This is a genomic window from Colwellia meonggei, assembly GCF_057537295.1.
The window spans coordinates 1-57,671 of record NZ_BAAJLZ010000010.1; the positions used below are offsets into that span (position 1 = coordinate 1).

At 37.9% G+C, this 57,671-nt stretch carries 58 protein-coding genes and 1 pseudogene (1 of these 59 running past the window's edge); 36 read left to right on the top strand and 23 right to left on the bottom strand.

Annotated elements, in window-relative coordinates; all coding sequences use genetic code 11:
• Positions 1-282: 282 nt before the first annotated feature.
• The 6 genes from AC27E9_RS17385 to AC27E9_RS17410 all read left to right on the top strand — a co-directional run bounded on the left by AC27E9_RS17385 (position 283) and on the right by AC27E9_RS17410 (position 8,071).
• Positions 283-2,124, top strand: a complete 1,842-nt coding sequence (locus AC27E9_RS17385) for an Ig-like domain-containing protein (protein ID WP_487132376.1) — start codon at positions 283-285, stop codon at positions 2,122-2,124.
• 111 nt (positions 2,125-2,235) lie between these two features.
• The gene (gene lexA, locus AC27E9_RS17390) at positions 2,236-2,850 is read left to right on the top strand and encodes a transcriptional repressor LexA (protein WP_487132378.1); all 615 of its coding nucleotides are present in this window, start codon (positions 2,236-2,238) and stop codon (positions 2,848-2,850) included.
• Positions 2,851-3,392: 542 nt separating this feature from the next.
• Positions 3,393-4,943 (top strand): cytochrome c oxidase subunit II, encoded by a 1,551-nt coding sequence (coxB, locus tag AC27E9_RS17395; protein ID WP_487132380.1) that lies wholly within the window; start codon positions 3,393-3,395, stop codon positions 4,941-4,943.
• A gap of 12 nt (positions 4,944-4,955) precedes the next feature.
• Positions 4,956-6,560: a cytochrome c oxidase subunit I gene (gene ctaD, locus AC27E9_RS17400; RefSeq protein ID WP_487132382.1), complete on the top strand. Its 1,605-nt coding sequence runs from the start codon at positions 4,956-4,958 to the stop codon at positions 6,558-6,560.
• Between the two features lie 35 nt (positions 6,561-6,595).
• On the top strand, positions 6,596-7,156 hold the full coding sequence (locus tag AC27E9_RS17405) for a cytochrome c oxidase assembly protein (protein WP_487132526.1): 561 nt from the start codon (positions 6,596-6,598) through the stop codon (positions 7,154-7,156).
• Between the two features lie 30 nt (positions 7,157-7,186).
• Positions 7,187-8,071: a cytochrome c oxidase subunit 3 gene (locus AC27E9_RS17410; protein WP_487132383.1), complete on the top strand. Its 885-nt coding sequence runs from the start codon at positions 7,187-7,189 to the stop codon at positions 8,069-8,071.
• A gap of 76 nt (positions 8,072-8,147) precedes the next feature.
• Here AC27E9_RS17410 and AC27E9_RS17415 read toward each other — a convergent pair whose 3' ends face one another.
• Positions 8,148-8,357 carry a DUF2909 domain-containing protein gene (locus AC27E9_RS17415; protein ID WP_487132385.1) on the bottom strand — a complete coding sequence of 70 codons (210 nt, stop codon included), beginning with the start codon at positions 8,355-8,357 and terminating at the stop codon, positions 8,148-8,150.
• A gap of 51 nt (positions 8,358-8,408) precedes the next feature.
• Here AC27E9_RS17415 and AC27E9_RS17420 point away from each other — a divergent pair, with 51 nt between their 5' ends.
• The 5 genes from AC27E9_RS17420 to AC27E9_RS17440 all read left to right on the top strand — a co-directional run bounded on the left by AC27E9_RS17420 (position 8,409) and on the right by AC27E9_RS17440 (position 12,375).
• Positions 8,409-9,158: an SURF1 family protein gene (locus AC27E9_RS17420; protein WP_487132387.1), complete on the top strand. Its 750-nt coding sequence runs from the start codon at positions 8,409-8,411 to the stop codon at positions 9,156-9,158.
• Positions 9,159-9,226: 68 nt separating this feature from the next.
• On the top strand, positions 9,227-9,787 hold the full coding sequence (locus AC27E9_RS17425) for a hypothetical protein (RefSeq protein WP_487132389.1): 561 nt from the start codon (positions 9,227-9,229) through the stop codon (positions 9,785-9,787).
• Between the two features lie 24 nt (positions 9,788-9,811).
• Entirely contained in the window at positions 9,812-10,795 is a 984-nt protein-coding gene (locus tag AC27E9_RS17430) for a COX15/CtaA family protein (RefSeq protein WP_487132528.1), read from the top strand.
• Positions 10,796-10,804: 9 nt separating this feature from the next.
• The gene (cyoE, locus tag AC27E9_RS17435) at positions 10,805-11,722 is read left to right on the top strand and encodes a heme o synthase (protein ID WP_487132390.1); all 918 of its coding nucleotides are present in this window, start codon (positions 10,805-10,807) and stop codon (positions 11,720-11,722) included.
• The gene (locus AC27E9_RS17440; RefSeq protein ID WP_487132392.1) at positions 11,722-12,375 is read left to right on the top strand and encodes an SCO family protein; all 654 of its coding nucleotides are present in this window, start codon (positions 11,722-11,724) and stop codon (positions 12,373-12,375) included. The genes cyoE and AC27E9_RS17440 overlap by 1 nt, the downstream gene beginning before the upstream one ends.
• 12 nt (positions 12,376-12,387) lie before the next feature.
• Here AC27E9_RS17440 and AC27E9_RS17445 read toward each other — a convergent pair whose 3' ends face one another.
• Entirely contained in the window at positions 12,388-13,437 is a 1,050-nt protein-coding gene (locus AC27E9_RS17445; protein ID WP_487132394.1) for a polysaccharide deacetylase family protein, read from the bottom strand.
• Positions 13,438-13,538: 101 nt separating this feature from the next.
• Here AC27E9_RS17445 and AC27E9_RS17450 point away from each other — a divergent pair, with 101 nt between their 5' ends.
• Positions 13,539-14,870 carry an MATE family efflux transporter gene (locus tag AC27E9_RS17450; RefSeq protein ID WP_487132396.1) on the top strand — a complete coding sequence of 444 codons (1,332 nt, stop codon included), beginning with the start codon at positions 13,539-13,541 and terminating at the stop codon, positions 14,868-14,870.
• Here the strand turns inward: AC27E9_RS17450 and AC27E9_RS17455 are convergent.
• The gene (locus AC27E9_RS17455; RefSeq protein ID WP_487132398.1) at positions 14,867-15,103 is read right to left on the bottom strand and encodes a hypothetical protein; all 237 of its coding nucleotides are present in this window, start codon (positions 15,101-15,103) and stop codon (positions 14,867-14,869) included. The genes AC27E9_RS17450 and AC27E9_RS17455 overlap by 4 nt on opposite strands.
• Before the next feature lie 27 nt (positions 15,104-15,130).
• Positions 15,131-15,709: a Fe-S biogenesis protein NfuA gene (gene nfuA / locus AC27E9_RS17460; RefSeq protein ID WP_487132530.1), complete on the bottom strand. Its 579-nt coding sequence runs from the start codon at positions 15,707-15,709 to the stop codon at positions 15,131-15,133.
• Positions 15,710-15,954: 245 nt separating this feature from the next.
• On the opposite strand from nfuA, the gene AC27E9_RS17465 reads away from it, so the two are divergent.
• Complete coding sequence (locus AC27E9_RS17465; RefSeq protein ID WP_487132400.1) at positions 15,955-18,519, top strand: M14 family zinc carboxypeptidase; 2,565 nt, start codon at positions 15,955-15,957, stop codon at positions 18,517-18,519.
• A 15-nt stretch (positions 18,520-18,534) separates the two neighbouring features.
• On the opposite strand, the gene AC27E9_RS17470 is transcribed toward AC27E9_RS17465, so the two are convergent.
• The gene (locus AC27E9_RS17470) at positions 18,535-19,302 is read right to left on the bottom strand and encodes a ComF family protein (protein WP_487132402.1); all 768 of its coding nucleotides are present in this window, start codon (positions 19,300-19,302) and stop codon (positions 18,535-18,537) included.
• A gap of 54 nt (positions 19,303-19,356) precedes the next feature.
• Here AC27E9_RS17470 and bioH point away from each other — a divergent pair, with 54 nt between their 5' ends.
• From bioH to AC27E9_RS17485, 3 genes are all read left to right on the top strand, one after another.
• Positions 19,357-20,148, top strand: a complete 792-nt coding sequence (gene bioH, locus AC27E9_RS17475; protein WP_487132404.1) for a pimeloyl-ACP methyl ester esterase BioH — start codon at positions 19,357-19,359, stop codon at positions 20,146-20,148.
• A 99-nt stretch (positions 20,149-20,247) separates the two neighbouring features.
• Positions 20,248-20,538, top strand: a complete 291-nt coding sequence (locus AC27E9_RS17480; protein ID WP_487132406.1) for a hypothetical protein — start codon at positions 20,248-20,250, stop codon at positions 20,536-20,538.
• Between the two features lie 6 nt (positions 20,539-20,544).
• Positions 20,545-21,537, top strand: a complete 993-nt coding sequence (locus AC27E9_RS17485; protein ID WP_487132408.1) for a putative metalloprotease CJM1_0395 family protein — start codon at positions 20,545-20,547, stop codon at positions 21,535-21,537.
• 69 nt (positions 21,538-21,606) lie between these two features.
• On the opposite strand, the gene pyrE is transcribed toward AC27E9_RS17485, so the two are convergent.
• The 3 genes from pyrE to AC27E9_RS17500 all read right to left on the bottom strand — a co-directional run bounded on the left by pyrE (position 21,607) and on the right by AC27E9_RS17500 (position 23,627).
• Entirely contained in the window at positions 21,607-22,248 is a 642-nt protein-coding gene (gene pyrE, locus AC27E9_RS17490) for an orotate phosphoribosyltransferase (protein WP_487132410.1), read from the bottom strand.
• 20 nt (positions 22,249-22,268) lie between these two features.
• Complete coding sequence (gene rph / locus AC27E9_RS17495; protein ID WP_487082441.1) at positions 22,269-22,982, bottom strand: ribonuclease PH; 714 nt, start codon at positions 22,980-22,982, stop codon at positions 22,269-22,271.
• Between the two features lie 147 nt (positions 22,983-23,129).
• Entirely contained in the window at positions 23,130-23,627 is a 498-nt protein-coding gene (locus AC27E9_RS17500) for a DUF2726 domain-containing protein (RefSeq protein ID WP_487132411.1), read from the bottom strand.
• A 394-nt stretch (positions 23,628-24,021) separates the two neighbouring features.
• Here AC27E9_RS17500 and AC27E9_RS17505 point away from each other — a divergent pair, with 394 nt between their 5' ends.
• The 3 genes from AC27E9_RS17505 to AC27E9_RS17515 are packed head-to-tail and all read left to right on the top strand — an operon-like array spanning position 24,022 to position 26,994.
• Positions 24,022-24,576 (top strand): thioredoxin family protein, encoded by a 555-nt coding sequence (locus AC27E9_RS17505; protein ID WP_487132413.1) that lies wholly within the window; start codon positions 24,022-24,024, stop codon positions 24,574-24,576.
• A complete protein-coding gene (locus tag AC27E9_RS17510; protein WP_487132415.1) occupies positions 24,563-25,276 on the top strand; it encodes a gluconate 2-dehydrogenase subunit 3 family protein in 714 nt (237 codons plus the stop codon). Before AC27E9_RS17505 ends, AC27E9_RS17510 begins: the two co-directional genes overlap by 14 nt.
• Entirely contained in the window at positions 25,273-26,994 is a 1,722-nt protein-coding gene (locus tag AC27E9_RS17515) for a GMC family oxidoreductase (protein WP_487132417.1), read from the top strand. Before AC27E9_RS17510 ends, AC27E9_RS17515 begins: the two co-directional genes overlap by 4 nt.
• Here the strand turns inward: AC27E9_RS17515 and AC27E9_RS17520 are convergent.
• Positions 26,987-27,211: pseudogene (locus AC27E9_RS17520) on the bottom strand (IS1595 family transposase); the annotation flags it as partial. The gene AC27E9_RS17515 and the pseudogene AC27E9_RS17520 sit on opposite strands and share 8 nt — an antisense overlap.
• A gap of 363 nt (positions 27,212-27,574) precedes the next feature.
• On the opposite strand from AC27E9_RS17520, the gene AC27E9_RS17525 reads away from it, so the two are divergent.
• From AC27E9_RS17525 to AC27E9_RS17580, 12 genes are all read left to right on the top strand, one after another.
• Entirely contained in the window at positions 27,575-28,048 is a 474-nt protein-coding gene (locus tag AC27E9_RS17525; protein ID WP_487132418.1) for a nuclear transport factor 2 family protein, read from the top strand.
• Positions 28,045-28,359 carry a putative quinol monooxygenase gene (locus AC27E9_RS17530; protein ID WP_487132420.1) on the top strand — a complete coding sequence of 105 codons (315 nt, stop codon included), beginning with the start codon at positions 28,045-28,047 and terminating at the stop codon, positions 28,357-28,359. Before AC27E9_RS17525 ends, AC27E9_RS17530 begins: the two co-directional genes overlap by 4 nt.
• Positions 28,360-28,362: 3 nt before the next feature.
• On the top strand, positions 28,363-29,244 hold the full coding sequence (locus AC27E9_RS17535; protein ID WP_487132532.1) for an SDR family oxidoreductase: 882 nt from the start codon (positions 28,363-28,365) through the stop codon (positions 29,242-29,244).
• A 49-nt stretch (positions 29,245-29,293) separates the two neighbouring features.
• Positions 29,294-29,710: a hypothetical protein gene (locus AC27E9_RS17540; RefSeq protein WP_487132422.1), complete on the top strand. Its 417-nt coding sequence runs from the start codon at positions 29,294-29,296 to the stop codon at positions 29,708-29,710.
• Entirely contained in the window at positions 29,707-30,600 is an 894-nt protein-coding gene (locus tag AC27E9_RS17545) for a helix-turn-helix domain-containing protein (protein ID WP_487132424.1), read from the top strand. Before AC27E9_RS17540 ends, AC27E9_RS17545 begins: the two co-directional genes overlap by 4 nt.
• Positions 30,601-30,690: 90 nt before the next feature.
• Entirely contained in the window at positions 30,691-30,981 is a 291-nt protein-coding gene (locus tag AC27E9_RS17550) for a hypothetical protein (RefSeq protein WP_487132426.1), read from the top strand.
• Between the two features lie 187 nt (positions 30,982-31,168).
• On the top strand, positions 31,169-31,585 hold the full coding sequence (locus AC27E9_RS17555) for a hypothetical protein (protein WP_487132428.1): 417 nt from the start codon (positions 31,169-31,171) through the stop codon (positions 31,583-31,585).
• Positions 31,586-31,636: 51 nt separating this feature from the next.
• Complete coding sequence (locus AC27E9_RS17560; RefSeq protein ID WP_487132430.1) at positions 31,637-32,488, top strand: alpha/beta hydrolase; 852 nt, start codon at positions 31,637-31,639, stop codon at positions 32,486-32,488.
• Between the two features lie 108 nt (positions 32,489-32,596).
• Positions 32,597-33,619, top strand: a complete 1,023-nt coding sequence (locus AC27E9_RS17565; protein ID WP_487132431.1) for an FAD:protein FMN transferase — start codon at positions 32,597-32,599, stop codon at positions 33,617-33,619.
• 552 nt (positions 33,620-34,171) lie between these two features.
• Positions 34,172-35,035: a YicC/YloC family endoribonuclease gene (locus AC27E9_RS17570; protein ID WP_487132433.1), complete on the top strand. Its 864-nt coding sequence runs from the start codon at positions 34,172-34,174 to the stop codon at positions 35,033-35,035.
• 144 nt (positions 35,036-35,179) lie between these two features.
• Positions 35,180-35,860 (top strand): YceH family protein, encoded by a 681-nt coding sequence (locus tag AC27E9_RS17575; RefSeq protein ID WP_487132435.1) that lies wholly within the window; start codon positions 35,180-35,182, stop codon positions 35,858-35,860.
• A gap of 68 nt (positions 35,861-35,928) precedes the next feature.
• Positions 35,929-36,906, top strand: coding sequence for an HNH endonuclease (locus tag AC27E9_RS17580; protein ID WP_487132437.1), 978 nt, complete (start codon positions 35,929-35,931; stop codon positions 36,904-36,906).
• 33 nt (positions 36,907-36,939) lie between these two features.
• Here the strand turns inward: AC27E9_RS17580 and AC27E9_RS17585 are convergent, their stop codons facing one another.
• Both AC27E9_RS17585 and AC27E9_RS17590 read right to left on the bottom strand, forming a co-directional pair.
• Positions 36,940-37,344, bottom strand: a complete 405-nt coding sequence (locus AC27E9_RS17585) for a hypothetical protein (RefSeq protein WP_487132439.1) — start codon at positions 37,342-37,344, stop codon at positions 36,940-36,942.
• 23 nt (positions 37,345-37,367) lie between these two features.
• Complete coding sequence (locus AC27E9_RS17590) at positions 37,368-38,447, bottom strand: metalloprotease (protein WP_487132534.1); 1,080 nt, start codon at positions 38,445-38,447, stop codon at positions 37,368-37,370.
• A 157-nt stretch (positions 38,448-38,604) separates the two neighbouring features.
• Here AC27E9_RS17590 and AC27E9_RS17595 point away from each other — a divergent pair, with 157 nt between their 5' ends.
• On the top strand, positions 38,605-39,726 hold the full coding sequence (locus tag AC27E9_RS17595; RefSeq protein WP_487132441.1) for an acetate--CoA ligase: 1,122 nt from the start codon (positions 38,605-38,607) through the stop codon (positions 39,724-39,726).
• Positions 39,727-39,745: 19 nt separating this feature from the next.
• Here the strand turns inward: AC27E9_RS17595 and AC27E9_RS17600 are convergent, their stop codons facing one another.
• The 11 genes from AC27E9_RS17600 to AC27E9_RS17650 form a co-directional block, all read right to left on the bottom strand.
• Complete coding sequence (locus tag AC27E9_RS17600; protein WP_487132443.1) at positions 39,746-41,629, bottom strand: polysaccharide biosynthesis protein; 1,884 nt, start codon at positions 41,627-41,629, stop codon at positions 39,746-39,748.
• Positions 41,630-41,752: 123 nt separating this feature from the next.
• Positions 41,753-42,937, bottom strand: a complete 1,185-nt coding sequence (locus tag AC27E9_RS17605) for a DegT/DnrJ/EryC1/StrS family aminotransferase (RefSeq protein ID WP_487132445.1) — start codon at positions 42,935-42,937, stop codon at positions 41,753-41,755.
• A gap of 18 nt (positions 42,938-42,955) precedes the next feature.
• Positions 42,956-43,594, bottom strand: coding sequence for an acetyltransferase (locus AC27E9_RS17610; RefSeq protein ID WP_487132447.1), 639 nt, complete (start codon positions 43,592-43,594; stop codon positions 42,956-42,958).
• Complete coding sequence (locus AC27E9_RS17615) at positions 43,591-44,181, bottom strand: sugar transferase (protein ID WP_487132449.1); 591 nt, start codon at positions 44,179-44,181, stop codon at positions 43,591-43,593. The genes AC27E9_RS17610 and AC27E9_RS17615 overlap by 4 nt, the downstream gene beginning before the upstream one ends.
• Positions 44,165-45,391, bottom strand: coding sequence for a glycosyltransferase family 4 protein (locus tag AC27E9_RS17620; RefSeq protein WP_487132451.1), 1,227 nt, complete (start codon positions 45,389-45,391; stop codon positions 44,165-44,167). Before AC27E9_RS17620 ends, AC27E9_RS17615 begins: the two co-directional genes overlap by 17 nt.
• Positions 45,388-47,091, bottom strand: coding sequence for a heparinase II/III family protein (locus tag AC27E9_RS17625; RefSeq protein ID WP_487132453.1), 1,704 nt, complete (start codon positions 47,089-47,091; stop codon positions 45,388-45,390). Before AC27E9_RS17625 ends, AC27E9_RS17620 begins: the two co-directional genes overlap by 4 nt.
• Before the next feature lie 168 nt (positions 47,092-47,259).
• A complete protein-coding gene (locus AC27E9_RS17630) occupies positions 47,260-48,312 on the bottom strand; it encodes a glycosyltransferase (RefSeq protein WP_487132454.1) in 1,053 nt (350 codons plus the stop codon).
• An 11-nt stretch (positions 48,313-48,323) separates the two neighbouring features.
• Positions 48,324-49,502: a glycosyltransferase family 4 protein gene (locus AC27E9_RS17635; RefSeq protein WP_487132456.1), complete on the bottom strand. Its 1,179-nt coding sequence runs from the start codon at positions 49,500-49,502 to the stop codon at positions 48,324-48,326.
• A 1-nt stretch (position 49,503) separates the two neighbouring features.
• Positions 49,504-50,712 (bottom strand): O-antigen ligase family protein, encoded by a 1,209-nt coding sequence (locus AC27E9_RS17640; RefSeq protein WP_487132458.1) that lies wholly within the window; start codon positions 50,710-50,712, stop codon positions 49,504-49,506.
• Positions 50,709-51,965: an oligosaccharide flippase family protein gene (locus AC27E9_RS17645; RefSeq protein WP_487132460.1), complete on the bottom strand. Its 1,257-nt coding sequence runs from the start codon at positions 51,963-51,965 to the stop codon at positions 50,709-50,711. The genes AC27E9_RS17640 and AC27E9_RS17645 overlap by 4 nt, the downstream gene beginning before the upstream one ends.
• Positions 51,966-52,082: 117 nt before the next feature.
• Complete coding sequence (locus AC27E9_RS17650; protein WP_487132462.1) at positions 52,083-52,685, bottom strand: hypothetical protein; 603 nt, start codon at positions 52,683-52,685, stop codon at positions 52,083-52,085.
• A 490-nt stretch (positions 52,686-53,175) separates the two neighbouring features.
• Between AC27E9_RS17650 and AC27E9_RS17655 the strand changes: the two genes are divergently transcribed.
• The 3 genes from AC27E9_RS17655 to AC27E9_RS17665 all read left to right on the top strand — a co-directional run bounded on the left by AC27E9_RS17655 (position 53,176) and on the right by AC27E9_RS17665 (position 56,669).
• A complete protein-coding gene (locus AC27E9_RS17655; protein WP_487132464.1) occupies positions 53,176-55,350 on the top strand; it encodes a TonB-dependent receptor family protein in 2,175 nt (724 codons plus the stop codon).
• A 133-nt stretch (positions 55,351-55,483) separates the two neighbouring features.
• Positions 55,484-56,314: a mechanosensitive ion channel family protein gene (locus AC27E9_RS17660; protein WP_487132466.1), complete on the top strand. Its 831-nt coding sequence runs from the start codon at positions 55,484-55,486 to the stop codon at positions 56,312-56,314.
• Between the two features lie 16 nt (positions 56,315-56,330).
• On the top strand, positions 56,331-56,669 hold the full coding sequence (locus tag AC27E9_RS17665; protein ID WP_487132468.1) for an antibiotic biosynthesis monooxygenase family protein: 339 nt from the start codon (positions 56,331-56,333) through the stop codon (positions 56,667-56,669).
• On the opposite strand, the gene AC27E9_RS17670 is transcribed toward AC27E9_RS17665, so the two are convergent.
• Complete coding sequence (locus tag AC27E9_RS17670; protein WP_487132470.1) at positions 56,651-57,151, bottom strand: TlpA disulfide reductase family protein; 501 nt, start codon at positions 57,149-57,151, stop codon at positions 56,651-56,653. The two genes, AC27E9_RS17665 and AC27E9_RS17670, sit on opposite strands and share 19 nt — an antisense overlap.
• 249 nt (positions 57,152-57,400) lie before the next feature.
• Here AC27E9_RS17670 and AC27E9_RS17675 point away from each other — a divergent pair, with 249 nt between their 5' ends.
• A protein-coding gene (locus tag AC27E9_RS17675) for a hypothetical protein (RefSeq protein WP_487132472.1) crosses the window boundary here: on the top strand, positions 57,401-57,671 show its 5' portion. It continues 152 nt past the right edge of the window; 271 of the gene's 423 nt are visible here — the first part of the coding sequence; it begins with the start codon at positions 57,401-57,403; its stop codon lies off the right edge, out of view.

Here is a 57,671-nt window from a genome sequence, read left to right on the forward strand (position 1 = left end):
AGAAGCCCGTTACGAAAGTGACGGGCTTTTTGCTGTTTGTAGAATAAAACATCTATCGAGTTTTCTATACTATATTGAATAGTTATCGGTTTTGTAAGCTCGTAAATAGACCTACAAAGCCGCCATGAAATACTATTCATTTCTGGTCCACCTCTAGATATTTGGTCAAGTTTTTTATCAATTGTAACTGTATGTTTAATTAGCAATTTTTTGCTTTATTTTTTTAAAACTGACTTTATGATTGTGTATGAATTTTAATCAAACAAATTATCAAGGATTGATATGTCTAATTACCTTTTATTTATCTGCCTTTTACTGACTTTATGCTTAGCAGCATGTAGCGGTTCTAGTGAAAAAAGTGCTCCCGTTGAAGTAAACCGAGCTCCGGTGATCGTAGCAAATACATCGCAAATTGTTTCGAGTGGCGAAACCGTGACTTTGGAGGTGAATGTTTCTGACCCAGATGGTGATGCAATAGAGATAAGCTGGCAAAGTGACAATGAAAATGTGAGCTTTTCAACTAAAGAAGGCTCATCAGTAGATGTTTCTTTTCCTACCTCTAGTGTAGAACAAGTTATTGTTATATCCGTTGTCGCAAAAGACAGCCAAGGTAATACAAGTCAACAAACAATCACTGTGACATTACAAGCGGGGGCGCAAGCTAGCCAAGCACCAGTGATTTCTATGGCATCTTCACAACAAGCAAGAGGTGGTGAGAGCATTGTTATAATTGCTAATGTTCAAGATCCACAAGGAGATAACGTGGTTATTGAGTGGAGTGCTGATGATGATGAAATAGCATTTTCGGATAAAAATGTTTTATCTCCAACCGTTACTGTACCTGATGTTGCTAGTACTAGAGTTGTGTTGTTAAGTTTATCGGCAACAGATAGTGCTAATCATCGTAGTGAAAAAACGCTGGAGCTTACAATAACACCTGCCGATGATAACGAGGAACCAACTGTATATATTGAGCTGTTAGAGCAATTTGACACCTTGTCGGGCGATACTACTGTGCTTAATGCACGTTTAACGAGTAATGTCACGCTAGACTCTATCGCATGGGATTTAACATCCCTAATGGTTTCAGATGCTATTACCGAAATTATAACAACCAATAATATCACAACTATGACCGCTACTTTTACCGCGCCAATCGTTACTGAGTTAACAAAGTTTCCAATTAGTGTTATCGCTATTACAGAGAATGATATTCAATTTACCAGTAATAGCCAGGTATATGTTTCAGCTGAAAGTTCGCAAAGTTTAGAAGTGTCGCTACCGAGTAACATTGAAATAACCGAAGATAGCACTACATCGATTACTCCTACGATTGAAAGTTCACATAGTATCGATTCATATCAGTGGCAATGGACGTCTGACCAAGAGTTAGAATTACTTACACCAAAAAATGAAATATTAAGTGTCTCCGCTCCTAGAGTTGATACTGATGTGAGTGGGCAACTTTCACTAACGGTCACTATGGGGCAGCTAAGTAAAACTGTCAGCACTGAATTAACAATTAAAAATGATATAACATTGAGTGAAATGAATTATACCATTTCTCGTCTTGTCGCTGTGAAAGGACAAGCCATTACTTTTAATGTGATAACAGAAGATTATGAGCAGATTAAAGAGTGGTCTTGGGATACCTCAGGTGTTCAAGGCGCTAAAGTTAGTGATTCAAAGCAACACTTTGAAGTTATCGCTCCAGGAGTTAGTGGCCAGCAAACTTTGAGCATTATTTACCGTGCTAAATTAGTCGATAATTCTGAAGTGCTTAAAACAGCCAATGTAACAATACTTTCAGAAGCTATTGCCAGAACATCTTTATCTTTAGATACCTCAACAGAGATTGTTGTGCGTGAAGGAATTGAGACCCAGGTAAACTTAATCTTCTCTGATCGTCATGGTCTGGTAGATGCAATGTCTCTTGATACCACTAACACCAGCAATACTTTCGATGTAGCTGAGGTTATACGAACTGATGATGGTATCCAACTGAGACTACAAGTTGATAATTTTATCTTTGACTTTGAACATACTGATTACTTGTTCTTGAACGTTAACTACGGGGATTACCAACTACCATTTTTTATAAAAGTGAAAATGAAAGTTGATTAAAGGCAACTACGCTAAGGTAAATCATAACTTGCGTTTATTTACAGCCTGTATACAATGACAGTGATACTGTTTAAAAACACAGGCTGCCTAATAGTTGCTTAAGGAAAAAATATGCGCCCTTTAACACCCAGACAACAACAGATATTTGATCTGATCCGAGAAAAAATTTCTGATACCGGCATGCCACCTACACGAGCGGAAATCGCAGATTTTTTTGGTTTTAAATCGGCTAATGCGGCAGAAGAACACTTAAAAGCTCTTGCTAAGAAGGGTTATATCGAAATGTTGCCAGGTACCTCCCGTGGCATTCGTTTAGCGGAAGAATTTGCTGAAGAAGATGGCTTGCCATTGATTGGTCGAGTTGCTGCAGGTGAGCCAATATTAGCTCAGGAGCACGTCGAAGAGCATTATAAAATCGACGGCAGTTTATTTCATCCAGCCGCCGATTACTTACTACGTGTAAATGGCGAAAGTATGAAAGATATTGGTATTTTGGATGGTGATTTACTCGCGGTGCATCAAACAACTGATGTAAAAAATGGTCAAGTTATCGTTGCTCGCGTTGAAGAAGACGTAACAGTTAAACGTTTTAAACGTGAAGGAAATGTTGTTTATTTGCATGCCGAAAACGAAGATTTCTCACCAATAGAAGTTGACCTAACTTCACAGCATTTTAATGTTGAAGGTATTGCAGTTGGCGTTATTCGTTCAGCTGATTGGATGTAAATCTATTTACTTTAAATCGAATAAATGAAATTAAAAATTGATTAGTTATTGTGCAGGTTTTAAAGGCTTTTGTTATTTGAAACCTGCACTTTCCTTTCGTTAAGTTTATTTCTCTTCTCTAAGCTTTGTTTTTTAAGAATAATTATCATTCATGTTACTCAACGCGTATAATAGATTATTTTTTGTACTGTTTTTGAGTTGTGATTTTGTTAAATTTTCTGCATCATGATCACATAATGAACAAAAAACGAACATTCACTACACCCCTTTAAAAATAAGCTTTAAGCCATGTTTAGTGTTTTTACACTATTGTATTTATTAGCTTTTATTTTTTCCTTCGTTGAAATTTTAAATTGACCCAGATCAAGTTTTAAGTAATTCTAGTCTAGAAAACGTACAAATATAACAATAGGGCGCATTTGACGATTGTTCAAAATTGCACCACTTAAATAATAATAAATGTATGAGCAAAATCACTGGTTTATCAAGGTAAATTAAAGATTAGCTGCTGTTTTTGCCTTAAAGGGTGAAGGAGATGTCGAGTGAAAAGACGTAACCTAGGTTTGCTGTTGCTAGGGGGCTTGTTGTCTAGTTCAGTTTGGGCAGATATGCCGCTGAACTTGACCAAAGGTGTTACGGACGTTAGTAGAGACGTATATGATTTACATATGTTGGTGCTCTACATCTGTACGGCTATTGGTGTTGTGGTATTTGGAGCCATGTTTTGGTCTATGGTGTTTCACCGTAAATCAAAGGGCGTTAAACCAGCAACCTTCCATGAAAGCACAAAAATTGAAATTCTATGGACGGCGATTCCTGTCGTTATTCTTATCGCCATGGCAGTACCTGCGACATATACGCTTATCGAAATGGAGAATAATGATGATGCCGATTTAACCGTGCAAATTACCGGTTCGCAATGGAAGTGGCATTATAAATATTTTGATCAAGATATTGAGTTTTATTCAGTACTTTCTACTCCTAGAGAGCAATACGAAAACCTTGACGGCAGCTCTGCTGAAAAAGGTGAAAATTACTTACTTGAAGTTGACCGACCTTTAGTTATCCCAACCAATAAAAAAGTACGCTTTGTTATAACTTCAGATGATGTTATTCATGCTTGGTGGGTACCTGCATTTGCTGTTAAACAAGATGCAAACCCGGGCTTTATTAACGAAGCATGGACTAAAGTTGAGAACCCCGGCACTTATCGTGGCCAATGTGCTGAACTTTGTGGTAAAGACCACGGCTTTATGCCAATTGTAGTGGAAGTTAAATCGGAAGCTGATTATGCGCTTTGGGTTGATGAGCAGAAACAATTGAAAGCTAATGCAGCAGCTGCAGAAGCGGCATCGTTAAATGCATCTGTTTCTATGGATGAATTAATGCAGCTTGGTGAAACAACATACACCGCATATTGTGCAGCATGTCACCAAGTCAGTGGTCAAGGTTTACCACCAGCATTTCCAGCACTTAAAGGTAGTGCGATTGCAACAACAGGACCTGCAAATGAGCATATTAACATTGTTTACAATGGTATAGCTGGCACAGGTATGCAAGGTTATGGCAAGCAATTAAGCTTAAAAGAGATTGCTGCTGTTGTAACTTATGAGCGTAATGCTTGGGGTAATAATACCGGTGACGCCGTTCAAGCCTCTGATGTTAAAGCCGCTGTTGGTGGTGCTATTGAAAGTGCAACTGATACGGTAAAAGACGCAGTAGCAGAAATAAAAGAAGAAGTTGCGAAAGTTATTCCTGAAGAAGATTTGTCTAAAGTTTACACTCAAGATGAATTGATGAGCATGGGCGAAAAAGTTTATATGAGTGCCTGCGTTGCTTGTCACCAAGCGAATGGTGAAGGTATGGCTCCAGTATTCCCAGGACTAAAAGATAGTGCGATTGTCAAAGGTGATGTTGCTACACATATTGATATGGTCGTAAACGGTAGCAAGAAAAATCCATCGATGGCAGCTTTTGGCGGCCAATTAACGAAAACGCAAATTGCCGCGGTAGTTACCTATGAGCGTAATGCTTGGGGAAATAATACCGGTGATTTAGTCCAGCCAGCAGATGTTGCTGCTAGTGCGAAGTAGGGAGGCGTTATAATGACTACAGATGCAATTAATGATCAATCAGAGCATGATTCACATGGCGATGATCATCACGATCATAAAATGACTGGCCTTAAGCGCTGGTTATATACCACAAACCATAAAGATATTGGTTCACTATATTTATGGTTCTCATTTATCATGTTTTTAACTGGTGGGGCAATGGCACTTGTTATACGTGCCGAGCTTTTTCAACCAGGATTACAGATAGTTGAGCCTGACTTCTTTAACCAAATGACTACTGTACATGGTCTGATTATGGTTTTTGGTGCCATTATGCCAGCCTTTACAGGCTTAGCTAACTGGATGTTACCTATGATGGTAGGTGCTCCAGATATGGCTCTACCGCGATTAAACAACTGGAGTTTTTGGATTCTACCATTCGCTTTTAGTATTTTATTAGCGTCTTTCTTTATGGAAAGTGGTGCACCAAACTTTGGTTGGACATTCTACGCACCGTTATCGACAACCTATAGTAACGGTAGCACAGCTTTCTTTGTTTTTGCTGTTCATATCATGGGGATATCCTCAATTATGGGTGCAATTAATATTGTGGTAACTATCATGAATATGCGTGCTCCAGGCATGACATATATGAAAATGCCATTGTTTGTTTGGACATTCTTCATTACGGCCTATTTATTAATAGCGGTTATGCCGGTACTCGCCGGAACTGTTACTATGGTTTTAACAGATACCTATTTCGGCACAAGTTTCTTTGATGCTGCTGGTGGTGGTGATCCGGTAATGTTCCAGCATATTTTCTGGTTCTTCGGGCACCCTGAAGTCTATATCATGATTTTGCCAGCATTTGGTATTGTTTCTACAACCATTCCTGCTTTCTCTCGTAAGAAGCTATTTGGTTATAGCTCTATGGTATACGCAACAGCGTCGATTGCTTTCTTGTCTTTCATCGTTTGGGCACATCATATGTTTACCACAGGTATGCCTTTGTTTGGTGAATTGTTCTTTATGTACTGTACTATGCTAATTGCGGTACCTACGGGAGTGAAAGTATTCAACTGGGCAGCAACTATGTGGCGTGGAGCAATTAGCTTTGAAACCCCAATGTTGTTTTCAATTGCCTTTGTTATTCTATTTACCATTGGTGGTTTCTCTGGCTTGATGCTAGCTATGACACCAGTTGATTTCCAATACCATGACACTTATTTTGTTGTTGCTCATTTCCACTATGTACTCGTAACAGGTGCCTTATTTTCTATTTTTGCTGGTGCATATTACTGGCTACCGAAATGGACTGGGCATATGTATAACGATAGCTTAAGTAAATGGCACTTTTGGTGTTCATTGGTTTCGGTCAACTTATTGTTCTTCCCAATGCACTTTTTAGGATTGGCAGGTATGCCTCGCCGTATTCCTGATTACGCTTTGCAATTTGCTGATTTTAATAAATGGGTCAGTATTGGCGGATTTGCCTTTGGACTGTCGCAATTAATTTTCTTGGTTTTAGTTATCAAGTGTATTAAAGGTGGTGAAAAAGCCTCGGCGAAACCTTGGGATGGTGCAGAAGGACTAGAGTGGACAGTGCCAAGCCCTGCGCCGTATCACACTTTTGAAAAACCACCGAAAATTGATTAATTGGATTGAATATGACTAACGGCGGATCGCAAAAAATGCAGCCTGATCAAGAGCAGTCAAATGCTAAAGATGCATCGGTGCAAAAAACAGTTAAAAAGCTGATGCTAATTGTGTTTGGTATGTTTGGCTTTGGTTTTGCGATGGTGCCGTTATATGACGTGTTTTGTGATATCACAGGGTTAAATGGAAAAACTTCAAATGTGGCAGCTAGTTACAGTGCTACCAGTATTGATACTGAACGTACCGTTACCGTGCAATTTTTGACTCGAACGGCCAAGGGGATTCCTTGGAAGTTTGAACCAATGATTAACAAAGTGAAGGTACATCCAGGTGAACGAAAGGTCGTGAAGTTTTACGCTAAGAATGAATCGGTAAGTGATATTGTTGGTCAAGCTGTACCTTCAGTATCACCAGGTAGAGCCGCTGTTTATTTTCAAAAAATAGAGTGTTTTTGTTTTAATAATCAGCCATTAAAAGCAAGTGAAGATGTAGAGATGGGCTTGCAATTTTATGTTGACTCAGATTTACCTGAAGATGTTTCTACCATAACGTTATCTTATACCTTGTACGATATTACAAGCGCAGTTGATTCTTAAGTGCAATGCACTTAAATGAGGGGAACAACAATGACAACAAAAGAATACGAAAGTTATTACGTACCAGCGCAGAGTAAGTGGCCAATAGTTGGTGCGGTTGCGTTATTTCTGATTGCGGTAGGAGCTGGTAGCTATGTCGCAAATTTAAATAATCCTGAAAGCGTCGGCGGTGGCTGGGTATTAATAGCTGGTATCGCCATGGTTATTTACATGATGTTTGGCTGGTTTAACAACGTTATTACCGAATCGATGTCGGGTAAATACAGCCACCAAATGGACAATTCTTTCCGTCAAGGTATGAGTTGGTTTATCTTTTCAGAAGTAATGTTTTTTGCCGCTTTTTTTGGCGCCTTACTTTATGCTCGAACGTTTTCGGTGCCATGGCTTGACGGCGCTGGCAATAACGCAGCAACAGCCGCTATTTTATGGCCTGAATTTACTGCAACGTGGCCATTAATTAAAACGCCTGATGGCACAGAAACCACTGCTATGGGTTGGTATGGTTTACCGTTGATTAATACCATTCTTCTGCTGACTTCTTCAGTTACAGCTCATTTTGCTCACGTTGCTTTAGAGCAAGAAAAGCGTGGGTTATTGAAGTTTTGGTTAGGTACAACCGTATTGCTAGGGATGGTTTTCCTTTATTGCCAAGGTTTGGAGTATGCTCACGGATACGCAGATGAAATGAAGCTGTATTTAGACAGTGGAATCTACGGTAACACCTTTTATATGCTAACAGGCTTTCATGGTATGCATGTTACTTTAGGTACTATCATGCTGTTGGTGATGTTTATCAGAGTATTGAAAGGTCATTTTACGCCGAAAAATCATTTCGCATTTCAAGCGGCTAGCTGGTATTGGCATTTTGTTGATGTGGTTTGGGTATTTCTATTTGTTTTTGTATATATTATTTAGTGGTTTAGGTCATTACGACTAAATAACGTCAGTAATAGTTTTCAGGTACGTATTTTTTAATACGTACCTGTTTAGTCTAAAAAGGGCGCGGATTAGGTGTAATGACACCAGTGACAATTCCTAATAATAATAGTAATACAATAACAACAGATGTAATCACGCGTCGACCAATAAACTTAGACATAGGTGGCTTGTTAGGGTCGTTCTTATTCATAATAAACAATGCTTTAAATAGGTTGTAAGTCATAAAGGCTAATAAGCCGACAATAATAATTTTAATTAACACAGCATTCTCTCTTTTATAGTCTGTTTTTAGTTAGTGAACATGCGGTAGTCTATGAATTTCGAATCACTTCAGCACAATTTAAAGTACGTTAATTGGCCGGTTGTTATATTTACCATGCTGGTATTTTCGTTATTAATCAAGCTTGGATTTTGGCAAAACGCTCGGGCACATGAGAAAGAGCAGCGTCAACAACGCATCAGTGAATTAAGTCAAACGCAAGCATTGTCATTGCAGCAAGTACTTGCTTTGAACGATCTAAAAGACGGTATTAATGATTTGCCAATTAAAATAACCGGTAAATTTATTGATGAAAAAATTTTCCTGCTGGATAATCAACCAGATAAAGGGCGCTTGGGTTATCGAGTTTATCAACTTTTTGAAAGCCAAACTGAAACAATCATGATTAATTTAGGTTGGGTTCCGGGTTCAATTGATCGCAACGTATTGCCAGAATTGGAAGCTATAAAAGGCCAACATTTATTATCAGGGCACGTAAGAGAAGTTGAAGTAGGCATTCAATTACAGGACCAAAACTTGGCGGGTGCAACATGGCCATTACGTGTACAACAGATCGAATTAAATAAATTTTCACAATTAATTGGTAAGAAACTATTGCCCTTTGTTGTCTACTTAGATAAAAAAGAGAGTATTGGTTATAAAAAGAACTGGCAGCCGATTGTAATGCCACCAGAAAAACATCGAGCATATGCCTTTCAATGGTTTAGCTTGGCGATTGCGTGGTTAAGTTTAATGATTTGGGCTGCGATAAAAATGGCAAATAAAGAACGAGAGAAAAATTAAAATTTAGTTTAACGAGAAAATAAGAAAAATACCGAAACCAAATAATAAGAATATAAAGGCTGAGTTGTATGAGTTCTTCAGAGTTAAAAAAATCGCGCCGCAGTATGTTAATTCTGCTTGCTGTATTTATTATCCCCGTCGTATTAGCAAAATTGGCGTTGAACCAAGAGTGGTTTAATTATGGTGTTACTAATAAAGGTCAATTAATTGAAAATGAACTTACCTTAGAAAAGCTTGGACTCAATGTTGAAGATTTCGACCATCAATGGCTATTGCTTTATATCCTACCTGAAAACTGCAATCAGCAATGTGAAAAAACCTTAGTCAGTGTTAATAATACTTATATCGCCTTAGGTAAAGAAATGCCACGGGTAAAACCGGTAGCACTAACGCAACAAGACTTAACGCCCGCCCAGTCAGATAAAATTCAAATTAAAAAGTGGTATATTCAGTCTATGCCAACATTAACTAAAAACGCTATTACACAATCACAAGTACTGATAGTTGACCCGTTAGGCAATGTTATTCTTAGCCATTTACCACCTGAAAGTGCTGAGCAGTTGCCAAAATTCGGTAAAGCTATTTTAGCGGATTTTAAGAAGCTACTTAAGTATTCGAGGATTGGCTAAATGAGAACACAAAGTTTTTCCGATATTAGAAAACTTGTTTTTGTCAGCATTTTACTCGCCATTTTAGTGGTAAGTTTAGGGGCTTATACTAGATTAACTCATGCCGGCCTTGGTTGCCCTGATTGGCCGGGCTGCTATGGTTTAATTGACGTGCCAGAGACCACAGAGCAAATAGTTGCTGCTGAACAAGCTTTCCCAGAACGACCTGTAGAGCCAGAAAAAGCATGGAATGAAATGATCCATCGCTATTTCGCTGGCTCGCTAGGGTTGTTAATTTTAGCTATTGCTTTGATGTCACTTAAGCGACGATCTCAAGGAGGCCCTGTTGGCTTGCCCTTATTGATTTTGTTCGTTGTTATTTTTCAAGCAGCACTTGGCATGTGGACAGTTACCATGAAGCTAATGCCTGTGGTGGTTATGGGCCACCTGTTAGGTGGTTTCACTACTCTTTGCTTGTTATTTTTGTTGTATTTACGGCTAAGCGATTATCGTGTTCCAGGTGGAGATTTTGCATTAAAAAAATATGCAAAATTCGGTTTTATTGGCATATTTATTCTTGCTGGGCAAATTGGCTTAGGTGGTTGGACGTCATCGAATTATGCCGCGTTAACTTGTACAGAGTTACCTATTTGCCAAGCGGGTTGGACTGAACAATTAACCTTTGAAGAATCATTTGATCTAATACCGCCAGAAAAAGAAAGCTATGAATTTGGTCATTTAGATCATGCATCAAGAGTTACTATTCATGTTATGCATCGTATAGGAGCCATAGTGACAGCTGTTTATTTATTATGGCTGGCTATAAGTATTTACCGTAAAGCACAGTCGCCATTTTTCAGAAATGCAGCAATGAGTTTAGGTTTTATTTTAAGTGTGCAAGTGGGGTTAGGGATTAGTAACGTTTGGTTCTCATTACCACTAAGTGTTGCTGTTAGTCACAATGTAGTGGCTGCAATGTTAATGATGTCATTAATCACTATGACATATAGTTTAAAACGTAAAATTTAGGGGCAAAATATGAGTCAAAGTAATACTTTAGAAGCTAGTCATAGCGCACCTAGTACGCCAATTTGGCGCGATTATTACGAAATTACCAAACCACGTGTTGTTGCATTGTTAGTATTAACGGCACTGGTTGGTATGTGTTTGTCTGTTCCTGGTGTCATTCCGTGGCAAGTGTTAGTCCCTTCAATGATAGGTATAGGCTTTTTGTCATCAGCGGCGGCGGCAATTAATCATATTGTTGATGAACGCATTGATAGTGAAATGGGACGAACGCATAATCGCCCGTTACCAAATGGACGACTTTCAGCACGCAATGCTTCAGTGTTTGCGATGACATTAGCTGTGACGGGGTTTGCAGTGCTCTATAGTTTTGTTAACCCTTTAACAGCATGGTTAACATTTTCAGGTTTAGTTGGTTATAGCTTTATTTATACCATGTATCTAAAACGTGCAACGCCACAAAATATAACAATTGGCGGCTTAGCAGGGGCGATTCCTCCGCTACTGGGATGGACAGCAATGACTAATGAAATACATCCGAATGCTCTGTTACTTGTGCTACTCATTTTTACTTGGACGCCACCACATTTTTGGGCTTTGGCTATCCATCGTAAAGATGATTACGCTAAGGTAAATATTCCAATGTTACCAGTCACGCATGGTGTCAACTTTACTAAAACACAAATTTTACTTTATACCGTATTATTGTTTGTTGTAGGCCTATTGCCTTACTTAGTAGGCATGAGCAATTGGTTATATTTAATTGGCGCAGTTGTGCTTAACCTAGTATTTTTTGCCTATGCTTGGAAGTTGAAATTTAATGCTGATGAGAGCACCGCCATGGATACTTTTAAGTTTTCTATAGTGCACTTAATGGCACTTTTCATTATTTTATTGCTGGATCATTATTTACTACCGGTTGCTGGCTAATGAACAAATTTATTACCATTATTGTTGCTTTGGGTGCACTTGTTGCGGGAGTAGTGCTTTTTGGTCAACTGAATCAAAAAGCACCTGCAGAATTTGCATTGCACTATCAGCAGCCAAGAGTTATCAAACCATTTCAATTAACCGATCACAGTGGTGCAACGTTTGATAATCAATCACTGAAAGGGCAATGGAGTTGGATTTTTTTCGGCTATACCTCATGCCCTGATGTTTGCCCAACCACGCTACAAGAAATGAACTTTATCTATGATGACCTGAAAAAAGTTACTGTTGATACTCAAGTTTTATTGGTTTCTGTTGATCCTCAGCGTGATACACAAGAAAGGCTTGCCAGTTATATTGGATATTTTAACCCGGAGTTTAAAGCCTTATTTGGCGATCATGGGGCGTTGTTCCCGTTTGCTCGTAATCTGGGGTTAATGTACGCGATCACTGAACCGGATGATCAGGAAAAAGAAAATCATGGTCAAAGTGGTCAAAGTTACTTGGTTGACCACAGTGCTTCAATGGTGTTGATTAATCCAGCAGGACATGTAGAAGCTATTTTTAAACCTGAGCAGGCACTTGGGCAAGTGCCTGTAATTGAAGGTGATAAACTCATTAGTGATTTTGCAAAAATTGTCGCGTTATATTGAGTAACTTAAAGTTTAAAGCGGATACCATTGGTTGTTTTCTTTAAGAATGAACCATGGTTTTGAAAACCAATAATAGCGCCCTGGCTCACTAATACTTGGCGCCGTACAATTACAGCGTACACGACCTATAGGTAACGGTGCGCTATAATTAATCGTAAACATTTCATCGCCTTGCCATTCTATTTTCTGGCGACCTAAACCTGAGATATAACAATTTAACTGTGCCGGGTTAAAGTCATCAACTTCAACATTAAAAGTTACAGAAGTTGATTGGCCTTTTTGAAACAGTGTTTGTTGGCTTTCATCAGCTAGAGTAATGCTAAAAGGCAATGAATTTAACTTATCGCGCAGGCTCGATATTTGATCATACGGCTGCGATGCAGGAAAACGTGGGATAGTTGTTGTGTCTGTATCCAGTCCAACCGCTCCTGATTGCTGGCTAAAAGCAACAAAGTTATTTTCTTTTACCCATTGTTGAATGTTTGGTGTGTATTCACCATATGGATAAGCAAAGTAGTGCCAACTTTGCCCGGTTTTCTCTTTAATTAATTGTTCAGCGGCTAATAGCGATTTGGTATTTTCTGCTAACCATTGCTGCTCTGATATTCCTTCGGGAACTCTGGCTAATGAATCATGCTTCATACCATGGTTGGCAATAATGACCCCGTCGTCTGCCATGGCTTTTAGCTGCTGCCAAGATAAATAATGTGTTGATTTACTTTCAACAATACTGGGATTTACAAAAATAGTAAAAGGAAAGTCATACTTATCAAGTATTGGTTTACCATTGGTAAGAATATCCAAATAGGCATCATCAAAGGTGATCACTACCGATTTATCTGGCAATGCTTGTTGCTGCTTAATTGACTGTATTAATGTGGATAATGGAATGACTCTAAAGTTGTTATCTTTAAGGTATTGCATGTGTAATGAGAATTGATCCGGGGAAATACTGGTACTCGCTGGGGTTGTCTCGCTGACATGATGATATTGTAATATGACAGTGGCAAAACTGCTCATGTGAAGACAATAGCATAGTGCTGCCAACAAACGGTATTTCATGGTAATCTTCCTAAGATATTAAGAGGGCTTCAAGCTCTTGCCTAAAATAGCGTTTTTTCTACTATTTATATAGCCCATTTGCCAACAAAGGTCGGCTTTTTTTGAAATTCCATGATATAGAACGTCATAAGCAGTTATTTATTCTTGCTTTGCCGATGATTTTGTCAAATATTACTGCGCCATTGCTTGGTTTGGTCGATACCGCCGTTATTGGCCACTTAGATTATGCCTACTATTTAGGTGGCAGTACTGTCGGTGCAATGATCATAACTTTCGTCACTTGGTTATGTGGGTTTTTACGGATGTCGACCACAGGCTTATCTGCACAGGCTTACGGACAAAATAATAGCCAGTTAAACTGTTTGATTTTACTGCGCGGTATTATCGTGGCATTTAGTATCGGCATATTCGTTATTTTATTTCAGAGCTTCTATTTAGACTTAGCATTGTCATTGGCTGGTGGCTCAGAGCAAGTTCAATTTTATGCTCGAGAATACAGCACTATTAGAGTGTGGGGATTACCGGCAGCATTAGCCAATTTAGTTATTTTGGGCTGGCTACTGGGAAATCATAAGGCAAAAATTGTTATGTGGTTGGTGATTGCCACTAATCTAATTAACTTGCTGCTTGATTTAATATTTGTGCTTGGCTTTTCATGGCAGGTAAAAGGCGTTGCATGGGCAACTTTACTTGCAGAATACAGTGGCTTAATCATTGGCCTTTCACTGGTTTATGTAAACTTTAAGGACAGGTTTTTAGCCGCATTTTCTAGTTTACGACAGGTGGTTAATGCCGTAATTGAGCGTGTTGCATTACTAAGCTACTTTAAACTCAATCGCGATATATTGATAAGAACCTTGTGCCTAGAAATATGTTTTGTTTTTATGACTTTTCAAGGTGCCAGGCTTGGTGATGATGTTGTTGCAGCCAACGCTATTTTAATGAATTTTCTGTTGCTAATATCTTTTGGTTTAGATGGTATAGCCAATGCAGCGGAAGTTATGGTGGGCAAAGCAAAAGGAGAAAAGAACCAACAAAGTATGTTCGTGAATGTTAATGTCGCACTTTTTTGGACTGCACTTTTTGCCGTTGCTTATAGCTTAGTTTTTTACTTTTTCGGCGATTACTTTATCGCCACAATTTCAAGTATTCCTGCCGTTGTCGATTATGCACAGCAGCATATTGGTTGGATTATTGCACTGCCAATACTTGCTTGCTGGTGTTACCTTTACGACGGTATTTATGTTGGTCTAATGCAAGCCAATATAATGAGAAACAGTATGCTTATTGCTACGTTTGCTTGCTTCTTTCCGGTTTGGTGGTTATTAAACGATTATGGTAATCATGGCTTGTGGGCAGCATTTTCGGTATTTATGCTGGCTCGGGGAGTTACTTTAGCTTGGCATTATCAAACCAATAGACATCGTTTTTAAGGCTTCTTTCTATTGAAGCTATGATACAAACGATTGGCAAACATTCCGATATAGCCGTAAATAGCAAATAAGCAACCTAGCGCTAATACAGCAATGCCAACAATCTGCCAGATATGGCTATGGTACATACCTATGAATATTAAGCCGGCGCCTAAAGCAAAAAGACCAAGCCCACTTAAAAAACGCTGCATGCTGCGCTGTGGATCTTGGCCTAATTTTTCTAATAATGACATTGTTATAGCTAACTGTTGCTATAACAATTAGTAATACGAATGCTCACCACGTTGGTGCTCAGTCATATCTTTAACACCTTTGATTTCACCAGCCATTATTTCAAGTAATTGCTTTTCAATACCATCTTTAACCGTGACATCGATTTGTGCACACCCGTTACAGCCACCGCCGAATTGCAGCACAGCATAGCCATCTTCAGTAATTTCCATCAATGTACATTCACCGCCATGACCAGCAAGCTGTGGGTTTACTTCAGCTTTTAAAAAGTAGTCAACACGGTCGAATAATGGCGCGTCATCACCTACTTTGCGTAATTTGGCATTAGGTGCTTTTAAAGTTAATTGAGAACCCATTTGATCCGTGGTGAAGTCAATTTCTGCTTCTTCCAAAAATGACTTACTATCGGCATCAATATATGCTGAGAAATGCTCGTATTTTAATTCGATATCGTCTGCTTCTACTGCGTCTGCTGGGCAATATGATACACCACACTCAGCGCTAGCTGTTCCAGGGTTTACAACAAATACACGGATACTAGTCCCTTCAGCTTGCTGAGAAAGTAGTTTTACAAAATGCTCTTGTGCAGTTTCTGAAATGTTAATCATCATACTTTTTTACTCTTCACTACTGGGATTGAATACATCAATACCCGACTATTTTACTCAAGTATGACCATTTTACTCTGCTCTGACTGTTGGCGCTAGTACTTGTTGGCATAATTTATATATCGATATCAATAAGGTTAATAAGTTGCCTTGGTTATCGCTGTTAATTGCTGATTTTAGAAGATAACTGGTTCACAGAGCATTATTTTGCTATTTTATCGGGCAATAGAATAAGGAAACTTTTTATGTTGTTATTGTCGTGTCGTTCTTTGTTGTTAATGCTGCTTACCATAGCTGCATTAGCTAATTTTAAAGTATATAGTGCAGATGTAAGTACCTACTTACCTAATGATGGTGATTACAATGCACAAATACCAACGCCAGAATCGTCGTTAGGCTTTGGTATGGGTGAACGTCACCCTCGTCACGATCAAGTTTTGCACTACCTGACCCAAGTAGCGGCAACATCGCCGCGAGTGATGATAGAAGAAATGGGCAAAACAACTCAGTTTCGCTCGCAAGTTCTACTGACTATTTCTAGCCCAGAAAACTTGGCAAATATTGAGCAAATACTTGCACGGAGAAACGATATAACAGCTTCAGCTAATGACCCACTTGTAGTTTGGCTGGGTTATAGTGTTCACGGCGATGAAATTAGTGGTACTAATGCGGCTATGGTAGTTGCTTATCATTTAGCGGCATCTCAAAACAAAGCCGTTGAAGATATGCTTAACGATACTATTGTTGTGATTGAGCCTAGCCTTAACCCGGATGGTATGGATAGGTTTGTAAATTGGGTTACTACGCATCGCGGCATCACCGAAAACCCTGATCCAAACCATATTGAGCATCATCAAAGCTGGCGTACCGGTCGTACTAACCACTTCGGTTTTGACTTAAATCGTGATTGGTTATTGTTGTCTCAAAAAGAAAGTCAAAATCGTATTCCATATTTTCATCAATATCAGCCGAATGTGTTAGGCGACTTTCATGAAATGGGCGCTAATGGCAGTTATTTTTTCCAACCAGGTATTCCAACTCGCACTCATCCGTTAACACCAGCAAAAAATACCGCACTAACGCAATTATTAGCAACCTATCATGCTAAGGCACTTGATACTAAAGATCGCTTATATTACAGCGAAGAAAGCTTTGATGATTTTTATTACGGAAAAGGTTCTACTTACCCGGATATTAATGGTGGTATTGGTGTTTTGTTTGAACAAGCGAGTAGCCGTGGCTTCCAGCAAGATACAGTAAATGGCTTATTAACCTTTGAATATGGCGTGCAAAATCATGTGTTAACTTCGCTATCGACCATTGAAGGTGCTTGGAAAAACCAAGAAAAATTTAAAGCTTACCGAGAGAAGTTTTATGAACTTGCCAAACAGCAAGCAAGTGATGAAAATTTTAATGGTTATATCTTTACAGAAGATAAAGACAATTATCGACTGAATGCTTTTTTAACTAAGCTTAGTCAACATCAAATTCAAGTATACCCGATAACACAAGACATTAAGATTCAAGACAAGAATTATCTCGCCAAACGCAGCTATTATATCCCATTGGCGCAAGCACAATACCGTGTTATTAAAGCGTTGTTTAACCAACAGAAAAACTTCCAAGACAATACTTTCTACGATGTTTCTGGCTGGACTTTACCGTTAGCAATGAATATTCAGTTTGCGAAAGTAAACAGCACTTGGGGTCTGAAAATTGCAGATTCATCTTGGCAGCCTGAAGCTATTGCAGCTGAGAAAAGTGATGCTTCAGCTTATGCATATGCTTTCGAATGGCATGACTTTTTAGCACCAAAATTACTTTATAAACTTTCAGAAGCAGGTATCAATACTAAGGTAGCAACGAAAACCTTTTCTGCAACAGTAAATGGTGCAACAAAAGCGTTTGAAAAAGGCACCATCATCATCCCTGCAAGTAATCAAACTGAGAATAATTGGCGTGATTTAGTTGCAAACCTTGCTTCTAAAAACAATATTGCACTGTTGGCATTAACAACAGGACTAACGTCAAAAGGTATTGATATTGGGAGTAGTTCATTTCGCCCAATTTCTACGCCAAAAGTGTTAATGATTGGTGGTAAAGGTACATCTCAGTACGAAGCTGGTGAAATGTTGTATTACATTGACAACTTACTAGAAATTCCAGTTACTGTGGTTGAAATGCAACGTTTAGCAACTATCAACTTGGCTAATTATAGTCATATTATTATGGTTGATGGTAAGTACAACAAGCTAAACGGTGTGGCGTTGAATAAGTTGAAGTCTTGGCTGGCATCAGGTGGTGTTGTGTTTGGCCAGAAACGTGCTGCTCGCTGGTTAGCAGAAAAAGAACTGTTAAAAATGGACTTTGTCAGCAAAGATCATTTGAACCAACTATTTGATACTGAAAACCTAACTTACGGTGATAAAGAGGCTTTGGCTGGCCGAAAACGCATTGCTGGCGCTATTTTTCAAGCGCAATTAGATACCAGTCATCCTTTGGCTTATGGATATCAAGCAAGCGTATTACCGGTATTTCGTAACAGTACGGTTATCATGGAGCAAACTTCGGCCCCGTTCGTTAGTGTAGCTAAATACAGTAATACACCGTTATTAAGTGGCTATACTGATCAAAACTTAGTTAACCTCTTAGCAAATAATCCAACACTGGTTGCGCATAATGTTGGCAGAGGCAAGGTTATTGCCAGTACTGATGACTTTGCATTTAGAGGCTATTTTTTAGGTAGCATGAAAATTATTGCCAATAGCTTATTTTTTGCCAAAACATTTAGTGCTAATCCTGCTGATTAGCTAATAAGATGTAGCTTAACTAGGCAGGGCTAAACAAATACTGAGGAGGGTAATTTTTTGCGCTCCTCTTTTTTTGAGCAATTTGCAAATTTCATTTGCAGTTGTGCCGGTTGTAACCACATCATCAATAAGTACAACATGGTCGGCATGTATCTCTTTATTTCTAGGGTTGATAATAAAGGCCTGAGCTAAGTTTTTCCTGCGCTGTACTCCCGATTGTCCAACTTGGCTGTGTGTGGCTTTATCTCGTATTAGCAATTCTGGCTGATAAGAATAGTTAAACTGATTGGCAAAGTGCTTAGCAATTAAATGTGCCTGATTAAATCCGCGGCTTTGCCATTTTTTTATATGTAAAGGCACGCTGACTACTAAGATATTCTCGGAAGCCGGTCTTTGCTTCTGCTCGGTAAGGTAGTTGTTCCAATGCTGGCTCAATAAATAGGCTAATAAGCCACTTAGCTCAGTTTGGCCTTGATATTTCAATTGGTTTATCCAAAGAGCAAAAGGCCATTGATATGGGCCTAAGCAAAGTAAGTGATCAAACTGCGCTTTAGGTAATACTTGATTAATTGCCGGCCATAGTAATAAGTCGAATCCGACTAAATCTCGTTTGAAATAAGGTAAGTCGTCTTGGCAAAACTGACAAAGTAATTGATGCTGCTGGCAAGCATTACCACACAAAGTGCAACAACTTATTAATAGTTTAAACCTGTGAATTACTAAAATTAATTTTTGTCTTATTTTTAAAAAACTATCACCATTGATGTAATTGCCAAATTCCATTTTTAGCACCCATTCGTTAAACTATGCGTTCACTTTATATAGAGCGTAGTAAGCATGGCAGAAAGTTTGAAAATTGCGAGCCAAGGGCAAGGTCTTCCGTTAGTACTTATTCATGGTTGGGGATTAAATTCCGCCGTTTGGCAACCGTGTATTGAACAACTAAAAGCTAACTTTGAAGTGATTACCGTAGATTTGCCCGGCTTTGCAACTAATAGCTCACATTGCCTTGCAGAATACTCGTTAATTGAAATTGCCACTGCTATACAGCAAGCAATTGGCAAACCAGCTGTTTACATTGGTTGGTCATTGGGTGGTTTAGTTGCTAGTCAAATTGCCACGAGCTACAAGGAGCAAGTACTTGGCCTAGTTACAGTGGCGAGTTCCCCACAGTTTGTAGAGCGCGAGAACTGGCCAGGCATTAAAGAAAATGTCTTGGCAATGTTTCATCAGCAACTGGCAAAAGACACCACAAAAACTATTAATAATTTTTTAAAAATTCAGGCGATGGGCAGCCCGCATATTCGTCAAGATATTAAGAAAATTCGTGATTTGGTAATGCAATATGAATTACCAAGTCAGCAGGTATTAGATGACTCGCTCAAACTTTTAGAAACATCAGATGTTTCTGAAGATATTAGTAACATTACTCAACCCTTTTTAAGGCTTTACGGCAAACTTGATGGCTTAGTACCAAAGCAGGTTATTCCCGTCATTGATGGTATAGCGCCAAATAGTCAGAGCTATATTTTTGAACAAGCATCACATGCACCGTTTATTTCTCATCAAGCTGAATTTATATCCGAGCTTAAAAATTGGCTGATAGAGTATATTCCCAATGGCCATTAGTTTACTTTTTACCGGTTTTGGTTAATAATTAGGCAAATGATTTTAGCTAATATATTTGCACTTTGAATCGTATTTAGTAAATATATTTGGGAGAAGGTTATGGAAATACAATCAGCTTTTAATGCTGGCGTACAAGGCTTTCAAACGGCAACCGAAGAAGCAAGTAGAGCAGCGAGCGATATTGCACGAAGCACTGCTGCAGACGCTGAGGCTAGCGCAGAGCCGGTCGCAAGTAATACTTCCTCTCCGTCATCTGTAACAAATGAACCAAACGGATTAACAGAATCTATTGTTAATTTACGTGTAGCAGAAGTGCAAGCACAGGCTTCTGCTGAAGTTATTCAGTCTGCTGATGAAAACTTAGGCACGCTAATCGACGTACGTGTTTAGTCTCTGATGAATATCACTCCGCAAGGCTTTAATTTAACCATTCAAACTGCAGTTAACCTGCAAACGGATAGCTTGCGCCGTGATAATCAACAACGAGAAATAATTACTAAGCCAGAAGCGCTTAGTCAATCTGCGGCTGAAAAGGGCGTAGCGTCAGATAAAGAGCGAGGTCGAACGCCCGCTCAAAACAATGAACAAGTCGACTTCACTAGTCTACGTAAGCAAGCAGAACAAGCTAGTGCTTCTATAAATGGTGATTCTCGTGACGCAAACGGTAATGAAGGTTCTCAGCAAAACGCCTCAGATAACTCGGCTGAAAATAACAATGAAGATAACACAGCTAATAATTCGCAAGAGAATGCTGAATCAGTAGAAAATGACGGTAAGTCAGATGCTGAAGTGTTTGCTGAAAAACAAGTTATTCGAGAATTAGAAAATCGCGACAAAGAAGTTCGCACGCATGAAATGGCACATGCTGCAGTTGGTGGTGCATTTACTGGCTCTCCATCATATTCTTTTCAAATTGGCCCCGATGGTAAAAAATATGCAGTAGAAGGTGAAGTTTCTGTTGATTTAACGCCTGTGCCAGGTGACCCGAAAGAAACTATTGCTAAAATGAAAAAAGTGCAAGCTGCTGCACTTGCTCCGGCACAACCTTCAGCACAAGATGTGCGAGTTGCTGCGTCTGCTTCAAACATTATTCTTGAAGCACAAGCTGAGCTGCTAGCGGCAAGTGCTGAAGATGCTGAAACCAAGTCTGAGCCTGGAAACTTATATCGAGATAAAGCAATATTTCAAGATGATGATAATCTTGGCAGCAATGAAAGTAGCGCCGATTTTGATCGCCACATTCAAGATACATTGTCATCGCAAGAGGCAATTGCTCCAAGTCGTTCACTTGAAGTAGATGAAAGAGCAGGGCGCATTGAGCAGTTTTACTCAAATATTAATCAAGCATACGACAAACAAGCAAGCCATCAATTTGAACTGACGGCCTAGAAACTTATATTCATAGTACTAAAAAAGCCTGCAATTGCAGGCTTTTTTAGTTTCGTATTTAGCTATAACTTAAATACCGTAATCTTCACGATATTTTTTAATACTAGCTAAGCTGTCTACCATATCTGGCTTTTCTTCTAAGTAACTAATTAAGTCAGCCAAGGTCACAATAGAAATAACCTTAGTGTTAAAGTCACGCTCTACTTCTTGAATAGCAGAAAGTTCAGCTTTGCCTTTCTCTTGACGATCTAAGGCAATAAGCACGCCTGAAAGCTCTGCGCCATGGGCTTGAATAATTTGCATTGATTCACGAATAGCTGTGCCTGCAGTGATCACATCGTCAACCAACATCACTTTGCCTTCCAGTGCTGAGCCAACTAAGCTGCCACCTTCACCGTGAGTTTTTGCTTCTTTGCGGTTAAAACAATATGGCATATCAATATCGTAACCATCAGCCAATGCTACGGCTGTTGTTGTCGCAATTGGAATACCTTTGTAAGCAGGGCCAAACAACAAGTTATAGTCGATTTTTGAATCCTGCAAAGCCGCAGCATAAAAGCGACCTAAACGGGCTAAATCGCCACCAGTGTTAAATAAACCAGCATTGAAAAAATACGGGCTAGTGCGACCAGACTTTAATGTGAATTCACCAAAACGTAATACTTGTTTAGATAAAGCAAATTCAATAAATTCGCGTTGATAATCTTTCATTATTAGCTCCTATCTCTAGCTTAGTTTAAAGCCGTTTTTTGGATATCAAATAACTCGTTAATACCATCATTAGCAAGTTTAAGCATTTGCTGCATTTCGTCGAAGCTAAATGGTTCTTCTTCTGCTGTACCTTGCACTTCAATTAACTTACCCGTTTCGGTCATCACTACGTTCATATCAGTATCAGCAGCTGAATCTTCAACATATTCTAAATCAGCAATCGCTTCACCTTTGTAAATACCTACAGAAACTGCAGCAATCATGTGCTTAAGTGGGTTGTTGTTGATAATGCCTTTAGCGCGCATATGGTTTAATGCGTCAACTAATGCCACACAAGCACCAGTAATAGATGCTGTACGAGTGCCGCCGTCAGCTTGAATTACATCACAATCAACAGTAATAGTATTTTCGCCAAGTGCCACTAAATCAACCGCCGCGCGTAATGAACGAGCAATTAAACGAGAAATTTCTAACGTACGACCACTTTGCTTACCATTTGCAGCTTCACGACGCATACGGGTGTGTGTAGAGCGAGGTAACATGCCATATTCAGCAGTAATCCAACCTTTACCTTGGCCTTTAAGGAAACGTGGCACACCTTCTTCAACGGTAGCAGTACAGATAACTTTGGTGTCACCAAACTCAATAAGTACTGAGCCTTCTGCATGAGCTGTAAATTGACGAGTAATGGTTACAGGACGAATTTGCCCTAAAGTTCTGCCGCTTGGACGCATGTGGAATTTCCTATCGTAGTATAATTGCTGCGCATTATAATCGTTCGGCTACCAATTTGACATAATGACATTACAAGTAATTTGAATTATTAAGAAAATAATATCTTTGTGCGACGAAGAAAGCTGATTTAGATGAAAATAGCTAGCTTACGCAGCATTAGCATTGTCTAATTCAGGAAAAAATGTTTTGCGCATTTCTTCTACGTTATAGGTATATTCAACCGTAAAACGATGTAATTTTAACGATGATGAAGCACAAAGGTCATTGATAAAGTCATCTCTTTCGACATTCTTAGGCTGTGTATGGCGGCTATTGTCGAGCTCAATCACAGCTAGTACAGAAAGGTTGATGGGATCACAGAGAATATAGTCAAAATGCTTTGAAGATATTTGATTAAAAGCTGCTTGCCACTGGTTTTGATTCAGCCCGGCTTGTGGTTTGATAACATCAGCAATTCTCACCTTGCCAAAAACAATAGCATTAACACCACATGCTTGGTTAAGTGCCGCCAGAAATGTTCTTTCAGTTGGAGTAAATAATGGCCCTTTTAACGCATAAGAAATAGGCGCTTCTTTGATACCAGTACCCTTTAGCAACACAGCGAAAATAACGAATACAACGAGAAACACTATAATATAAAGCATAAATCACCTTCAATATTTACCAATTCTTTAGTTGGTTTTGATATTAGTTTTTGTCGTACCAGCGCAGCAGAGCTGTTACGTTTGAATGTAGCTATCAAACCAAAAAATTTGATGTACACATTTATTACTGATTAAAGTTGCAAGTCAGTTGTTATGAAAACAAAACGTTACTTACCCTTTAAACACAAAAACTATTTTTTAATGAAATAGGCTAACAGCATGAATAGGCTCATTCAATGGCGTGTAATGTCGTGTAATAATTTTTAAAAGTCGGAATATCAGTTTTCTGAGTACAACAATTAACTATTATGAAATATAGTTAATTAATGTAAGGTCATTCTATTATGTGTTTATTGTCAGTTGGTATTGAATGCCATCGAAATAGAGAAAATTTATGAAATTTCATCTGCTTATTGTTTTACTTTTATCCAGTTTATTTACCCTAAATGACGCGAGTGCCAAAGATGCCGTGCAAAGCGTTGCTAAAGAATTACCCTTATATAGCAAAATTTATAGTGACAAACGTGACCCGTTTAAAGATGCGCAAGCCGCAATTAAGTTGGCACAAGCAACTGATCGCAATGTACTAATTGAAATAGGTGGCACTTGGTGTACTTGGTGCCACAAAATGGATGCGTTTTTAGAAAAAAATCCAAAGGTGTATAAGCAACTGCATGAAAACTATGTGGTATTGAAAATAAGCGTCAGCGACAGTAATGAAAATGAAGCGTTTATGAAGTCATTACCGCCGGTACAAGGCTATCCGCATATGTATGTATCAACGAATACCGGTCGTATGCTGTTATCAAAAGATACTGCCGAATTATTAGATAATTTGGAATATTCCGTGGAATATTGGTCAACATTTTTAAATAAATGGCAGGTTAAAAATAATCAAACGAACGACAGTAGCTCAACCGCAAAAGGTGAAAATAATGCCTCAAGTTAATTCATTTTTTGATAATAATTATCGAACACCTAGCTGGCTGAAAAAAAAGCTTTCACGCCGCAGTGCTTTAAAGTCTGCCGCTGGTGCAACTATGGTAGCGGCGATGCCGATACGCAGTTGGTCAGCAGCGCTTAGCAACAAACTTGACAGTGCTTTAAAAACTGACCCTTGGCTTACTTTAGATGCGGTATTAGCACACTTACTTCCTGAGTCACCAACAGGACCAAGCGCTAAGGAAATTCAAGCAACACAATATTTATATAATGTGGTGTTTCAACAGCCAACAGAAGAATCTGAAATTGAGTTTATTTATAAAGGTGTTGGTTGGTTAAATGGTTTTAGTAATAGCCAATTGAAGAAAAACTTTATTGCGCTAACGTTTGAAGAAAAAGAAACAATCTTACGAGCGATTAGTAAGTCAACCGCTGGCGAGAACTGGTTAAGTAATTTAGTCGGTTATATTTTTGAGGCCATGCTATCACCGCCTAGCTATGGTGGTAACCCCAACGGCATAGGTTGGCAATGGTTAGAACATCAAGCGGGTTTTCCGCTACCACAAGCTGGGCAGCGTTATTATGAGTTGCCGGGGCAACAACCGATCAATTTAAGTGGTCGACGCCCATTTTCAAATAAAACCACCACACAGGTGGTTAGTCATCAGCAATATACCCGCAAGCAAGTAGGAACTCGAAAAGCATGAAATATGATATTTGTATAGTGGGCAGTGGTGCTGGCGCGTCACCTGTTGCATATACCTTGGCAAAAGCTGGCGCAAAAGTGTTAGTACTTGAAAAAGGCGCTTGGTTAACTGAAAAAGAATTCTTTAAAGATGAATTAGCCATTAGTTTACGTGACTCATACAACCCAAAGCTTGAAGATGAACAGCACGTTATTGAAGAAGAGTATGAAACTGATGATGGTGAAAGTTACTGGCAAGGTGAAGCGACTAGTGAGTCAGGCTGGAGCTTTTGGAATGGTCAGGTGGTTGGCGGCTCATCAAACTTTATGAGTGGTTATTTTCACCGCTTAAAGCCGATTGATTTTCGCTTAAAATCTGAATTTGGTGCTATTAAAGGCGCTAATGTTGAAGATTGGCCAATTAGTTATGATGAACTTGAACCCTATTACGCACAAGTTGAGCAAGTTGTAGGTGTTTCGGGCCGTGTTTCAGAACACCCTCATCAAGAGCCACGTTCAACGGACTTTCCGTATCCACCCGTTGCAGAGCATGCAATATCGTCTTGGATAGACGAGGGGGCAAAAGAAATTGGCTATCACGCGGTACCTGTACCACGAGCAATATTGTCGCGACCAGCCATGGGGCGAAATAGCTGTGAATATTCTGGTTATTGCAGTAGTTATGGTTGTTCGTCAGGCGCTAAAGGAAGTGGTCGAGCAGCGTTACTGAATCATGCAGTTGCTACAGGAAACTGCACTATAACACCGCATGCAAAAGTTTATAAAATAGAAACTGATAGCCAAGGCGAAATATCAGGTGTGCTTTATTATGACAAAGCAGGGCGCAAGCAAGTAGCAAAAGCTAAATATTATGTTGTGGCTTGCCAAGCAGTAGAAACATCACGTTTATTGCTGGCGTCGAAGGGCGAAAAGTTCCCTAACGGTATTGCCAATAATAACGGTTTAGTGGGTAAGAATTTAATTTTTAGTGGTGGCGGCACAGGCCGAGGTGATTTCTTTTATAAAGATTTAACCAAAGAGAAACAGGCGCAGTTGAAGCAAGTTGGGCCTTTTATCAATCGTGCTTTACAAGATTGGTATCAAATTGACGACAAAGCTTTTACCGGCTTTAATCGTGACGGCAAAGCTAAAGGCGGCACCATAGATTTCTTATTTTATCAAAACCCTATAGCGCGCGCGCAAGGTACTAAATGGCAGTATGATGAAAACTTAGATAGTGAAAAGCTACTATGGGGTGAAGAACTTAAGCAAAGTATGAAAACGGAATTCACCACTTATAAAACCCTACGTTTTGAAGTGTTTAACGATTGGTTACCAAACGACAATTGCTTTGTTAGTTTAGACGATGAAGTTACAGATAAGTGGGGTGATCCTGTTGCTAAAATACGTATTGGCGCACACAGCCATGACATTGATGTTGGGGAATATTTAGCGGAGAAAGCTGAAAAACTATTGGTGGAAATGGGCGCAACCAATGTTTCATCATCAATAAGCAGCGCACCAGCATCTAACTTAATGGCTGGCGGCTGTCGTTTTGGTGATGACCCTAAAACGTCAGTATTGAACAAAAACTGCCAAGCGCATGAAGTTAATAACCTATTTGTGACAGACGCTTCATTTATGCCAACTGGTGGTAGTGTTCCATACACATTTACCATTTATGCAAATTCATTTCGAGTTGCCGACCATCTTAAACAGCGTTGGCAGCAACGTCGCTGAAACCACGGCTTCTATCTACTACGATCAATACAGGGGATTTGTCATCAACAGTACGTCTATCGCTCATACCATCTTGTTTTCTAGGCTTACGATCATATATCGTCTGGTTGCCTTTAAAGCTCACCATGAAAAACATTTCATCAACTTCGATGACTCCCGCTACTTCTGATGGTTTGGGCTGTGTTGGAGCTTTGAGTAATCTGCATCGCCATCGAAATTTGAACAAAACAAGTATTTACTACTGCGTAAAATGCATAATTCCATTGTATATATTGGATTTATTTGTTTTCTATCGAGACTTTGAATGGAAATACAGAAAACAACCAAAAAAGACTAATTGAATTCAGTATTTAAAAAGCAGTACGCTATCTACTAGCAATTTAGGCGTCAATGATTGCAAAAACGGTATTTATTAGTAAAAGATCTGACACTTTATAAAACCCTATAATTCTATCAACAAAAAATAATAAGCTTCTTGACTTAAAAACGATACTTTTGACGTTTATGAGTTAACGATGAGTTTCTCCTCTTTGTATTATTGAATCGTTCTAAAATGATAATTTAATAACGAGAGGTAAAAATGAGAAAGCAAATATTCGTTTGTTTGTTGTTTTTCATATCTATTCCGGCTTCAGCTGTTAATGATCCTGAAAAGATGCTGAATAACTACTTCAAATCATGGAATAGCCATAATAAAACAAGAATTACTAATTTTTTTGCGCAAGATGCTATTTGGTATGATTTAGCGTCTGATAACGAAATACAAGGTAAAGAGAAAGTCGCGCCTGCAATAATCAATAATTTTATGGGCTATGTCGCGGATATGTATTGGCATAAAAGTGGTGAAGTTTATGTTAGCGGTAATACTGTCATTTATGAGTGGGTCTATGGTGGAACTTTTAATGGTAACTGGGGCGATTTAGCCATTGTGAATAAAGGTTTCTCATTAAAAGGAATAAGTACAACCACGTTTAATGAGCAAGGGAAAATTACGGTACAAAAAGACTTTTATGATATGGATAGCTTTAAGCGAGCATTAGGAGTGTCACTATGAGTGTTACGGTTATTTTAGAAGCACAAGTTAAGCGAGAGAATAAAGCACAATTATTACAACGCTTACGCAATTACTTACCTGAAACTTACGCGTTTAAAGGCTTTATTGATATCACTATTTTTAGTGAGGCGAATACAGAAACTGTACTTTTTATATCCAAATGGCAATCATTTTTTGACTATCAATCTTACTTGCAATGGCGAACAGAAACAGGAGTAATGGCCACATTAGGTGCATTATTGACTTCTGCACCTGTGATACGTCAATTAGAAACGGAAATATCATTTTCTGCGGAGAAGTGTGATGAGTAAAAAATACTTGTTACTGGGGCGAATGGCGAATTTGGACAATTAATTGTAAAAAAATTACTTGCTACAGGTAATGTTGTCATTGCTTCTATGCGTGATATAGACACCAGAAACTTTCAACAGAAGCAGCAGTTAGAATTTTTGGGAGCGCATGTTGTTGAAATTGATGTTACTGATGATAGAAGTGTAGAGAGAGGTGTGCATCTTGCTATTGAACATGCCCAGAACTTGGATGGCGTTATTAATAATGCAGGATTGGGGTGTTATGGTATTCAAGAAAACTTCACTGATCGAGATTGGCAGAAAATATTTGATGTTAACGTGTTTGGTGTTCAAAGGGTTAATCAAGCGATTTTAGAGCACTTTAAAGAGAATAAACAAGGGTTATTATTGCATGTCTCTAGTTTAATTGGGCGAATGGCATTGCCGTACTGGGGGCCATATAGCGCGTCAAAATGGGCGCTAGAAGCACTAGCGGAAACTTACCATATAGAATTGACCCAATTTAATATTGATTCATGTATTGTTGAACCGGGCCCATATGCAACGAGCTTCTTTGAAAACATAGCGTTACCTAGTAAGGGTTGTAAAAATGCTGTCGACGCAGATCAAGAGCAAGAAGCCCGTAAATTATACAATAACTTAACTAATACTTTAGCTTCTTGTGCTACACAAAACGCAGTGGATGTTGCTAATGCGATTGTAAAATTAATAGAAATGCCTACAGGAAATAGACCGTTAAGGACAGTAGTGGACAATTTAGGTATTGGCAAGCATGTTGTTCGCTACAATGAATATCATCAGCAACTAACCTCTGAAGTATTTGAGCAGTTTGGAATCAAAGATATGCTTGGCATCAAGTCTAAAGAATTAATGAATTTTGCTTGAGTATCGTTTATTTCAAATTAGGCATGAATAATTTTATTGTAAAAAACAGATGTCAGGAGAAATGATGATTAATTTCAAAACATTAAGTGTTATTACAGCATTTATATGCGCTGTGTTATGTATGACACTTATGTTTTACCCTGAAATAATATTCTTACTGTTTGGTATTGAACAGAACTTCTCCGCCTTTTTTGTAGGTAGAAGAGCTGCAATGCTATTTTTAGGAATTTCTGTCTGTACATGGCTTGGGAAAAATGTGGCTCACTCACAAGCAAGACAAGCTATATGCATAGGTCTTGCAGTTTCAATGTTTGCTATGGCCGTACTAGGCATTGTGGAGTATTGTAGAGGGTATGTTAGTTCGGGGATTATGTTAGCTGTTTTTACAGAGAGTCTGCTTGCTTTTTTCTATTTTAAAATATGGTTAAGTTGTAAGAATAAGCCAATATTAGAGGGTGAAAAATGAAAACTATATTAGAATATAGTCAGAATAATGTAATGCTAATACCCCATGCTTTGTATGCAATGAGTGATGTAAAGGCATTGATGTTTGATGGAAATTCAGGTGTATTTTATAAAAACCTCAAATATGATTTAGTTGATGTTGAATTTTATACTAACACCCCATGTCTGATATATATTGAAACTGGTTGTGAAACAATTACGACTAGTGATAACAAAGCTTTTGAGCTGTCAGCGCGTACGGCATTTTTTTTACCTCAAGGGATCAATCTACATTCAGATTTTGTAAACAGCACTGGTATTCTTAAGGCATATTTAGTGTTTTTTCCTGATGATGTGATTACACGTTTTATAGGCTCAGTGAAAATAAGAGAAATAAATAAAAATAAATTGTATAACAAGCTAAAAGTTGAATGTGACAGACAAATTGAGGTGTATTTCGATTCTATTCAACTCCTAAACAAGCGTGGTTGTAACTCTCCTGAAATTCTTAAAGTTAAATTACTAGAGTTGTTACATCTGCTGAGTTTATATGACGAGCAATTCTTAGTTTCAGCACTTCAATCAAAGAAAACGTACAACTCGACCAAACGCAACCTTATACGCTTACTAAGTGATGACAATATATTTAAATTGAAAATTAGTGACTTGGCTAGCTTGTCTGGTAGAAGTCTGTCGACATTTACGAGGGATTTCAAATCTCTATATGGCCTTCCACCTAAGCAATGGCTGCAAGATAAAAGGCTAGCTCGTGGTAATGAATTGTTATCGAATACCGAATTAACAGTCACTCATATTGCAGCTGATTTAGGTTATGAAAATGTGTCTCATTTTATTAAGTCTTTCAAAGATAAATACAAAATAACACCGAAGCAGTTTAAGCAAAGCAATTGAGTGAAAATCGATATTTTTAGTAAATTCTGAGTAGTTTTGGTTTTTTATTGTAGTTAAATGGACTTTGTTAATTAATCAATGGAGAAAAAAATGAGTGTACGAGTAACGTTAAATTGCAATGTTAAACATGATCAGCTTGACATGTTATTACCATTCTTAGAACAAAATTTACCAAATGTTAGAGGGTTTGACGGTTGTGTTGGTGTCATCGTCTATTTTGATGATTGTCGTTCTGAAATGTTGCTCGAAGAAGAGTGGTTAAGTACTGAGCAGCATCACGCTTATATTAAACATATTGATAATAATGGCGTTTTAGGTGAATTAGCTCAATTTTTAGAGTCAGCCCCCACCATAAAGTATTTTATAAAAGAAGGAGTTTAAATTTCTTGATTGATGACTGAACATTTTCTTGTTGTCTAGAGAAAATGAAAGTCGGAACGAAAATCAATTCGGATTGTAGTCCAGCTTACTATACAACAGAGAAGTGTCGCATGATACTTCTTTATTTTTCTTGCGCCTTAGGCTCTATTTTCAGGCTTTAATTCGCATGCTATTACAAATAAGAACAATGAATATATTTGCATTTACTATCGGGGCTTTAGTGTCAGTTTTTATTATCTTACGGTTTAAAAAAAGTCGACTAGAAAATAGTAAACTTGCTTACCCTGCATTACTAATCACATTTCCCTTTTACTATTTTGCGTTTGCAGCTTTTGAGGAGAGATCGGTATTAGCACTAGAGTTATTAGTGGCGATAGTTTTTTTTATAATCGCAATATTTTCAATAATGTTCGATGGCCCTTTAAATTATTACCTGTTAGCTTTTGGATTTATATTACATGGAGCATATGATGTCACACATAATTTGTTTTTCGTTAATCCAGGTTCGCCTATTTGGTGGCCAGAATTCTGTGGCGTAATAGATGTAATATTAGGGGGATATTTGGCTATTTGGGCCTTTCGGTCTCGAGTTAACTTTAGCTAGTTTAGGGTTAAAGATAGATAGACCGCAGAATTAAACAGGGATATATTCGATATGAAAACTTTTGGACCACTATTTTTTTTACTACTTTCTGGCTGCTCTGCACACTATACAACCGAGTCATTTATTTACCAAGATAGTCAACCAGAAAAACAACTTAATATCGCGAAAATTCAATCTGAATTAAATGCTGTAGATATTTCGGCTGTTGTGTCATCTGTGAGCCTACAAGCTGAGAATGGCATTACACTTCGAGGCATTAAACTAATGAATAAAGATGCGCTGGTAAATATCGTATTTTTCAGTGCAAATGGAATGAAGATAAGCTCGTCATCAAGAATACTAAATAAATTTTCATTAATACCTGCAAATGTTATTTGGTTTGACTATCAAGGGATGGGAGTCAGCGATAAAAATGAAAAATTATCCATTACTAGCTTACGAAATGACGCCCTACAAGTTTTCGACTTCTCTAAAAGTGCTCTCCCTGCTAATTTACCCATAGTTATCCATGGATTATCCATGGGTTCTGTAGTTGCTAGTTATGTTGCAAGTAGTAAAGAAACAGATGCTTTAATTCTTGATGGCGCTATAACAACTGTGTCAAGGATCGCAGATAATTTGATGCCGGCGTGGTCAAAGCCATTTTATTCAATTACTGTATCACCTGAATTGGAAGAGATTAATAATGTCGATTTTCTTAAGAAATATCGTAAACCACTACTTTTATTAGTTGGGGAAAATGATTCAACAACGCCTGCCAAAGATTCGGAAGAACTCTACAATATATCGCCAAGTAAACTCAAATTTTTATCGATTATTACAAATACTGAACATGCGCAAACGATGAAGAAAGGTGAGACTATAAAAGCATATCAAGACTTTATTAACAGATTGCTTAAATGAGTATATTTAGCCCCAAATCCAATTAATAAACCTCAGAAATATAGACTGTAATAGGGTTGAAAGTACCTAATCCTAGCTATGAAACAGAAGTCGCTTTGTTAAGGAGCAATGAGTATTAAAATTTTAACATTTCTACAAATATTATTAGCGTTGAATCTACTTGTTGGATGCAGCCCAAACCAAACTGTCAAGGAAATTCGCATACGTGGCTTAGCTATTGGCACAGTATATAATATCACCTATCTGCCTCCCGATAAGCCTTTAAAGGTTGATTTGAATAGGCGGTTAGTTGAGTTATTTGAGCGAGCTAACCAAACCATGTCTACTTATCACAGCGCTTCTGAGATATCTAGATTTAATCTATCATCAGGCACCGAGCCCATTGAAGTTTCAAAGACGTTGCGTCAAGTAGTTGCTGAAGGGATTAGATTGCACAAGTTTACCTCAGGAAGCTTAGATATTACATTGAAGCCGTTGTCTTCTTTATGGGGATTTGGCCCTGATGGAGTACCACACACGATACCTACAGATGCGGCATTAGCTGCTGTTCGTAAATTCGTTGGAGTGGAAAAATTAATCATTAATGGTAATGAATTGTCCAAAGCGCACCCATCAATCACAGTTGATCTCAATACAATCGGTAAAGGATATGTCGTCGATTTGGTGGCTGAACTTTTGGAAAGCCTCGCAATTAATAACTATATTGTTGAAATAGGTGGTGAAATGAGAGTAAAAGGACGTAATAGTAAGGGGGCTTTGTGGAGAATAGGCGTACTTAAGCCCGTAAGCAATGAGCACAAGGCGACACTAGAGGTTTATCCTGGCAACAATGGAATGGCGACCGCCGGAGACTATTACCAGTATTTTGAACAAAACGGTAAACGCTTTTCTCATATTATTGATCCAACAACTGGTAAACCAGTCGATCATGACCTGGCCTCTGTTACAGTTATTCACCCCTCATCTATGACTGCAGACGGCTTGTCAACAGGACTTTTAGTTATGGGAGAGAAAAAAGGAATTGAATTTGCTGAAGAGCACCAAATTGCTGTTTACATGATTATTAGAAATGGCGACAAATTTGTTGGCAAAACAAGTACCGCGTTTGATGCGTATTTATCACCCATGTAGATGAAATAATTAAGGTATATCTATGTTATTTAAAAAAATCACTATAAAATTTGTTAAAAATCATTTGGTTTTTACCCTTGATTAATTCTAAATGCCCTTCTTTATATTCTTTCGAATCATAAATTTGGGTTAATATTTTGTCTACTTTATCAATTAATTGACTGGATAATTCTGACTTGCTACAAGCTATCCTTCCAATAACAAGAGGAGCTGTTTTGGGTAAAGAAGTGCTATATAGCTCGGTGTTTTGAGATAGCTTAATTTAATTACAATAAATAACGCTCATTTATAGATTGAAACTTTTTGTCAAGGTATGGTTTTATTTTATGTCAGTATATGGTTTCAAGTGATAGATAAGTACTTGTTTTACCATTGTGGCTTATGTCAGTGCATGGTTTCAGCGACAAGCAAAGCGTAAGTTAGCTGCACAGCTAATTATTTTAAAAAGGCGAACGGTAAAGTTCGCCTTTATTCGTTCTAATCTAGTAGATACCAATACCGACCTCAGGCATAATTCCTATATTAGATAAGTTTAAAAATTTAGGAAATTCTATGATCCACAGTATGACAGCATTCGCCCGCCATGAAGTTAAAGGGGAATGGGGGAATGCAGTATGGGAAATTCGCAGCGTAAACCAACGTTTCCTCGAAACTTACTTTCGTTTACCTGAGCAATTTAGAAGCATAGAGCCAGTGTTACGTGAACGTTTTCGTAAGCAATTAAATCGCGGTAAAGTTGAATGTAATCTGCGCTTTAACGCCAAAGCTGGCGAAAAAAGTAATTTAACAATGAATACCGCACTTGCTGAAAATTTGTTAAAGCATGCAAATTGGATCAACGAGCAAACATTAAATAGTCAAATTAATCCTGTAGAAATTATGCGTTGGCCGGGTGTGATGGAAGCTGAAGAATCGGACATGAATGCCATTCAAGCTGAGATTCTTGCCGGTTTTGATCAAGCATTGAAAGACTTCATCGTAGCGCGAGCAGATGAAGGTGCCAATATGAAATCACTTATTGAACAACGCCTAGACGGTATTGTTGAACAGGCTGAGCTAGTAAAAGGCCATATGCCAGAAGTTATTGCTTGGCAGCGTAAACGTATTACTGACAAGTTTGCTGATGCGAATATTGAACTGGAATCATCACGTGTTGAGCAAGAGCTAGTATTACTTGCACAAAAAATGGATGTTGATGAAGAAATTGACCGCTTATTTAGCCATGTTAAAGAAACGCGCAGCATTTTGAAAAAAGGTGGCGCACAAGGTCGTCGCTTAGACTTCATGATGCAAGAGTTTAATCGTGAAGCGAATACCTTAGGTTCAAAGTCTATTAACGCAGAAATCACCAATTCAGCCGTTGAATTGAAGGTGTTGATTGAACAAATGCGTGAGCAGATCCAAAACATAGAATAATTTTCTACTTAATTCTTCTATTCATAGAAACCACAGTTTAACTTATTGTTAGATTGTGGTTTTTTATGAAAATTGCACGCGAATACATAGTAAAGTGGCATATTGCTTGGTATAACTAGGTTCTTTAAAAAGGATGCCTTCAATATGATCACATTATCCGCCGAGCAGTGCCGCATTATTGGCGTTATGCTAGAAAAAGAAACCACCACGCCAGAGCAATATCCACTTTCTATCAATGGCATTACTACGGGCTGTAATCAAAAAAGTAACCGTGAACCTGTGATGTCGTTGTCAGAAGCTGATATTCAGAACAGTGTTGACGAGCTGGTCAAAATGAACCAGCTAATAATCGACCACAAAGCGTCCGGACGAGTGAGTAAATATTTCCATCGTTTTTGTAATACTGAGTTTGGTAATTTGCAATTTACGCCTCAACAACGAGCCATTATTTGTGTGCTATTGCTACGCGGGCCGCAAACCCCAGGTGAACTTAGAACCCGAACAAATCGTTTAGCAGACTTTGCAGATGTTGGTGAAGTTGAAACAGCTTTAAATCAACTGCAAGATTTAAACAATCAAACACTAGTTAAGAAACTTGAGCGGGAGCCCGGTAAACGTGAATCTCGTTATGTGCATTTATTTTCTAATCTGGATGAGAGCTTTTGTGTTGAAGCTAGCGCTACTCAGACAGTCGCTAATTCTTCAGAAGTCACAACATCTGCAAGTAACATTCAATTAGCACAACGAGTGACAGAGCTAGAAAAACAAGTCGCTTCATTAACTGAACAAGTAGTCTGTTTAACAGAATTGCTAGAAGATAAATGACAATAGGTTTGTTATACCATCGGAAGTGATAGAGAAGTTTGTAAAGTTAAAATATAAGGATGTAGTAATTGAATTATTGGTGGGTTAATCAAAATCAAACTTTTAAAGAAGAATTTCAAGGCAATTATCTATGGTCGCCAAAAAGAAAGTCTAATGGGCAAAAGAATCAATTTTATGAATACATGAAAGGTGTTGTTCCCGGAGACATAGTTTTCTCTTTTGCCGGTACTTTTATAAAAGCGATTGGAGTAATTCAATCTAATGCTTATGCGTCTCCTCAGCCTATTGAGTTTGGCAAAATTGGCGCACAATGGGGAAGCGATGGCTGGAAGGTGGATGTTCATTTTATTCTATTAAACAGTAAAATACGTCCAGCTGATCATATGGAAAAACTCGAGTCAAAACTCCCTAATAAATACTCACCTTTACAATCAACAGGACGTGGTAACCAAGGTGTGTACTTAACTAAAGTACCTGAACTATTAGCTAATGAATTGATCTGGTTAATTGGAATTGAAGCTAGTAACTTAGTTGGTACCCTATTGTCTGTTAATGAAACTACTTCTGAGTATGAATCTAAACCTACGAAGGGGTTGAGTGAATGGGAAGAAGATCTAGAAGACAATGTTAGAAATGACTCCTTAATACCTGAAACGGAAAGGAAGTCGATCATTATGGCTCGTAGAGGGCAAGGTGTATTTAAAAAACGAGTCGCACTCCAAGAGACTCATTGCCGTATAACCGAAGTAAACGAAATCTCTCATTTACGCGCTAGCCAGATAAAACCGTGGCGATATTGTGAAGATCATACCGAAAAACTAAATGGTAATAATGGTTTGCTTCTCACTCCAACCGTTGATCATTTATTTGACCGAGGCTTCATTTCATTTGAAAGTGCTGGAGGGATTCTAGTTTCTCCTGTCGTAGAGTCCTCATTTCTTTCTCGTATGGGAATTAATTTATCGATTAAGAATAATGTTGGTACATTCAATGAAGAACAACAATATTTTTTAGAGTATCATCGAAAAGAAGTTTTCTTGAGTTAACACATATACAGTTCTGTTTTATTGAAATACCCCTTATTGCTGATGCACCAACCCAGTTTCATCATTTTCAAAGCCATGGCATATATAGCCGATTAGTTGGCGCTTTTTCTTCGATATGTGATGGAAATGTTCATAGCCAATAGAAAATGCAAAAGGGTTAGCGTTGTAATCAGCATAAGATTGATCGGCACCGTTTTTAGCTTCACGAACGCCGGCCGCAAATGAACTTAAAAAGTCATCTCGGTTATTAATTAAAATGGTGGTGACGCCAGTGCCACCTTCCACCAACTCTAACGCGCCTAATTCTATGTACTTATCAACAACGGTGTTATTGAAGTAGCCAGAGTATTGCTCGGTTTCAATATCATAACTAACAGAAGAATCGTTTGATGTTTCCATTAATGATACAAATAGCTCTCTAACCTTTTTTGAAATCATAATTCATTCGCTTATATGCTAGGTTAACTGCCAAGTATTTTTAGAGGTAACGACAAAGCATCGTTGCCTGATTGGCCCACCAACCAAATAATACCGCCTAAACCCGCAACTGTTATTACATACCAAATAGCTGAAACAATTTGGGCATAGCGATTAAGGGGCAGTAATTCGCTTAAGTGGCGGCGTTTATATTCAAAAAATATTTCTATACTGCCGATTGCCAGTAAAAAGCCTAATAGTGCTAAGCCAAAGTGGTAACTAATATAAATACCGAATATCGCGCCTAATATGCAAGCCACTAGGCCTAGTTTTGAGTTGATGGAAAAGGCAATGCTTTTCAGCACGTGGCCACCGTCTAATGGTAATATAGGTAATAAATTGAATAAATTAAGTAGCGCATTAAACACTGCAATACCGGCAAGTATTTCGATATCAGTTAGCCAATACCCGACTAAAGCAGCGACCGACAGTATTAGGCCAAAGAAGGGGCCCATGATTGAAATAACAATGTCTTGCCAGCGGGTATTAATTTTGTCGTCACTAAGGGCTAAGCCACCTACGAATGGGATAAGGTAAATGCCTTTGGTTTTTAGGCCAAAATACTTCATGGCTTTGATGTGGCCATATTCGTGAAAAACTAAACAAAGTATCAGGGCAATGGCGAACTCGATGGAGAATAACCAACTATAAGCCGCTAAACTGCCTGCGGCGAATAGTACTTTAATCACTTTGGCACTTTTTAGTAACTTTAAGCCAAGGCCTGCTAAGCCAACAACGCTAAACTTAATCGGTTGTTTTTCTCCTTGCACAACTTGGCGTTGTTCTATGTCTTTTTCATTAAGTGAATTATCAAGTACAAGTTCGTTATTAATTAATAGTTTGAACTGCAGTGCAAAAGGTTGCCATTGTAATGCTCCGCTTAGTTCAATGTGTATTTCACCTTGTTCACTTTGTAAGGAAAATTGGTGTAAAAAAGATTCATTGTTAGCGCTGGCGTTAATTTGTGAAACGCATTGGTTGTCCCAAAAAAGCTCTTGCCACCCTGCCATTGAACCTTCTAGTCGCAATGTTTTGCCTAAACATTCTATTTCTAATAATCGCACTTCTAACCCACTAATGATAAACACGTAATAAAACCTTGCCCGATTATCACTATATTTAGCTTTGCAGCAAGGTTTATTGAAAAATTAGTGACAAGAGTAGCGCCAATTTATTGATTGTCATACCATGTACTTACATTCTATTGATTGAACTTACTTTATGCGTTTTTGTTTACTTATTTTTCTTTTTACCGCGATATCATATGAAAGCTTTTCGCAAACGCATGGTGGTTTTTTTACCCTAGATAACAAACCTAATTTCGGGAAGATGTCAGGCTTTAAAGCTAGCGCATTGTGTGATGTTGCCGATGAAACTCAACACTATTTAATGCAGTCAGCAGCGGATAATTTTGCGGTGCATGCAGGTAAAGTGTTTGATGAAAAAGTTACACTGAAAAGAGTAGAGCAGACGTTGGCTTTTATTTGCAGAACTTATAGAGAAGATGTGCGCGCTAAACGTAATAGTCGCCTACATGATGATGAGTTCTTACGTGATAATTTTGAATTTTATCGTTGGACGCCAGATATTAAAACTGCGCGTGCTATTGCAGAAAAAAGTACCAATGATATTAAATCAAGAATGTTAAATAACATTCCAACGGATAAAATTTTCTTAACTAAGTATTACACTAAACTACTAACTGCGAGTGCCGTAAAAACATCAGATTATAACCAAGCGCTTTATGCTGTGCCTTTCGATGAAAGTGGTTTGACGTTAGATGAGGCTGATAATGATTTATCTTTAACTCGTCACCAGTATACCCGACAGCAAGTTATCGCTGGGGTATTAGAACGGAAGAAATTGGCGAAGCCATTGATATGGTTAACAGAAGAAGCACTTCATGATGTATTGTTACAAGGTACTGGTGTAGTTGATGTTAACGGTGTTCGACGATACTTCAATGTACATCGTAATAACGGTATTGCTTACGACTATGCAATAGGAAAGCGTGAGCAAGCGCGATATTGGTATTTTTCTGAGGTGCCAAGCATTATGGGCTATGGTGAAACACTTGATAGCAAAATAGCAATTCAGCCGCAAGTTTCATTTGCAGGTAACGTAGCGGAATTGGGGCTAGGTAAATTGTTTATGGTGAGCTATGAAACGGCTGGCGAGAACACTTCTCGGTTAGGTATTTTAGCGGATCAAGGTGGCGCTTTTGACAACAATTTATTCCAGCTCGATTTATTAGTTGATAGTTATTATGGCTGGAAAGACTATCATCAAGCGAATAAACAGCTACCTGATTATGCAACTGCTTGGTTAATGCTAGTGAAGTAGTAAATAACCTTTTAGGATGCTACGTCGTAATCAACTTCTTTGGTTTATCGGTCGAAGAGGGTTGATAGTCAAGCGGTGCAGCAATTAGTAACTCTCTAATTTTTGCCTCATTTTCGTCGCGCATAGCATCTTTTAATTGATCGATAATGATAGCAACGTCACTCCAATGCAAAGAGCGCTCGTTGGCGGTTAAAATACGCTGATGGGTGGTTTTTTTGGCGTTGTCGTCTATCAACAGTTCCTCATAGAGTTTTTCGCCAGGACGTAAGCCACTATAATGTATGGCAATGTCACCATTGGGCATAGTGTCATCTTTAATTGTTAGCCCCATCAAGTGAGTCATTTTATAGGCTAAGTCGACAATCTTAACAGGATTACCCATATCTAAAACAAAAACATCGCCACCTGTTCCCATCGCGCCTGCCTGTATAACCAATTGTGCTGCTTCTGGGATGGTCATAAAGTAGCGAATAATGTCTGGGTGAGTAATTGTGATAGGGCCGCCACGCTTAATCTGCTTTTTAAATAATGGTACAACCGAACCCGATGAACCTAATACATTTCCGAAACGCACCATTACAAAACGGGTGTTATGATCTTTCTTGGCAAAGCCCTGTAGTACAAGTTCGGCTAAGCGTTTAGTTGCGCCCATAACATTGGTGGGTCTTACCGCTTTGTCGGTAGAAATGAGGACAAAAGTTTCTACCTCACAGTAAATTGCGGCTTGTGCTATTTCATGAGTACCAAGAACATTATTGGTTACACCAGCAATAACATTGTTTTCTACCATAGGTACATGCTTGTAGGCTGCCGCGTGATATATGGTTTGCACTTTATGCTTATGGAAAATATGCGTCATTAGCATGCCGTTTTGCACATTACCAATTAGTGGTTCTATGTGAAGATCGTTGCTAGTTTCTTTTAGAACTTCGCTGAGCTCTTGGTGGATTTCGTAGAGTAATGCTTCACTAACGTCGAGTAAGATAAGCTCTTTTGGGTTGTTGATAACTATTTGCCGGCACAGCTCTTTGCCAATTGAGCCACCGGCACCAGAAACCATAACAATTTTATCGGTGATATTGGCACTAAGTAACCCGGGGATAGGTTTTACCGGTTTACGCCCTAACAACTGGTCAACAGAAACTTCTCTAAGCTCATCGATACTGCGTTTACCAGAGACAATATCAGATAGGCTAGGTATGGTAAGCAGTTCTAGGGCAAAAGGTTCCAGTTTATCAACAATTTGTTTTAACCGAATAGGATCTACTTTCGGTATAGCAATGAGTACCTTAAATTGACCATACTTTCTTATGAGCTTTTCAATATTTTGATGAGAGTGAATTTTAAGCCCTAATACAGTTCTGCCAACATAGCGCTTTTTCTCATCTAAAAATGCCAGTGGTTGATACTTATTGCCTTGTGATAGCGCGTGAAATAACTGCCTACCAGCACTGCTTGCACCATAAATGACTACACCCTCACGTTCATCAAACCAATGTTTTTTGGTGACCAAGCTAAATAATGCTCGCGCTCCAGCAATTTGAATACTTGCAAGCACAAGGAAAACTATTGGCACAGAACGAGGTACAAAAGCGTCAAAAACGAAACTTGTCAGGTATAAAATTGTGCTGGCGATGATTAACAACAGTTGTACTTTTAAAAATGCTTTGGCGTTGAAAAACCTTACGACAGAATTGTAAACATCAAAAATATAAAATAATGCTAAAGTTGAAGTAACAACGGTAATAAAACCAACATTTTCATGCCATGATATTTGAACGCTATCAACACCTAACCTGATAATATAGGCGAGATAAAATGCGATGCTCAACGCCATCAGATCATAGGCAATAGCCAGCATAAGTTTAACCGAACTCGGTATTAAATCTATTCGTCTTACCATGGGCACACCTTACAACACGTCGTTTTAACGTAAAGTTACACTAACGATCTTTTAGCTTATATTCTTGCAATATATTGTTACATTGTCATTAGTTAATTGCTAACTTAATGTGAATAATCAGTTTTAGGACTTGATGTTGTTAATTTTATCTAACGCTTGCTTTAGTAATTTGCATATTGTCGTCATTTCATCATCTGTAAGAGTTGGATGCACAAGAAACATCAGGCTTATTTCGCCTAATTTTTTAGCATTCATTAAATCTGTTTTTGGTCGAAAACCAGTATTTTCGAATGCTATTTCCTTATACACTTCAGAACAGCTTCCTGAATAACAAGGCACACCGATCTCATTAATGGTATTGATAATATCATCGCGAAAAATGCCTTTAGGAGATTTGTTTTCATCCAACATGACGTAGCACTTATAGTAAGCATGAACAATATACTCAGGGGGCTTTGGTACAACTAACCATGGGTATTGTTGGCAAACTTGAAAAATTTGCTGAGCATTTTTATTACGCTTTTTTGTCCAGTCAGCCATACGTTCAAGCTGAATCCGTCCGATTGCCGACTGCATTTCTGTGAGGCGCCAATTTGTACCGAAACTTTCATGTAGCCAACGATAACCGGGAGGGTGTTGTTTCTCGTAAACAGCAGCATAAGATTTACCGTGGTCTTTATAGGCCCATGCTTTACGCCATAGTAGTTCATCGTTAGTGGTTAGCATGCCACCTTCACCACCTGTGGTCATAATTTTATCTTGGCAAAATGACCAAGCGCCAATATGGCCAATACTACCGACAGAACGTCCTTTATATTTTGTTCCGTGTGCTTGAGCACAATCTTCAATAACAAACAAATCTTTATCTTTGGCTAAACTCATGATGTCGTCCATTTCACAAGGCCAGCCGGCTAAATGAACACAGATGACGGCTTTTGTTTTTTTAGTTAATACTTTTTTGATTGTTTCAGCACTGATATTTTGGCTATCGAGTTCGACATCGGCAAAAATTGGTGTAGCGCCAGCATTGATTATACTACTGATTGAGGCAATAAAAGTTCTGGACGTTACGACAACTTCGTCACCGTTACCTATATCTAAAGCTTGCAGGGCAAGGTCTAATGCTAATGTGCCATTGGCAACAGCAATGGCGTATTGACTATCAGTGTATGCAGCAAATTCCTTCTCAAACTTTCTTCCTTCTTGGCCTGTCCAGTAATTTACCTTGTTTGAATGAAGTACTTTGGTCACCGCTGATGTTTCTTCTTCAGTAAAACTTGGCCATGATGAAAATTGAGTATTTAGCACGTTTATTCCTAATTATTGTTATTTTAGTGGGCGGATAGCTCTGGCAGGCACGCCTAGATAAAGAAAATTGCTTTCAGTATTTTGAGTGATAACTGCTCCGGCGCCAATTTGGCAGTTTTCAGCAATATTGATACATTCAATGATTGAACAGCCTATACCTAACCAAGACATTTTTCCAACATGGACGCCGCCAGCGAGGTTAGCACCAGGAGAAACATGGCTAAATTCGCCTATTTGGCAGTCATGATCTATAGTTGCCGCGGTATTGATAATACAGCCATCAGCTATATTGCTACCGATATTAACCACGGCATTAGCAAATACAACAACGCCTTGTCCAAGCTTACTATTTGAGCTGATAGAAGCCGTTGGATGAACTATAGTAGCAATGCTTACGCTAGCCGCTTGTAATTGTTTTAATATACCTGATCGCAGCGAGTTATTACCTAATGCGACAATAAAGTCAGCTTTATCACTATATTTACTCCAATCACTTATGGGTCCTTTAATTTCCCATACAGCATTATTTTTGCGTTCAATAACACTATCGTCAAGAAAGAATATTTTATTATACTGGTCAGTTTGCTCTGCGCAATCAGCGATAACTCGGCCATGACCACCTGCGCCAACAATTATTAATGTTTTAAATTTCTTCATTCGTTACCCGTGAACTTGCGCATGGTTGCTTCTCCATTGGCATTAATATCAGCCTGTGTGAATACTTTCTTAACCGTTAAGAAAAGTATTTTGATATCTAACCATAAAGATTGATTATCGACATACCAAATATCTAATTCAAACTTTTCTTGCCAGCTTATGGCATTACGTCCGTTAACTTGTGCCCAGCCTGTAATGCCCGGTTTTACTTCGTGCCTACGAGCTTGTTCTTTTGAGTAAAGAGGTAAATATTCAACTAATAACGGTCTTGGTCCAACCAAGCTCATATCACCCTTTAATACTGACCATAGACTTGGAAGCTCATCCAAACTAGAGCTTCTTAATTTTCGACCAAAGTGAGTGAGGCGTTCAGCATCATTTAATACTTGTCCTTGTGGTGTTAAGTCATCTTTCATCGAGCGGAACTTTATTAATGAGAATACTTGTTTATTTAATCCAGGACGTGGTTGTTGAAATAAAATGGGAGATCCTAACTCTTGCTTTACTCGATACGAAATCACCAGAATGATAGGTGATAGTAAAATAAGTGATGTAAAGGAGATAATAATATCAAATAGCCTTTTCATTAATTCCTCCTAACACTTCCTTTTCCCACAATAGGGCAAGTTTAGCGCGATCAAATTCTTTAGCCAGTTTTGAAGCGTTCTGACCAAAGGGTGCAATTTGCTCTTTATTCTGGCTTAAAGAAACTAGGGCTTCAGCAAATAAATTAGGATTTTCAGGTGGTACTACAAGGCCACACTGATGGTTTGAAATCATGTCTGCAACCCAGCCAGGATAATTGTTAATTACGGGTAAACCTGATGCAATGTAATCAAAAAATTTATTCGGAGATGTACCGTAATAAAAGGCTGGGGTGTTTGTGAGTACTTGTAATCCGACATCAGCGCTATGCATTAATTGAGATAATTTTTCCTTATTTACAGGCTCAAGGAAAATTACATTTGTTAATTCTAGTTCTTTCGCTCTACGAATTAAATTTGGCTTCTCTCTTCCCTGACCCACCAAAACAATTTTAATATTTTCAATGTTTTTATTGTGCAGGACTTTCGCCATATCAAGTACAGCATCTAATCCATTTGCTTTACCATGGGTACCAGCAAATAGTGCCATAATGTCTGTACCATTTACACCATTAGGTCTGTATGAACATTTTGGTGAAGAAAATAGGCCTAAATCACAGCCATTTGGTATTAACGCTATTTTTTTAGCGTTAGACGTACGAGATTTTATACCGTCGACTATTCCAGGAGATAGGCCAATACACCTATCTGCTGTATTGTATGAAAGCCACTCAAGCCACGACATTAATGTCAGTATTATAGGGTTTTTGATTACGCCCATTGCTTTGGGAAGTTCAGGCCATAAATCTCGTACTTCAAAAACAAAGGTTTTTCTACGAAGCAATTTGGCAAAAATGCCTGGGATACCTGCAGTTAAAGGTGTTGTTGTAGCAAAAACAATATCGTACTTTTCGGTGAGTGCTAGATATATACTTTTAGCTGCGTACTTAATGAATACAAGACTGCGCGAAAGAAATCTATCTGAATTAGAGTAAGCCAAATCAAACTCTATAATGTGTATTCCGTCCGTATAGCCTTTTCTGACGCCACGAGTGAAGTTATTGCTTAAACCTGTTTGTCCGCCGTCATAACTGCCACAAACCATGGTGACATGGTGGCCACTGTTGACCAAACGCTTAGCCATTTCGTAAGAGCGAATGCCCGTAGCCCCTTTTGGGGTTGAAAAATGCTGGTGAAAGTACAGAATTCTCATTGCTTATAATTATATTCCGTAGTAATTGTGCCTGGTTCATTAATTTCGATTTCTAATACGGGAAGTGAACTTTTTTGGAAGTAATAAATCGATTCGATACCACTAGTCATTTCTATTCTTTTTATTTTTACGCTGGATTGAATTGTTATGCAATGAAAATCATCAGAAATTTTATTACCTGTTACCCTCCATTGGCCTGGCTTTAGTCGCCAGCGAAGTATTGCCGTTTTTTTAAATCCAGAAACAGTATCCGTAATCTTCAAATGGGTATCTGTCAGTGCCAATGACCTTTCATGTGTACAACCCAAGTAATCACTGTAAGTTGCTGAAAAATTTTTTAGGGATTCACTAAAGTTGAATGACTTTTTACTGGTTTTCAGCCAATGCGATAACAAAAACCTGCTAATTCGGGGCATTTGTTCATGATTATCAAACTCGATAGTATTGTGTGATTCTACACCATTAAAATATCTTGTTGTCTCTTCTGAGTGGTTGTAACTATATGTACCTGCATCTCGAAGTAAATTTTCGCCGTCTAACCAAAAGTCAATATGTAGAGCGTCATTCTGATGAGGCCTAAATCTATAACGAGGGTAATTAATCAGTGCAAATGCTTCTGAGTGTATCAACACACCGTAGCCACCATCAGAGAAGTCTTTTGAAGTGGGGAGAGCTAACTGTTGTTCTGGAGTTGCAATATTTAGCCAGTTTAATGGTGCATTCCATTGCTCGTTTTTATCGTATGCACGTTGATGTAGAAATAAAGCGCATGAAAGCTGGATACATGGTCTGAAATCTCTGTAATTAGCATTGGTTAATGGCAATAGCCGTGCACCATCATTTGAACCTAGGTTAGGTGCAGCGCCTGTCGACGATTGTGTCATTGAATATAGCCAAAAAGTCGCTAGTTTAAGTTTTCTGTATAGCGAACAGTGTAAATTTGGCAGTTTTAAATGCCTGCGCCACGCTTCAACCATTGAGTAGCTGTCGAGCATTACTCGATGATATGTCATAGAGTATTGGCTAAAACTACCGTCATCAGCTATTAAGCGATTCGCTCTATTGACTAACCATTTTTCACCAAGTACTTGCCATTTATGCCCTGTTTTACATCCTTGCTGTGCTAACCAACTCCCGCCAATATATAGCGCTGCAGCTTCTGAGGTGCCGTGATTGTTATCTTGTGCAAGGCCGTATAACAGTGTTGAAGATATTCGCTGTAAATGGACGTAAATAAACTTACGAGATGAAGCAGAGCAGTCACTTGCCTGATCTAATATTAGTGCCGCCATAGCGAAATGCATGAGACGTATAGATGCTTCTTGTCCACACTTCCAATTAGCGCCCATCTCCGTAGGGTTATTACTTACCCAGTCGTTTAGCCATAGGTTAAGCTTGTTTAGACTATCAGAGTTACCAACAGCCGCTTGTTGGGCTAGTGCTATTGCCCAATCAAAACGTGATGTTTCCCACACACCTTTGATGTCGCCTTGACGTTGATCAAAGTCAGAAATGTCATACCATGGAGTATACTGGCTATCTAACTCTACCCCATTGAGTATGTTGCTATGCCAGTTAGGGGGGCTGATTTCTTGTTTATTCAAATAACTAAAATATATATGGTCATTTTGCCAATGGGTGTTAAGCACAGACCATGACTTCTTGACATTGATGGTGTTAAAAAATACACCATTCTCCATCTGTAAATACTCCGGCTGTAGAGTACTTTTTTTAAATTTTAATAGGGTTTTATATAGGATGATACGACCTATATTATATAAACCAAGGTTCAGTGCTAGCTTTCCTTTTATTAGCAAAGCACCAAAATGATTTTTGAATTTAAGAGCAGGCTTAAAGGACAGCATATATTATGAAAGCTCGCCAAAATGTTTGCTCATACTTTGCTTGAAAAAGTTAGCAGCACTAGTTTGAGAATAATATTGTTCAATAAGTGTGGACCCAACTCCCGTCGCAGGGGCCGTTGCCGCCATAACATCTATTAATGTTTTTTCTAAAGCATCTGGGGATGTAATAGTTGGTTGAACTCCCGCCTGTTCACAAAGAGAAAAGAACTCTTGGTACGCTGGAACATCTGAGCAGACGACCTTCTTGCCATAGTAAATAGCTTCAAGCAGGGTTGCACTGAGTTGGTCAGTTTTGGGAAAATTAATACAAACATCGCTGCCATTGATTAATGCATGTATTTCGCTTGGTTTGAGGAGCTCGTCAATAAACATAATATATTCTGAGTCATAATCACTTTTTAGCTTATTAAAATAACCTTTATCCCCATTTCCAAGAATAATAATGAGTTGTGGTTTTTCTCCAAGTTGATTTTGTAGCGTGGCATTCAGAAAAGACTGTATTACTGTTTTTGTTTGATAATGTGGAGCAGTATTTCGCATTGATAAGCATTTGAAGGAACTATTATCTTGCCATAAGGGACTTGATCTTTTATTTGTGTTTAACAACATGGTATCAATTCCTGTATGGAATAGGCTTATTTTTTCTTCATTTACACCAAACTGAGTCATTATTTTTTGCCTAGCTGCTGTTGAAGTAACAGTAATTACCGATGCACGGATAAAAACTAGCTTCATCATTAAGTTATAAAAATAGTTATGACTTGCAAATACTTCGCTACCATATACTGTTACAACAAACTTTTTTCTACTAATCAAGGCTGACAAGCCATAACCAGAGGCTCCGTGAGCATGTAATATGCTTTTTGAAGGGAGCTTAAATAATAAATAGATACCTAGCAGTATGTATGACAAAATTTTTGATAAGAAGTAAACTTGCTTAGCGTTGATATGCTCATCAACAAGAGGGTGCACGGAATATAGACCTTTATATGGTAAATTCGCTTGCTGATATAAATTAAACCAAGTAGATAAATGAACTGAACTTAAGTTACCCAAAAAGTGCATAGCTATAATTCTACTTTATTAAACGGAGAAAGTGCTTTTTTGTATATAGCTATCAGCTTTTCTCCATTTACTTCAGGGTTAAACAACTCACTAACTAATTTATTTCCTTGCTCGCCCATGTCGTTCCTTTTTGGCTCTGGGGTATTCAATGCTAATTGCAGTGCAGAGTTCAGAGAAGTGGTATCTGCAGGTGTACAAAGCCATCCAGTTTGATTTTCAATAACAATATCTGTTAGCCCACCTATTTTACTCGCGACAACGGGAACCTTCATTAACAATGGCTCAACGGCTCCACCACAGTTCTCCGAAAGTGATGGCACAGCTACGATGTCCATTGCAGAAATAAGTTGAGGAATGTCTTTTCTAAAACCTGTAAAAATAAAGTTTGCCTCTAAATTTGTTTGCGAGACAAGTAGCTTTAATTTTTTCAAGTATTTATCACCACCGTCAATATCTTGCCCGACAATGAGAAATATAGTGTTTTTTTGTTTATTGACTATTTCTTTGGCTGCAGCTATTAAAGTTTCATGCCCTTTTAAACCGACATTTTTAAACTGTCTAAAATTTGAATCATAAAGATAGGCGACCATACCAATAACATTTGAAGACTCTTCAATATTAAACTCTGCTCGTACTAATTCACGTGCTTCTTTTTTATTGGTTGACAAGAAAGGGGTAAGTGGAAATGCATAATGTAAAACTTCACATTTATGACGAGAAACGCGATATTTAGTATAAATATCGCGGATGTTATAACTTGAACAAATAATTTTATCATCGAACATGGCTGTGGCCAAATCAAGTCGTCGGAACATTTTCATTTCTAATGTAAGCGGCCCACCAAGCTGAGAAAAAGTTTTAACAGATTTTAAAAAGGCGCATGAAAGTCGACCAACAATTATTGCTTTAATTAAGTGATAGTGAACAATTTGAGCTTGAAAGGCTTTGATAGCTCTTCTTATTTTCCAAATGCTAGTCAATATTTTTGGAATGTCACTGATTTTAGCTCCTTGAAAATCTATGAACTTAACGTCGATATTTAGTTCTTTTAAGCTGTCTGAAAAAGGACCACTTGATGGACAGATGACTAATAAGTCATGTTGCTGCTTTTTTAACTCTTTTAACTGAGTTATTACAAAATTTCCACCATAAGAGTGACCATATATGTGTACTATTTTCAAACTATAATCCTTTTTTTCTGTGATTTTTCATGCTTGATGATTGCGTCGAAATAGCTGTAATCGAATTCAATAAAGCACTGTAAAGTAAAATAAATATAAATTTACTATATCCATACATAGGATCGCCAGACATGGACATAATCAAAAATAGAATAAGCGTCGAAATAACAAAGTTTTTCTCACCTATAGGTAGCCGCTTAGCCATTACAGGAACCATTGTGAAAACGGCGAATGTTAATAATAAACCGATTATCCCAAGTTGGAAAAATTGTGTAATAAAGTAATTATGAGCAAATATAATATGTGCTGAATGTTCGCCTACATAGTCACTATTCCAAAACGGTGATCTGCCATGACCCACACCAAAAATAGGATGTTCAAAAGCCAAGTTAAGAGCGTGATCCCAAATAACGACTCTTAATGAGGTTGAGTCATCGTATTCACCTTCCGTATTTCCCGCAAATGTATATTCAAGTCGGTTTGCAATGGGATTACCATCAATTGAAATAATGAGGATTATGACGATAATGAACGCGAAAATCATCCACATTCTATGCTTACTTTTTAAAATGAAGTAAAAGCTGAGTAAAAATAAGGATAGGTATGATGATCTGCTAAAAGTTAAAAGTAATGCAACAACTATGACGGCAATAGCGATTAATTTTAACTTTTTATTTATTTTAAAGTTGAGAAAAACAAAGCCACATAAAGCCACTAAAAAGAATAGCGACATATCATTTCTATTCGGAAGTACTTCTGTAGAAACAAATGCCCAGCCTCTCCCACCAGAGTGAGACAATAAAACAGGGATCACAATAAGGATATAAATACTTGCAATTACAAATGTACTTTGACAATAAATAGAAAAGTAGCGGGTTAAGTTTTCTCTATTTAAGTGATTAGAGACTAAAACCCAAATACACAAACTAAAAGATAGCCCTTGAACGAGTATTGGTTTTAATCCTAATTCTGGAGAACTTAATACAACGTAAAGGCTTGAAAAAAATATGTACGTAAAAAACAATGTGATGATAATTCTGGGGGTTGTAGCTGATTGAGTGCGGTATTTAGTGGGGAACCCTAAGCTTAAAAGTAGTAAACCTATTGGCGTCAACATTAATATGCCTTCAGGTAACTGATGGATTTTGAAATAGTTAGAAAGCAAGGCTATAAATGGTAATAATAATAATGTTAGCTTTACTAAAATCATTTCTTAAAACCTATACTCTCAAATAGTAGAGTAAAATCGTCGCGCTTTAATAATACAATATCTCGTATTCTCACATCAGAGAGGTGTTTCAAATATAGCACCAAAATAATAGTTAGTGACATTGCAGAAAGTACAGCTGATATTGCTATTCCCATTGCACCATAGGTAGGCGCTAAAATTAAAGAACAAGTAATAGCTATACACATGGCTATAAACTCAGAACGGGAACAGATTTCAGGTTTGTTGATGGCAAAAAGAAAGCTCATAAACATTTTGTTGATGGTATAAAAGATAATAGATATTGATAAGACACTAAGGATGTTCACTACATCAGCATATTGTTTTCCGTAGATAAGGGGGATGATGATAGGTGAAATCAATTGAATGCTAATAACCATTATAAGTCCGCTATAAACAGAAAATTTGGTAAAATTTATAAATGACTTTTCTTGTTCTTTTTTCTCCAAATTGCTAATCGAAGGAATAAGTAATGAACTTAACATTACGGGCAAAATGAATAACGCTTCGGTAAAGCTTTGGGCAACTGAAAATATACCGAGACTTGAAGGTATAGAAAATGCTGAAAGAATAATTATCTGAATTCTTAGGCGAATGACGCCGGAGATGCTTGCGACATAAGAGCGGCGTGCGTAAATGAATAGATCTATATTGAGTGTTTGAGTGGATGAGCGCTCTAACCATTTCACATCTTTTGTTATAAGAACAAGAAATATGAATGATATAAATACGTATGCACCAACAATTGTTGGATAGTTTTGGTAATCTGCTGGAAGAATAAAAGCGACAAAAATGAAAAATATTCCATGACAAAAAATAAGACATTTATTAATTAAATATAGTTGCCTTTCACCAGTTTTGATTGCTATAACTAAACTTTGCAACATTTGAAATAGCATTACTAAGCATATTAAATAACCGTTTTGTAAGTCTAAAATGCTAAAACTGATTAGGATAGTTATGATAACTGCAACGAGAAAAGTAAAACAAAGAGCGTAAGTTATAGACAACTTAATGAAATGATCGCGATTTTTAACGTTTTTGCTGGTGAAGTAGAGTAATGCCGATTCAAATCCAAAGGATAGGAGCTGTGCTAATAGCATTCCTGAAGCTAATATAAGTGCATAATTACCAACACCTGATGCTCCTAACTTTCTGGCAATTAAAACGTTAGTAAGAAAAGTCACTATTGCAAGAATTAGCCTAGTCGCATAAGTTTTCATAGTGTTAGACATATGATTACATTTATTCCTATGACACTCAGGAAAACTCTATTAAATGTGTTTAGTTACAGACTGTAATAAACACATTAATTGGAGGTGAAAGCTAAATTTATATTTAAGCTCAAATTTTCATCGTAATGATGTATTTTGTTTTTTTGTTAACCTAATAACGAGAATGAAGCTCAACATTAGCATAGCAAAGGTTTGCGGTTCGTTTACTTTTACGAGGTAGGTGCTAAAGGCTGGGTTACCCGAAGTTCGAAATGCCTCATAATCAAATTCCCAGTCAGTACCAATAATATTAGTACCTGCAGTGTAAACTCCTGCATAATTTAAAATACCAAACTCATTGCTATATAGACCATATGAGAAGCTACCTAAGTTAGTACCAAATAAAGAAGCAAAAGAAAGTGCGTCTACTCTTATCTCTCCAGAAACATTAGTGGCGATACCTATAGCTAAATAATCAGCGGTATCAAATCGAGAAAAAAGCTCTTCGACTTCTAAATGCGTGGCATATCGATAGTTTTTGTCAAATTGACCGGCTTCAACATAGCTTAAACCCGCTGTTTTACTTAAATCCAACCAGGTTAAACCGGTATCCGTATCAAAAACAGCACTACTGTCGTTATTTATCAGGTAATCAGCCTCTATTAACGTTGCGTTTGCAGATGTAATAGATATTGACACTAAAAAAGCGATTAAAGTAAAACTCTTAAGTAAATTACACATTTATTCTTTCCACTAAAATAGATTAATTTATTGTTGTTGTGCTCTTGCATTCACAAGTAGTTCTTGTGCGAATCGCAACATTTTTTGTCCATTTTATTTAGGTAACTCTGAAATATCCGTTTCACTGCTTTAACACCTTCAATAGTAATGAATTTAACAGCTTTTTAACACTCTTTTTTAATAAGAATACGTGGAATTTTGTACAAATAAGGACTAATTAGAGTATTTGACGTTATTAGGGCCATAATCAGTGCGTTGGCAAATAATAGTTGGTCGCTAGTTGAAAGTAAGTTTAATGTTAATCAGGCAAATGAAGTGATCACTAGTATAATGAAGATTTAATTCAAATTGTTTAAATGTGAGCCTGTCAGGTATTAATTTGACTTATATCAATCAAGCATTATAAATAATGCAAATGATATTGATTCTTGTTTGATCTCATGGTCTAATGCGCGCAATTAAAATAATTGTTTCTTTTATAGGCTTAGTCATGCGAATTTCTTCTTTTTTTCAACCAGCTTTGATTGCTTTATCAGTTGTTAGCGCTATTTCGAATTCTGCAGTTGCAGATGATGATATGGAGCACCTTACTATTTTTGGTAATGCACAATCTGTAAATGATGTTCCTGGTAGTGCTCATTTGATCTCTCAAGAAGAATTAGAGAAGTTCGACTTTACTGATATTATGCGTACATTAACATCTGTTCCTGGTGTGTATGTATTAGAAGAAGATGGTTACGGACTTCGCCCAAATATCGGTATGCGTGGCACTGGTCAAAATCGTAGTGAGAAAGTCACTATTATGGAAGATGGTGTTTTAGCGGCTCCCGCACCTTATGCTGCTCCATCCGCTTATTACTTCCCAACTTCTGGTCGTATGCAACAAATCGAAGTATTAAAAGGCACTTCAAGCGCAATGTATGGCCCTCGTACAACGGGTGGTGTGGTAAACATGTTATCACGCGAAATTCCAGAAGAGGCGTTAGCAGGGCAAATTAATTTAAGCGCAGGTGAAGACGGATTTGGTAAAGCACACGCATATGTGGGTGGAGCTGGTAAAAATGTTTCGTCAGTATTTGAAGTATTTCGTTACCAAGCTGATGGCTTTAAAGATATTAATCATACAAATGCTGATACTGGTTTTGTAAAAAATGACATCATGGCGAAAGTTAAAATCAATAGCGACGCTGATGCTAAGTATTATCAAGAACTTGAGTTTAAATTAAAGTATTCAGATGAAGATTCAGACGAAACCTATATGGGTTTAACAAAAGCAGATTTTGATGCTAATCCTTATTCTCGCTATTCAACGTCACAACTTGATAATATGGATACTAGCCATAAGCAATTTCAAGTTAATCATCATATTCAATTATCAGACCGTTTTACATTAGGCACAACGACATATTACAACGAGTTTAGCCGTAACTGGTATAAAACCAGCAAAGTTAATGGTTTAAGTTTAAGTAAAGGTGGTATTGAAGACGCTGCTGCATTTGACAACGGTACATTTGTTGGTGATGAAATTAACGTTGATGTTAAAGCAAATAGTCGTGATTATGAGTCAAAAGGTATTCAAACGGTATTAGATGCTGATTTGGGTGATCATCAAGTGAGGTTTGGTGCCCGTTATCATGAAGATGAAATGGACCGTTTCCAGTGGGTTGATAAATATAGTTTAAGTAATTCATCTTATGAAATGACATTGACTGAAGCTGGAATTCACGGCGCAGATTCGAATCGCATTGATTCAGCTGAAGCGTTAGCGTTGTTTGTGCATGACGAATATACCATTGGTGACTTTATTGTTAATGCTGGTTTACGTTATGAAGATATGACTATTTCGCGTAAAGAGTGGAAAGGTATTATCGACCGTAATGAACCAACGACGAAAGATATTAGTAACGATGTTGACGTGTTATTACCGTCACTTGCGGTAACTTACCGTGTAAATAATGACTTAGTTATTATTGGTGGTGTGCAAAAAGGTTTCGCGCCGCCAGCACCTGGTAATGATAAAGCTGAGAATGAAGAAAGTATCAATTACGAGCTAGGCTTACGTTTTAATCAAGATACATTGAGTGCAGAAGCATTATTTTTCTATTCTGATTATGACAATATGCACGGTAACTGTACCGCCAGCCAAGGTTGTGATGATGAAAATGTTGGCGACCAATATAACGCTGGCGAAGTGAAGGTTTCAGGTATAGAAGCTAAAGCTGGTTATGAGTTTACTGCTGACACAGTATCAATTCCGGTTAATTTAACCTATACATTTACTGAAACTGAATTTCAAAATTCATTTGAATCAGGTTTAGATACATGGGGTGATGTGATAGCTGGCGATGAATTGCCATATGTGCCTGAAAATCAATTACAATTGAGTGTTGGTGTTGTCGGTGAAAAATGGCGTGGTGATGTACTAGTGCGTTATATGGATGAAATGCGCACTTCTGCAGGCCAAGGTAGCTTAAATGCTGATGAAGCTATTGCAAGCCGCACAGTAGTTGATATGGCTGCACATTACAGCATTGCTGATAATCAAGAAATTACGTTCAACGTAGATAACTTACTTGATAAAGAGTACATGGCAACGCGAACTCATGGTTCTATTATGGTAGGTAAACCACGTAGTGTTACTGTAGGTTATAAATATAGCTTCTAAGGCTAATAATGAATTTGATAAAGCGAGCGACTAAGCTCGCTTTTTTTATGTGCAAAATAAACCTAACAATGACTATACTGTTGTTAGCAGTTTGTTAACTTATGAAAATCATAACAATAAATAGGAATTTGTGATGGAAATGAATGTCAGCACCATAGAAAGGTATGCCACTATGCTAGGAGATTTAGCAGTACAGTTTGGTACTAAGTTATTAGTCGCCATAATTGTTCTTCTAGTTGGACTTTGGGTAGTTAAGCGAATATTAAAATTATTTGACTTAGCAATGCAAAGAAAGAAAGTAGAAATTACCTTACATCAATTTTTACTAAGTATCGTCGGCATATTATTGAAGTCGATTCTTATTATTATATTTGCCTCTATGGTTGGGGTTGAAACCACTTCATTAATAGCTGTGCTGGGTGCTGCAGGTCTTGCCGTTGGTTTAGCACTGCAGGGAAGTTTGTCGAATTTCGCCGGTGGTATTTTAATTTTATTCTTTAAACCGTTTAAAGCTGGCGATGTTATTGACGCACAAGGTTATGTTGGTGTGGTACAAGAGATTCAAATATTCAACACCATTTTATTAACGCTAGATAATCAACGGGTTATTATTCCAAATGGCTTATTGTCAAATGGTTGTGTTAAAAACATTTTTGTTGAACCAACTCGTCGTGTCGATTTAACATTTGGTATTAGCTATGGCGATGATATTAAAAAGGCAAAAGAAGTTTTACAAAGTGTGCTTGATGCCGATGAGCGGATATTAAAGTCGCCAGCAGCTGATATTTTTGTATCTGCCCATGCTGATAGTTCAGTGAATTTACTGGTGCGTCCATGGACGGATTCAGAAAATTATTGGCCAGTATATTTCGGTGTTATTGAGGAAGTGAAACTTGCCTTTGATAGAGAAAATATTACTATCCCGTTCCCGCAACGCGATGTACATATGATACAGCCTAAATAATTAAGCAGTTAAACCTATGACGGAAGAAATTAAAAACATGCTTGCGCAAACACCGTCGCCGCCTTATTACGCTGTGATATTTAGTTCGATAATGAATAAGGAGTTGGAGGGCTATCATGAAATGGCGAATGCTATGGTGGAGTTGGCAGAGCAGCAAGCTGGTTTTTTAGGAATGGAATCAGCTAGAGAAGAGGTTGGTATTACCGTTTCATACTGGCGTAGCTTAAGTGATATTCATAGTTGGCAGCAAAATAGTAAGCATCTTGCTGCCCAGAAGTTAGGTCGCTCGGTATGGTATAAAGACTTTACTGTCCGTATTAGCAAAGTGGAAAAATGCTATGGCTTTTCAAGCTGATTTTTGGCATTGAGTAATTGAGCCAGCTCTTGTTCATAAAGCTGGCTTTTTTGTTTATTAAAACCAACATGCGCGTTTACAAGCTTGCCCGTTCGATCATAAATAAAACTACTAGGCATACCTTTGAGCTTATATTTTCGCGCGATAAGGCCTTTGCTGTCATATATAATTGGAAAGTCCGCAGGACTATCTAGCAAAAACTTATCAGCTAGCTTTCGATCATGATCTAAATTTACACTCAAAATAGTTAGGCCTTGCTCTTGGTATTTTTGCTGCAGTTTGTTCATCCAAGGGAATGATTTTCGACAAGGCCCACACCAAGAAGACCAAAAGTCTAAATAAATAACTTTACCTTTATGCTGATTAAGATGATGATCTAATCGCTCTAGTGTTGTTTCACTAGCATATGTGAACATTGGCAATGTGAAAATCGCATTGCATAGTAAGAACAAAGATACTTTAGTAAAAGATGTGATAACCATAACATCGCATATATTATTATTTAGTGAGTTATTTAAACATGCAATGTGCTTTTGGCAAAGCTTAGTCTTTGTTTAGACAATGATAAAGTAATAGATGAAGACATTTGTTACAGACAGTATCGCTATGTTTTTATATTATAGTGTTGATGTTAACCACATGGCCGAACTATGAATAATCCAACTAATTTAATCAAAAAGATTACCTGTGTAATTAGCGTATTTACAACTACATGTATGCTGGTGTTGGCTATGCCGATAAATGCAATGCAATCACAACAATTAGATAGAGATCAGTGGTTAAAGGCTCGCTTTGGCACGCAACATGAAAAGCTTATTCCTATTGTTGCTGTTGCCGATATGTACTTTAGCTGTCAACAACAAAAAGCGCCTGATGAAAGCCTAACAATAAAAGGCTTGATCACTGAGGTAGATAAAAATACCTTAGCTGAGCAATTAATGGAGTGCCTTGATGGCGCATCGCCTAAATCCGATATTGCATTAAATTATGGTTTGTCGGGAT

What these genes read in the sequence shown, in the direction of transcription:
- bioH (WP_487132404.1), top strand. Translation starts at nt 19,357, where the DNA reads ATGGCAGAAAGTTTGAAAATTGCGAGCCAAGGGCAAGGTCTTCCGTTA.
- AC27E9_RS17510 (WP_487132415.1), top strand. Translation starts at nt 24,563, where the DNA reads ATGCCTCAAGTTAATTCATTTTTTGATAATAATTATCGAACACCTAGC.
- AC27E9_RS17465 (WP_487132400.1), top strand. Translation starts at nt 15,955, where the DNA reads ATGTTGTTATTGTCGTGTCGTTCTTTGTTGTTAATGCTGCTTACCATA.
- AC27E9_RS17440 (WP_487132392.1), top strand. Translation starts at nt 11,722, where the DNA reads ATGAACAAATTTATTACCATTATTGTTGCTTTGGGTGCACTTGTTGCG.
- AC27E9_RS17485 (WP_487132408.1), top strand. Translation starts at nt 20,545, where the DNA reads ATGAATATCACTCCGCAAGGCTTTAATTTAACCATTCAAACTGCAGTT.
- AC27E9_RS17555 (WP_487132428.1), top strand. Translation starts at nt 31,169, where the DNA reads ATGAATATATTTGCATTTACTATCGGGGCTTTAGTGTCAGTTTTTATT.
- AC27E9_RS17530 (WP_487132420.1), top strand. Translation starts at nt 28,045, where the DNA reads ATGAGTGTTACGGTTATTTTAGAAGCACAAGTTAAGCGAGAGAATAAA.
- AC27E9_RS17585 (WP_487132439.1), bottom strand. Translation starts at nt 37,344, where the DNA reads ATGATTTCAAAAAAGGTTAGAGAGCTATTTGTATCATTAATGGAAACA.
- AC27E9_RS17405 (WP_487132526.1), top strand. Translation starts at nt 6,596, where the DNA reads ATGCAGCCTGATCAAGAGCAGTCAAATGCTAAAGATGCATCGGTGCAA.
- AC27E9_RS17650 (WP_487132462.1), bottom strand. Translation starts at nt 52,685, where the DNA reads ATGTGTAATTTACTTAAGAGTTTTACTTTAATCGCTTTTTTAGTGTCA.
- AC27E9_RS17575 (WP_487132435.1), top strand. Translation starts at nt 35,180, where the DNA reads ATGATCACATTATCCGCCGAGCAGTGCCGCATTATTGGCGTTATGCTA.
- AC27E9_RS17385 (WP_487132376.1), top strand. Translation starts at nt 283, where the DNA reads ATGTCTAATTACCTTTTATTTATCTGCCTTTTACTGACTTTATGCTTA.
- AC27E9_RS17560 (WP_487132430.1), top strand. Translation starts at nt 31,637, where the DNA reads ATGAAAACTTTTGGACCACTATTTTTTTTACTACTTTCTGGCTGCTCT.
- AC27E9_RS17615 (WP_487132449.1), bottom strand. Translation starts at nt 44,181, where the DNA reads ATGAAAAGGCTATTTGATATTATTATCTCCTTTACATCACTTATTTTA.
- AC27E9_RS17610 (WP_487132447.1), bottom strand. Translation starts at nt 43,594, where the DNA reads ATGAAGAAATTTAAAACATTAATAATTGTTGGCGCAGGTGGTCATGGC.
- AC27E9_RS17660 (WP_487132466.1), top strand. Translation starts at nt 55,484, where the DNA reads ATGGAAATGAATGTCAGCACCATAGAAAGGTATGCCACTATGCTAGGA.
- AC27E9_RS17640 (WP_487132458.1), bottom strand. Translation starts at nt 50,712, where the DNA reads ATGATTTTAGTAAAGCTAACATTATTATTATTACCATTTATAGCCTTG.
- AC27E9_RS17645 (WP_487132460.1), bottom strand. Translation starts at nt 51,965, where the DNA reads ATGTCTAACACTATGAAAACTTATGCGACTAGGCTAATTCTTGCAATA.
- AC27E9_RS17665 (WP_487132468.1), top strand. Translation starts at nt 56,331, where the DNA reads ATGACGGAAGAAATTAAAAACATGCTTGCGCAAACACCGTCGCCGCCT.
- lexA (WP_487132378.1), top strand. Translation starts at nt 2,236, where the DNA reads ATGCGCCCTTTAACACCCAGACAACAACAGATATTTGATCTGATCCGA.
- AC27E9_RS17625 (WP_487132453.1), bottom strand. Translation starts at nt 47,091, where the DNA reads ATGGAGAATGGTGTATTTTTTAACACCATCAATGTCAAGAAGTCATGG.
- AC27E9_RS17515 (WP_487132417.1), top strand. Translation starts at nt 25,273, where the DNA reads ATGAAATATGATATTTGTATAGTGGGCAGTGGTGCTGGCGCGTCACCT.
- AC27E9_RS17525 (WP_487132418.1), top strand. Translation starts at nt 27,575, where the DNA reads ATGAGAAAGCAAATATTCGTTTGTTTGTTGTTTTTCATATCTATTCCG.
- pyrE (WP_487132410.1), bottom strand. Translation starts at nt 22,248, where the DNA reads ATGAAAGATTATCAACGCGAATTTATTGAATTTGCTTTATCTAAACAA.
- AC27E9_RS17655 (WP_487132464.1), top strand. Translation starts at nt 53,176, where the DNA reads ATGCGAATTTCTTCTTTTTTTCAACCAGCTTTGATTGCTTTATCAGTT.
- AC27E9_RS17425 (WP_487132389.1), top strand. Translation starts at nt 9,227, where the DNA reads ATGAGTTCTTCAGAGTTAAAAAAATCGCGCCGCAGTATGTTAATTCTG.
- AC27E9_RS17455 (WP_487132398.1), bottom strand. Translation starts at nt 15,103, where the DNA reads ATGTCATTATTAGAAAAATTAGGCCAAGATCCACAGCGCAGCATGCAG.
- AC27E9_RS17565 (WP_487132431.1), top strand. Translation starts at nt 32,597, where the DNA reads ATGAGTATTAAAATTTTAACATTTCTACAAATATTATTAGCGTTGAAT.
- AC27E9_RS17570 (WP_487132433.1), top strand. Translation starts at nt 34,172, where the DNA reads ATGATCCACAGTATGACAGCATTCGCCCGCCATGAAGTTAAAGGGGAA.
- AC27E9_RS17500 (WP_487132411.1), bottom strand. Translation starts at nt 23,627, where the DNA reads ATGCTTTATATTATAGTGTTTCTCGTTGTATTCGTTATTTTCGCTGTG.
- AC27E9_RS17595 (WP_487132441.1), top strand. Translation starts at nt 38,605, where the DNA reads ATGCGTTTTTGTTTACTTATTTTTCTTTTTACCGCGATATCATATGAA.
- AC27E9_RS17620 (WP_487132451.1), bottom strand. Translation starts at nt 45,391, where the DNA reads ATGAGAATTCTGTACTTTCACCAGCATTTTTCAACCCCAAAAGGGGCT.
- AC27E9_RS17470 (WP_487132402.1), bottom strand. Translation starts at nt 19,302, where the DNA reads ATGGAATTTGGCAATTACATCAATGGTGATAGTTTTTTAAAAATAAGA.
- AC27E9_RS17505 (WP_487132413.1), top strand. Translation starts at nt 24,022, where the DNA reads ATGAAATTTCATCTGCTTATTGTTTTACTTTTATCCAGTTTATTTACC.
- AC27E9_RS17670 (WP_487132470.1), bottom strand. Translation starts at nt 57,151, where the DNA reads ATGGTTATCACATCTTTTACTAAAGTATCTTTGTTCTTACTATGCAAT.
- rph (WP_487082441.1), bottom strand. Translation starts at nt 22,982, where the DNA reads ATGCGTCCAAGCGGCAGAACTTTAGGGCAAATTCGTCCTGTAACCATT.
- cyoE (WP_487132390.1), top strand. Translation starts at nt 10,805, where the DNA reads ATGAGTCAAAGTAATACTTTAGAAGCTAGTCATAGCGCACCTAGTACG.
- AC27E9_RS17480 (WP_487132406.1), top strand. Translation starts at nt 20,248, where the DNA reads ATGGAAATACAATCAGCTTTTAATGCTGGCGTACAAGGCTTTCAAACG.
- AC27E9_RS17445 (WP_487132394.1), bottom strand. Translation starts at nt 13,437, where the DNA reads ATGAAATACCGTTTGTTGGCAGCACTATGCTATTGTCTTCACATGAGC.
- nfuA (WP_487132530.1), bottom strand. Translation starts at nt 15,709, where the DNA reads ATGATTAACATTTCAGAAACTGCACAAGAGCATTTTGTAAAACTACTT.
- AC27E9_RS17420 (WP_487132387.1), top strand. Translation starts at nt 8,409, where the DNA reads ATGAATTTCGAATCACTTCAGCACAATTTAAAGTACGTTAATTGGCCG.
- ctaD (WP_487132382.1), top strand. Translation starts at nt 4,956, where the DNA reads ATGACTACAGATGCAATTAATGATCAATCAGAGCATGATTCACATGGC.
- AC27E9_RS17600 (WP_487132443.1), bottom strand. Translation starts at nt 41,629, where the DNA reads ATGGTAAGACGAATAGATTTAATACCGAGTTCGGTTAAACTTATGCTG.
- AC27E9_RS17540 (WP_487132422.1), top strand. Translation starts at nt 29,294, where the DNA reads ATGTCAGGAGAAATGATGATTAATTTCAAAACATTAAGTGTTATTACA.
- AC27E9_RS17410 (WP_487132383.1), top strand. Translation starts at nt 7,187, where the DNA reads ATGACAACAAAAGAATACGAAAGTTATTACGTACCAGCGCAGAGTAAG.
- AC27E9_RS17550 (WP_487132426.1), top strand. Translation starts at nt 30,691, where the DNA reads ATGAGTGTACGAGTAACGTTAAATTGCAATGTTAAACATGATCAGCTT.
- AC27E9_RS17545 (WP_487132424.1), top strand. Translation starts at nt 29,707, where the DNA reads ATGAAAACTATATTAGAATATAGTCAGAATAATGTAATGCTAATACCC.